Annotated in this window: 51 protein-coding genes; 28 read left to right on the top strand and 23 right to left on the bottom strand. The window is 60.5% G+C overall.

All coding sequences use genetic code 11. The features are described 5' to 3' along the window. Nucleotides 1–80: 80 nt before the first annotated feature. Genes pcaF through paaK form a run of 4 tightly spaced genes read left to right on the top strand, consistent with a single transcriptional unit; the run spans nt 81 to nt 3,911 of the window. Entirely contained in the window at nt 81–1,283 is a 1,203-nt protein-coding gene (gene pcaF / locus LXE91_RS07510) for a 3-oxoadipyl-CoA thiolase (protein WP_039362369.1), read from the top strand. A gap of 45 nt (nt 1,284–1,328) precedes the next feature. Next, nucleotides 1,329–2,120 (top strand): 2-(1,2-epoxy-1,2-dihydrophenyl)acetyl-CoA isomerase PaaG, encoded by a 792-nt coding sequence (gene paaG, locus LXE91_RS07505; protein WP_039362365.1) that lies wholly within the window; start codon nt 1,329–1,331, stop codon nt 2,118–2,120. A gap of 1 nt (nt 2,121) precedes the next feature. Then, nucleotides 2,122–2,574: a hydroxyphenylacetyl-CoA thioesterase PaaI gene (gene paaI / locus LXE91_RS07500; RefSeq protein WP_039362362.1), complete on the top strand. Its 453-nt coding sequence runs from the start codon at nt 2,122–2,124 to the stop codon at nt 2,572–2,574. A gap of 38 nt (nt 2,575–2,612) precedes the next feature. Beyond that, nucleotides 2,613–3,911, top strand: a complete 1,299-nt coding sequence (gene paaK, locus LXE91_RS07495; protein WP_039362360.1) for a phenylacetate--CoA ligase PaaK — start codon at nt 2,613–2,615, stop codon at nt 3,909–3,911. Nucleotides 3,912–4,175: 264 nt separating this feature from the next. Here paaK and mltA read toward each other — a convergent pair whose 3' ends face one another. Further along, entirely contained in the window at nt 4,176–5,300 is a 1,125-nt protein-coding gene (mltA, locus tag LXE91_RS07490) for a murein transglycosylase A (protein WP_039362357.1), read from the bottom strand. A 28-nt stretch (nt 5,301–5,328) separates the two neighbouring features. Here mltA and LXE91_RS07485 point away from each other — a divergent pair, with 28 nt between their 5' ends. After that, a complete protein-coding gene (locus LXE91_RS07485; protein WP_039362355.1) occupies nt 5,329–5,460 on the top strand; it encodes a hypothetical protein in 132 nt (43 codons plus the stop codon). A gap of 22 nt (nt 5,461–5,482) precedes the next feature. Here LXE91_RS07485 and apaG read toward each other — a convergent pair whose 3' ends face one another. Further along, nucleotides 5,483–5,857 carry a Co2+/Mg2+ efflux protein ApaG gene (gene apaG / locus LXE91_RS07480; RefSeq protein WP_046543644.1) on the bottom strand — a complete coding sequence of 125 codons (375 nt, stop codon included), beginning with the start codon at nt 5,855–5,857 and terminating at the stop codon, nt 5,483–5,485. A 178-nt stretch (nt 5,858–6,035) separates the two neighbouring features. On the opposite strand from apaG, the gene rpe reads away from it, so the two are divergent. From rpe to LXE91_RS07440, 8 genes are all read left to right on the top strand, one after another. Further along, complete coding sequence (gene rpe / locus LXE91_RS07475; protein WP_011883156.1) at nt 6,036–6,722, top strand: ribulose-phosphate 3-epimerase; 687 nt, start codon at nt 6,036–6,038, stop codon at nt 6,720–6,722. Between the two features lie 4 nt (nt 6,723–6,726). Continuing rightward, on the top strand, nt 6,727–7,491 hold the full coding sequence (locus LXE91_RS07470) for a phosphoglycolate phosphatase (protein ID WP_039362351.1): 765 nt from the start codon (nt 6,727–6,729) through the stop codon (nt 7,489–7,491). 357 nt (nt 7,492–7,848) lie between these two features. Further along, nucleotides 7,849–9,342, top strand: coding sequence for an anthranilate synthase component I (gene trpE, locus LXE91_RS07465; protein ID WP_039362349.1), 1,494 nt, complete (start codon nt 7,849–7,851; stop codon nt 9,340–9,342). A 13-nt stretch (nt 9,343–9,355) separates the two neighbouring features. Then, on the top strand, nt 9,356–9,946 hold the full coding sequence (locus LXE91_RS07460; RefSeq protein WP_039362346.1) for an aminodeoxychorismate/anthranilate synthase component II: 591 nt from the start codon (nt 9,356–9,358) through the stop codon (nt 9,944–9,946). Between the two features lie 13 nt (nt 9,947–9,959). After that, on the top strand, nt 9,960–10,991 hold the full coding sequence (trpD, locus tag LXE91_RS07455; protein ID WP_027788472.1) for an anthranilate phosphoribosyltransferase: 1,032 nt from the start codon (nt 9,960–9,962) through the stop codon (nt 10,989–10,991). A 29-nt stretch (nt 10,992–11,020) separates the two neighbouring features. After that, nucleotides 11,021–11,806, top strand: a complete 786-nt coding sequence (gene trpC, locus LXE91_RS07450; protein ID WP_039362343.1) for an indole-3-glycerol phosphate synthase TrpC — start codon at nt 11,021–11,023, stop codon at nt 11,804–11,806. Continuing rightward, nucleotides 11,806–12,432, top strand: a complete 627-nt coding sequence (locus tag LXE91_RS07445) for a CYTH domain-containing protein (protein WP_039362340.1) — start codon at nt 11,806–11,808, stop codon at nt 12,430–12,432. The genes trpC and LXE91_RS07445 overlap by 1 nt, the downstream gene beginning before the upstream one ends. A 12-nt stretch (nt 12,433–12,444) precedes the next feature. Beyond that, nucleotides 12,445–13,347 carry a uracil-DNA glycosylase gene (locus LXE91_RS07440; protein ID WP_039362337.1) on the top strand — a complete coding sequence of 301 codons (903 nt, stop codon included), beginning with the start codon at nt 12,445–12,447 and terminating at the stop codon, nt 13,345–13,347. A gap of 119 nt (nt 13,348–13,466) precedes the next feature. Here LXE91_RS07440 and LXE91_RS07435 read toward each other — a convergent pair whose 3' ends face one another. The 4 genes from LXE91_RS07435 to LXE91_RS07420 form a co-directional block, all read right to left on the bottom strand. Then, a complete protein-coding gene (locus tag LXE91_RS07435; protein WP_039362334.1) occupies nt 13,467–14,063 on the bottom strand; it encodes an FMN-dependent NADH-azoreductase in 597 nt (198 codons plus the stop codon). A 147-nt stretch (nt 14,064–14,210) separates the two neighbouring features. Then, the gene (locus tag LXE91_RS07430; RefSeq protein ID WP_039362331.1) at nt 14,211–16,010 is read right to left on the bottom strand and encodes a M61 family metallopeptidase; all 1,800 of its coding nucleotides are present in this window, start codon (nt 16,008–16,010) and stop codon (nt 14,211–14,213) included. A gap of 102 nt (nt 16,011–16,112) precedes the next feature. Beyond that, nucleotides 16,113–16,841, bottom strand: a complete 729-nt coding sequence (locus LXE91_RS07425; RefSeq protein ID WP_039362328.1) for a DsbC family protein — start codon at nt 16,839–16,841, stop codon at nt 16,113–16,115. 94 nt (nt 16,842–16,935) lie between these two features. Continuing rightward, complete coding sequence (locus LXE91_RS07420) at nt 16,936–18,114, bottom strand: UbiH/UbiF family hydroxylase (RefSeq protein ID WP_039362326.1); 1,179 nt, start codon at nt 18,112–18,114, stop codon at nt 16,936–16,938. 246 nt (nt 18,115–18,360) lie between these two features. Between LXE91_RS07420 and ychF the strand changes: the two genes are divergently transcribed. Further along, a complete protein-coding gene (ychF, locus tag LXE91_RS07415; protein WP_039362324.1) occupies nt 18,361–19,458 on the top strand; it encodes a redox-regulated ATPase YchF in 1,098 nt (365 codons plus the stop codon). Nucleotides 19,459–19,805: 347 nt separating this feature from the next. Here the strand turns inward: ychF and LXE91_RS07410 are convergent, their stop codons facing one another. Then, on the bottom strand, nt 19,806–20,045 hold the full coding sequence (locus tag LXE91_RS07410; RefSeq protein WP_039362322.1) for a helix-turn-helix domain-containing protein: 240 nt from the start codon (nt 20,043–20,045) through the stop codon (nt 19,806–19,808). Nucleotides 20,046–20,271: 226 nt separating this feature from the next. On the opposite strand from LXE91_RS07410, the gene LXE91_RS07405 reads away from it, so the two are divergent. The 3 genes from LXE91_RS07405 (at nt 20,272) to LXE91_RS07395 (ending at nt 22,076) form a co-directional block, all read left to right on the top strand. Then, entirely contained in the window at nt 20,272–20,904 is a 633-nt protein-coding gene (locus tag LXE91_RS07405; protein ID WP_135370756.1) for a hypothetical protein, read from the top strand. 69 nt (nt 20,905–20,973) lie between these two features. Beyond that, nucleotides 20,974–21,174 carry a BPSL0761 family protein gene (locus LXE91_RS07400; protein ID WP_039362317.1) on the top strand — a complete coding sequence of 67 codons (201 nt, stop codon included), beginning with the start codon at nt 20,974–20,976 and terminating at the stop codon, nt 21,172–21,174. A gap of 431 nt (nt 21,175–21,605) precedes the next feature. Further along, the gene (locus tag LXE91_RS07395; RefSeq protein WP_039362313.1) at nt 21,606–22,076 is read left to right on the top strand and encodes a protein-tyrosine phosphatase family protein; all 471 of its coding nucleotides are present in this window, start codon (nt 21,606–21,608) and stop codon (nt 22,074–22,076) included. Between the two features lie 37 nt (nt 22,077–22,113). Here the strand turns inward: LXE91_RS07395 and LXE91_RS07390 are convergent, their stop codons facing one another. Next, entirely contained in the window at nt 22,114–23,979 is a 1,866-nt protein-coding gene (locus LXE91_RS07390; protein ID WP_135370755.1) for a DUF4209 domain-containing protein, read from the bottom strand. Nucleotides 23,980–24,523: 544 nt separating this feature from the next. Next, nucleotides 24,524–26,473: a DNA recombination protein RmuC gene (locus tag LXE91_RS07385; protein ID WP_076841689.1), complete on the bottom strand. Its 1,950-nt coding sequence runs from the start codon at nt 26,471–26,473 to the stop codon at nt 24,524–24,526. A 498-nt stretch (nt 26,474–26,971) separates the two neighbouring features. On the opposite strand from LXE91_RS07385, the gene LXE91_RS07380 reads away from it, so the two are divergent. Genes LXE91_RS07380 through LXE91_RS07370 form a run of 3 tightly spaced genes read left to right on the top strand, consistent with a single transcriptional unit; the run spans nt 26,972 to nt 29,215 of the window. Then, complete coding sequence (locus LXE91_RS07380) at nt 26,972–28,279, top strand: YhgE/Pip domain-containing protein (RefSeq protein ID WP_039362307.1); 1,308 nt, start codon at nt 26,972–26,974, stop codon at nt 28,277–28,279. Between the two features lie 46 nt (nt 28,280–28,325). Continuing rightward, nucleotides 28,326–28,979, top strand: coding sequence for an OmpA/MotB family protein (locus LXE91_RS07375; protein WP_223274475.1), 654 nt, complete (start codon nt 28,326–28,328; stop codon nt 28,977–28,979). After that, complete coding sequence (locus LXE91_RS07370) at nt 28,976–29,215, top strand: hypothetical protein (protein WP_046543642.1); 240 nt, start codon at nt 28,976–28,978, stop codon at nt 29,213–29,215. The genes LXE91_RS07375 and LXE91_RS07370 overlap by 4 nt, the downstream gene beginning before the upstream one ends. A 55-nt stretch (nt 29,216–29,270) precedes the next feature. On the opposite strand, the gene istB is transcribed toward LXE91_RS07370, so the two are convergent. After that, a complete protein-coding gene (gene istB / locus LXE91_RS07365; protein ID WP_009687279.1) occupies nt 29,271–30,020 on the bottom strand; it encodes an IS21-like element ISBmu3 family helper ATPase IstB in 750 nt (249 codons plus the stop codon). 15 nt (nt 30,021–30,035) lie between these two features. Beyond that, nucleotides 30,036–31,586 carry an IS21-like element ISBmu3 family transposase gene (gene istA, locus LXE91_RS07360; protein ID WP_012213865.1) on the bottom strand — a complete coding sequence of 517 codons (1,551 nt, stop codon included), beginning with the start codon at nt 31,584–31,586 and terminating at the stop codon, nt 30,036–30,038. 48 nt (nt 31,587–31,634) lie between these two features. Here istA and LXE91_RS07355 point away from each other — a divergent pair, with 48 nt between their 5' ends. The 3 genes from LXE91_RS07355 to LXE91_RS07345 all read left to right on the top strand — a co-directional run bounded on the left by LXE91_RS07355 (nt 31,635) and on the right by LXE91_RS07345 (nt 33,957). After that, nucleotides 31,635–31,772: a hypothetical protein gene (locus tag LXE91_RS07355; protein ID WP_006400880.1), complete on the top strand. Its 138-nt coding sequence runs from the start codon at nt 31,635–31,637 to the stop codon at nt 31,770–31,772. Between the two features lie 3 nt (nt 31,773–31,775). Continuing rightward, on the top strand, nt 31,776–32,528 hold the full coding sequence (locus LXE91_RS07350) for an HNH endonuclease signature motif containing protein (RefSeq protein WP_186311774.1): 753 nt from the start codon (nt 31,776–31,778) through the stop codon (nt 32,526–32,528). 268 nt (nt 32,529–32,796) lie between these two features. Then, nucleotides 32,797–33,957, top strand: coding sequence for a hypothetical protein (locus tag LXE91_RS07345; RefSeq protein ID WP_069301846.1), 1,161 nt, complete (start codon nt 32,797–32,799; stop codon nt 33,955–33,957). Nucleotides 33,958–34,087: 130 nt separating this feature from the next. Here LXE91_RS07345 and LXE91_RS07340 read toward each other — a convergent pair whose 3' ends face one another. The 8 genes from LXE91_RS07340 to LXE91_RS07305 form a co-directional block, all read right to left on the bottom strand. Next, nucleotides 34,088–34,975 (bottom strand): hypothetical protein, encoded by an 888-nt coding sequence (locus tag LXE91_RS07340; protein ID WP_141716939.1) that lies wholly within the window; start codon nt 34,973–34,975, stop codon nt 34,088–34,090. Nucleotides 34,976–35,325: 350 nt separating this feature from the next. Then, the gene (locus LXE91_RS07335; protein ID WP_039352183.1) at nt 35,326–38,520 is read right to left on the bottom strand and encodes a metallophosphoesterase; all 3,195 of its coding nucleotides are present in this window, start codon (nt 38,518–38,520) and stop codon (nt 35,326–35,328) included. Nucleotides 38,521–39,018: 498 nt separating this feature from the next. Further along, nucleotides 39,019–39,684, bottom strand: a complete 666-nt coding sequence (locus LXE91_RS07330; RefSeq protein WP_039352181.1) for an HhH-GDP family DNA glycosylase — start codon at nt 39,682–39,684, stop codon at nt 39,019–39,021. After that, entirely contained in the window at nt 39,681–40,301 is a 621-nt protein-coding gene (locus tag LXE91_RS07325; RefSeq protein WP_039352178.1) for a 7-cyano-7-deazaguanine synthase, read from the bottom strand. Before LXE91_RS07325 ends, LXE91_RS07330 begins: the two co-directional genes overlap by 4 nt. After that, nucleotides 40,298–41,629, bottom strand: coding sequence for a nucleoside 2-deoxyribosyltransferase (locus LXE91_RS07320; protein ID WP_223274417.1), 1,332 nt, complete (start codon nt 41,627–41,629; stop codon nt 40,298–40,300). The genes LXE91_RS07325 and LXE91_RS07320 overlap by 4 nt, the downstream gene beginning before the upstream one ends. Nucleotides 41,630–41,631: 2 nt before the next feature. Then, nucleotides 41,632–42,129: a hypothetical protein gene (locus LXE91_RS07315; protein WP_223274416.1), complete on the bottom strand. Its 498-nt coding sequence runs from the start codon at nt 42,127–42,129 to the stop codon at nt 41,632–41,634. Nucleotides 42,130–42,521: 392 nt separating this feature from the next. Continuing rightward, nucleotides 42,522–44,198 carry a hypothetical protein gene (locus LXE91_RS07310; protein ID WP_039352172.1) on the bottom strand — a complete coding sequence of 559 codons (1,677 nt, stop codon included), beginning with the start codon at nt 44,196–44,198 and terminating at the stop codon, nt 42,522–42,524. A 3-nt stretch (nt 44,199–44,201) separates the two neighbouring features. Next, complete coding sequence (locus LXE91_RS07305) at nt 44,202–46,748, bottom strand: phospholipase D-like domain-containing protein (protein ID WP_039352169.1); 2,547 nt, start codon at nt 46,746–46,748, stop codon at nt 44,202–44,204. 633 nt (nt 46,749–47,381) lie between these two features. On the opposite strand from LXE91_RS07305, the gene LXE91_RS07300 reads away from it, so the two are divergent. Both LXE91_RS07300 and LXE91_RS07295 read left to right on the top strand, forming a co-directional pair. Then, complete coding sequence (locus LXE91_RS07300; RefSeq protein WP_039352166.1) at nt 47,382–47,594, top strand: hypothetical protein; 213 nt, start codon at nt 47,382–47,384, stop codon at nt 47,592–47,594. Next, entirely contained in the window at nt 47,587–47,937 is a 351-nt protein-coding gene (locus LXE91_RS07295; protein WP_174990692.1) for a hypothetical protein, read from the top strand. Before LXE91_RS07300 ends, LXE91_RS07295 begins: the two co-directional genes overlap by 8 nt. A gap of 58 nt (nt 47,938–47,995) precedes the next feature. Here the strand turns inward: LXE91_RS07295 and LXE91_RS43650 are convergent, their stop codons facing one another. Further along, nucleotides 47,996–48,121: a hypothetical protein gene (locus tag LXE91_RS43650; RefSeq protein ID WP_283140466.1), complete on the bottom strand. Its 126-nt coding sequence runs from the start codon at nt 48,119–48,121 to the stop codon at nt 47,996–47,998. 1,084 nt (nt 48,122–49,205) lie between these two features. Here LXE91_RS43650 and LXE91_RS07290 point away from each other — a divergent pair. From LXE91_RS07290 to LXE91_RS07280, 3 genes are all read left to right on the top strand, one after another. Then, entirely contained in the window at nt 49,206–50,471 is a 1,266-nt protein-coding gene (locus LXE91_RS07290) for a tyrosine-type recombinase/integrase (protein ID WP_039352164.1), read from the top strand. Then, nucleotides 50,464–52,152 carry a site-specific integrase gene (locus tag LXE91_RS07285; protein ID WP_039352162.1) on the top strand — a complete coding sequence of 563 codons (1,689 nt, stop codon included), beginning with the start codon at nt 50,464–50,466 and terminating at the stop codon, nt 52,150–52,152. The genes LXE91_RS07290 and LXE91_RS07285 overlap by 8 nt, the downstream gene beginning before the upstream one ends. Before the next feature lie 470 nt (nt 52,153–52,622). Further along, complete coding sequence (locus tag LXE91_RS07280; RefSeq protein ID WP_135370752.1) at nt 52,623–54,209, top strand: hypothetical protein; 1,587 nt, start codon at nt 52,623–52,625, stop codon at nt 54,207–54,209. A gap of 629 nt (nt 54,210–54,838) precedes the next feature. On the opposite strand, the gene LXE91_RS07275 is transcribed toward LXE91_RS07280, so the two are convergent. The 3 genes from LXE91_RS07275 to LXE91_RS07265 form a co-directional block, all read right to left on the bottom strand. After that, the gene (locus LXE91_RS07275; protein ID WP_039352159.1) at nt 54,839–56,050 is read right to left on the bottom strand and encodes an MBL fold metallo-hydrolase; all 1,212 of its coding nucleotides are present in this window, start codon (nt 56,048–56,050) and stop codon (nt 54,839–54,841) included. A gap of 269 nt (nt 56,051–56,319) precedes the next feature. Beyond that, entirely contained in the window at nt 56,320–56,745 is a 426-nt protein-coding gene (locus tag LXE91_RS07270; RefSeq protein ID WP_371295507.1) for a lysozyme inhibitor LprI family protein, read from the bottom strand. Continuing rightward, nucleotides 56,742–57,242, bottom strand: a complete 501-nt coding sequence (locus tag LXE91_RS07265; protein ID WP_076841684.1) for a lysozyme — start codon at nt 57,240–57,242, stop codon at nt 56,742–56,744. The genes LXE91_RS07270 and LXE91_RS07265 overlap by 4 nt, the downstream gene beginning before the upstream one ends. Nucleotides 57,243–57,264 lie beyond the last annotated feature (22 nt).

The following is a 57,264-nucleotide window of genomic DNA, read 5'->3' as shown; positions in this document are numbered from 1 at the left end:
GGCCGACGTGCAAACGCCGCCACGTTCTCTACCATGAACGAATCCGCCACCCGGCGGGTTCGTTGCTCATCGATACGCCCATGACAGACGCCTATATCTGCGACGCGATTCGCACTCCCATCGGCCGCTACGGCGGCGCCCTGAAAGATGTCCGTGCTGACGACCTCGGTGCAGTGCCGCTCAAGGCGATCATCGAGCGCAACCGTGACGTCGACTGGACGGCGATCGACGACGTGATCTACGGCTGCGCGAACCAGGCCGGCGAAGACAACCGGAACGTCGCGCGCATGTCGGCGTTGCTCGCGGGCCTGCCGACCGACGTGCCCGGCACGACGCTAAACCGGTTGTGCGGCTCCGGGATGGACGCGGTCGGCACAGCCGCGCGCGCGATCAAGGCGGGCGAGGCGCGCCTGATGATCGCGGGCGGCGTCGAGAGCATGACGCGCGCGCCGTTCGTGATGGGCAAGGCCACGAGCGCGTTCGCGCGCCAGGCCGACATCTACGATACGACGATCGGCTGGCGCTTCGTCAATCCGCTGATGAAACAGCTGCACGGCGTCGATTCGATGCCGGAGACGGCCGAAAACGTTGCGGTCGACTACAACATCAGCCGTGCAGATCAGGACCTGTTCGCGCTGCGCAGCCAGCAGAAGGCCGCACGCGCGCAGCAGGACGGCACGCTCGCCGACGAAATCGTTGCTGTCACGATTGCCCAGAAGAAAGGCGATCCGGTGGTCGTCTCGCGCGACGAGCATCCGCGCGAGACATCGCTCGAAGCACTCGCGAAGCTGAAGGGCGTCGTGCGCCCGGACGGCTCGGTGACGGCCGGCAACGCCTCGGGCGTCAACGATGGTGCGTGCGCGCTACTGCTCGCCAATGCGCAAGCAGCCGACGAGTACGGCCTGCGCCGCCGCGCACGCGTCATCGGCATGGCGACAGCCGGCGTCGCGCCGCGCGTGATGGGCATCGGGCCCGCGCCGGCCACGCAAAAACTGCTGCGCCAGCTCGGCATGACCATCGACCAGTTCGACGTAATCGAGCTGAACGAGGCGTTCGCGTCCCAAGGTCTCGCGGTGCTGCGCATGCTCGGCGTCGCCGACGACGATCCACGCGTGAACCCGAACGGCGGTGCGATCGCACTGGGACACCCGCTCGGCGCATCGGGCGCCCGGCTCGTGACCACGGCGCTCCATCAACTCGAGCGTACGGGCGGCCGCTTTGCGCTCTGTACGATGTGCATCGGCGTCGGCCAGGGCATCGCACTCGCGATCGAACGCGTGTAACCGACGCATCGCGCGCCTATAACGAAGTCATGAAGGAGACACTGCATGTCCTATCAGGCGATTCAGCTGGAAATCGATCAGGCCTCGAACGTAGCCACGATTACCCTCAACCGCCCCGACAAGCTGAACAGCTTTACGCGGGCGATGCATCGGGAGTTGCAGTCGGCACTCGATGATGTCGAGGCAGCCGGCGCGCGCGCGCTGATCCTGACAGGTGCGGGGCGCGGCTTCTGCGCGGGCCAGGACCTGGCCGATCTCGACTTCACGCCGGGCGCGTCCACCGATCTCGGCACGCTGATCGACGAGCACTTCAATCCACTGATCCGCCGCCTGCAGCGTCTGCCGATTCCGGTGATCGCCGCCGTCAACGGCACGGCGGCCGGTGCCGGTGCGAACCTCGCGCTCGCCTGCGATCTCGTGTTCGCCGCCCGCTCGAGCAGCTTTATCCAGGCCTTCGTCAAGATCGGTCTCGTGCCCGATTCGGGCGGTACGTGGTTCCTGCCGCAACGCGTCGGCATGGCACGCGCGCTGGGGCTCGCGCTGACCGGCGACAAGCTCGGGGCAGAACAGGCCGAGCAGTGGGGCTTGATCTGGCGCGCGGTCGACGACGACACGCTCGCTGCATCAGCCCACCAGCTTGCCACTCAGCTCGCGCAGCAGCCGACGCTCGCGATTGCGTCGATCAAGCAATCGATGCGTGCAAGTGTCACGAACACGCTCGACCAGCAACTCGACATGGAACGCGACCTGCAGCGCATGCTCGGCCAGTCTCACGACTACGCAGAAGGCGTGAAGGCGTTCATCGAGAAACGCGCGCCGCGCTTCGAGGGGCGTTGACATGACAAACGCCACTGCCACGCTCGATCCCGATGCGCTCGCCCGCGCCACCGCGCGGGCCATGTACGACGCCGATGCATGCAGCCGTGCGTTCGGGATGGAAATCACCGAAGTCCGCGCCGGCTACGCGCGCCTGCAGATGCGCGTGCGTCCCGACTTCCTGAACGGGCATCAGACCTGCCATGGCGGGATCATTTTCACGCTGGCCGATTCGACGTTCGCGTTCGCGTGCAACTCGTACAACGTGAATACCGTCGCGGCCGGCTGCTCGATCGAGTTCCTGCGCCCCGTGCACGGCGACGACGTGCTGACGGCCGAAGCGATCGAGCAGGCGCGCGCCGGCCGCCAGGGCATCTACGACATCCGCGTCACGAACCAGACCGGCGAAACCGTCGCGATGTTTCGCGGCAAATCCGCCCAGATCAAGGGCACGGTCATCCCGGAAGACCGCTGACGTCGACGGCTCGCACATAACAAACACTGGAGACATGCATGACTACCCCGCTACCGCTCGAGCCGATCGAGACCGCCTCACGCGACGAGCTGACCGCGCTGCAGCTCGAGCGCCTCAAGTGGTCGCTCCGGCATGCGTATGACCACTCCCCCGTCTATCGTCGCAAGTTCGACGACGCGGGCGTCCACCCGGACGACCTGAAGGCGCTCGCCGACCTGTCGCGCTTCCCGTTCACGACGAAGAGCGACCTGCGCGACAGTTACCCGTTCGGGATGTTCGCGGTGCCGCAGGACCAGATCTCGCGCATTCATGCGTCGTCGGGCACAACCGGCAAGCCGACGGTCGTCGGCTATACGGCCGGCGACATCGACACATGGGCGAATCTCGTCGCCCGCTCGATCCGCGCCGCCGGTGCGCGCCGCGGCGACAAGGTGCACGTCAGCTACGGTTATGGCTTGTTCACGGGCGGGCTCGGCGCGCACTACGGCGCCGAACGCGCAGGGCTGACCGTGATCCCGTTCGGTGGCGGCCAGACCGAGAAGCAGGTACAGCTGATCCAGGATTTCCGGCCCGACATCATCATGGTGACGCCGAGCTACATGCTGTCGATCGCCGACGAAATCGAGCGCCAGGGCCTCGATCCCGTGCAGAGTTCGCTGCGCATCGGCATCTTCGGCGCGGAACCCTGGACCAACGACATGCGCGTCGCGATCGAGCAGCGGATGGGCATCGACGCGGTCGACATTTACGGATTGTCCGAAGTGATGGGCCCCGGCGTCGCGTCCGAATGCGTCGAGACCAAGGACGGCCCGACCATCTGGGAAGACCACTTCTATCCGGAAATCATCGACCCTGAAACCGGCGAAGTGCTTCCGGACGGCGAACTCGGCGAGCTCGTATTCACGTCGCTGACGAAGGAGGCGCTGCCGATCGTCCGATACCGGACCCGCGACCTCACGCGGCTGTTGCCCGGCACTGCCCGAACGATGCGCCGGATGGAGAAGATCACGGGACGCTCGGACGACATGATGATCGTGCGCGGCGTCAACGTGTTCCCGACGCAAATCGAGGAGCAGTTGCTCAAGCAGCGCGCGCTCGCCCCGCACTATCAGATCGTGCTGACGAAGGAAGGCCCGCTCGACGTGCTGACGCTCAATGTCGAGCCTTGCCCCGAGACAGCCCCCGATACGGCGGCGATCCATGCGGCAAAGCAGGCGCTCGCACACGACATCAAGTCGCTGATCGGCGTGACGGCCGTGATTAACGTGCTGCCCGTGAACGGGATCGAGCGGTCGGTCGGCAAGGCGCGACGGGTCGTCGACAAGCGCAAGGGCTGACGAAAATCGCCGCGCGTCAATTTCGCGCGGCGAATCCGTGGCTGCAAATGAAACAGCCCGATCGGCCTACGCCGATCGGGCTGTTTCATTCCGGGACGCCTTGGGGCACCCGCCGACGCAACAAGCGCATCACGAAAGCTGACACTGCACGTGCGCCCGCACGGCCGGAGCGACGCGCCCCACGCACACCACCGCTTCCGCGAATGCCGCGTCTACCGCATCGGCAGCGACCCGAGCGGCTCCAGCCACCCGAACCGCGTCACATCACGAATTCGGGAACAGCAGCCACATCCGGCCGACCTGCTTCATCCGCCCGGCCTGATCGCCCGCATCGTCGCCGAGCCCCCAGAAATAGTCGGCCCGCACGCCGCCCTTGATCGCGGAACCCGTATCCTGCGCGAACACGAGCCGGTTCATCGGCGTATTCGTCAGCGGGCGCGTGGTCTGCAGAAACACCGGGGTGCCGAGCGGAATCGACGACGGGTCGACGGCGATCGAACGCTCCGGCGTCAGCGGCACGCCCAGCGCGCCGATCGGGCCGTCCGCGCCACCGTGCGGTGCATCTTCCTTGGTCGGCATGTCGCGGAAGAACACGAACCGCGGGTTCGTGTCGAGCAACGCGTCGACCCGGTTCGGGTTCGCCTTCGCCCACGCCTTGATGCCCTGCATCGTCGCCTGAGCGGGCGTCAGCTCGCCACGATCGAGCAGCCACTTGCCGATCGAGCGGTACGGCTGGTTGTTGGTGCCGCCGAAGCCGACCCGCATCACCGAACCGTCGTCGAGCAGCACGCGCCCCGAGCCCTGCACCTGCAGGAAGAACGCTTCGATCGGGTCGTCGACCCACACGAGTTCGTTGCCGTTCAGGATGCCGGCGCGCTCGAGCTGCGCGCGTGCCGGGAGCGCGGCGCCCGCGCGATAACCGGCCGGCCAGCGGTAGAGCGCGTACTGATACGGACCGCGACGCACGCGCGAACCGTGCAGCAGCGGCTCGTAATAGCCGGTCACGAGCCCGTCGAGCGTACCGTCGGTGTTCGCAAGCTGGAACGGCGTGAAATACGTTTCGAAGAACGTGCGTGCACTGCTGACGTCAAGCTCGTCGAGCCGGTCGGCGGCCGCGCAGGCGCGGGCCCAGGCCGGCTGGCGCGCAAGCCGCACGCAGTTCTGCCGCAGCGCGGCGGTTGCGCCGAGCAGCGAATCGTCCTGCCAGCCCGGCACCTGCTGCCACGCGACCGGCGTGAGCCGCTTCGCGGCGACCTGACCCGGCACGATCGCCGAGCCGGTCGGCGGCTTCAGCGACGAAGTCCGCGTCGGCGCGCCACCGCACGCCGCAAGCAGCGCCGCCGCCGCAACAGCAGCAACCCACCCGGCCACCCGGGGCCCAAACCACATACAATGTCCGTTCTTGATGGAAACCGCCATGTCAGATTTTCTCGACCAATATCCGATGCTCATCTTCGCGCTCGAAGCCTTCGTAGCGCTCGCCCTGCTGATCTTCATCGTCGTGTGGACGTCGTCGGGCAGAAAAAAGCACGCCCGCAAGCCGCGCTGACACCCTGACGCACTGCCCACGCTCAATGCAGCGTGCGCGGCATGTGCAGTGCGAACTCGTCGACCGGCGCCTCGAAGCGCTCGCCGTCCTCCGCCACACAGAAGTACGCGCCGCGCATCGTGCCGACCGGTGTCGCGATCACGGCCCAGCTCGTGTACTCGAAGTGTTCGCCCGGCTGCAGCAGCGGCTGGTGCCCGACGACGCCGAGCCCCTTCACTTCCTGCACGTGGTTCTCGCTGTCCGTGATGATCCAGTGACGCGCGATCAGCTGCGCCGCGACCTGTCCCGTGTTGCGGATCGCCAGCGTGTACGCGAATGCGTATTGACGGCGATCGGGGTCGGATTGTTCCGGCAAGTAGCTGGTTTTCACCGAAACGGTGAATTGATACTGACTCATGGTGTTTCCGCTGGAAGATGACCGCCCGTGCCGGCATGGGCAACGGGGCCGCGGGCGCGCCGCATTGGTTCGGCATTCTATGCGCAATCCGGCCTCGACCGCACGGCCTGCCGCCGCGCACCGGGTCGCCGGACGGTAGAATGGCGGTTTTGCGCCGCAACGTCCCCGCCCCCCTGCCATGACCCAATTCCGCATCGCTCCCAGCATCCTGTCGGCCGATTTCGCACGGCTCGGCGAAGAAGTCCGCAACGTGGTCGCCGCCGGCGCCGACTGGATCCACTTCGACGTGATGGACAACCATTACGTGCCGAACCTGACCATCGGCCCGCTCGTGTGCGAAGCGATCCGCCCGCACGTGCAAGTTCCGATCGACGTGCACCTGATGGTGCGCCCGGTCGACCGGATCGTGCCCGATTTTGCGAAGGCCGGTGCAAACCTGATCAGCTTCCACCCGGAAGGCTCCGATCACATCGACCGCACGCTGTCGCTGATCCGCGACCACGGCTGCAAGGCCGGCCTCGTGTTCAACCCGGCCACGCCGCTGAACTACCTCGATCACGTGATGGATCGCCTCGACTTCGTGCTGCTGATGTCGGTCAACCCGGGCTTCGGCGGCCAGTCGTTCATTCCGGAAACGCTCAACAAGCTGCGCGAAGCACGCGCACGCATCGACGCGTACACCGAGCGCACCGGCCGCGAGATCCTGCTCGAAGTCGACGGCGGCGTGAAGACCGACAACATCGCGGAAATCGCCGCAGCCGGTGCCGACACCTTCGTCGCGGGTTCGGCGATCTTCGGCAAGCCGGACTACCGCAAGGTGATCGACGAGATGCGCGCCGCACTCGCGACCGTCGAGCGGAGCTGACGCCGTGGCCGACTCGTCGCTCGCCGGCCATGCGCCGGCCGGGGCCGCACCGGAAGCAGCCCCGATCCGCTTCGCTGCACCGCGCATCGACGCGGCGCTGATCGATCTCGACGGCACCATGGTCGATACGGCCGACGATTTCACGGCCGGCCTGAACGGGATGCTCGCGCAGCTCGGCGCGCCGGCCACGTCGCGCGACGAGGTGATCGGCTACGTCGGCAAGGGCTCCGAACACCTGATCCAGAGCGTGCTGAAGCCGCGTTTCCCGGCCGACGAAGCGCACGCGCGCTTCGACGACGCGCTGGCGATCTACCAGGCCGAGTACGCGAAGATCAACGGCCGCCACACGCGCCTCTATCCGGACGTGGCCGCCGGTCTCGACGCGCTGCGCGCGGCCGGCATCCGGCTCGCGTGCGTGACGAACAAGCCGCATCGCTTCGCGGTCGAACTGCTCGAGCAGTACGGGCTGGCCGATTGCTTCGGCATCGTGCTCGGCGGCGACAGCGTCGCACGCAAGAAGCCCGATCCGCTGCCGATGCTGACGGCCTGCAACGCGCTCGGTGTCGCACCGGATGCGGCAGTCGCGATCGGCGACTCGGAAAACGATGCGCTGGCAGGCCGCGCGGCCGGGATGGCGACGCTGACGGTGCCGTACGGCTACAACCATGGCAAAGCTATACAAACGATAAATTCGGATGGTATAGTCGATTCGTTGCTGGTCGCAGCTCGCGCGATCTCCGCGCACAACGCCGGCCGGCCAACCCTCTGATTATTTCTTCCATCTGCATGTTTCTGAATAAAAAACGGAGTCTGAGCAGCATCGACCGGGGAGCCTGGCCCTGGCGTCGCTGGTCGCGCTAACCTCTTCGATGAGGTACGCTGAAGCACGTCTTCAGCGCCGTTTTTTATCTCGCTGCGCATCCGCGCGCCGATCGTCGCACCACCTCGAGTTCTACCGCGTTCGAACGCTTGCGTTCAGGCGCGGCCGCAGGCTCGCGACGTTCACGCCCGGAGTGCCGGCCGGCAACAGGCACTTCTCGATCGACCGCCCTTTCGCCGACGGCAGCCCGCGCAGCGTCAAATGATCCCTGGCGCACGCGCCGCTCGTCCCGAACAGGACCGGAACATGACCGAACTCGAATTTCAATCGCTCGCGAACGAAGGCTACAACCGCATCCCGCTGATCGCGGAAGCCCTCGCCGATCTCGAAACGCCGCTGTCCCTCTACCTGAAGCTGGCCCAGCCCGAACGCTCGGGCGCCAACTCGTTCCTGCTCGAATCGGTGGTGGGCGGTGAACGCTTCGGCCGCTATTCGTTCATCGGCCTGCCCGCCCGTACGCTCGTACGGACCCGCAACGGCGTGTCGGAAGTCGTGCGCGACGGCCAGGTCGTCGAGACACATGACGGCGACCCGTTCCAGTTCATCGAATCGTTCCAGGCGCGCTTCAAGGTGGCGCAACGCCCGGGCCTGCCGCGTTTCTGCGGCGGTCTCGCCGGCTATTTCGGCTACGACGCGGTGCGCTACATCGAAAAGAAGCTCGCGAATACCGCGCCGCGCGACGACCTCGGCCTGCCCGACATCCAGTTGCTGCTGACCGAGGAAGTCGCGGTGATCGACAACCTCGCCGGCAAGCTGTACCTGATCATCTACGCGGACCCGAGCCAGGCCGAAGCCTATACGAAGGCGAAACAGCGCCTGCGCGAACTGAAGCAGCGCCTGCGCACGACCGTGCAGCCGCCCGTCACGTCGGCGAGCGTGCGCACCGAGACGTTCCGCGAGTTCAAGAAGGACGACTATCTGGCCGCCGTGCGCCAGGCGAAGGAATACATCGCTGCCGGCGAACTGATGCAGATCCAGGTCGGCCAGCGTCTGACGAAGCCGTACCGCGACAATCCGCTGTCGCTGTATCGCGCGCTGCGTTCGCTGAACCCGTCGCCGTACATGTACTACTACAACTTCGGCGATTTCCACGTGGTCGGCGCATCGCCGGAAATCCTCGTGCGCCAGGAAAAGCGCGGCGAGGACCAGATCGTCACGATTCGCCCGCTCGCAGGCACGCGACCGCGCGGCAACACGCCCGAGCGCGACGCGGAACTCGCGACCGAGCTGCTCAACGATCCGAAGGAGATCGCCGAGCACGTGATGCTGATCGACCTCGCGCGCAACGACGTCGGCCGCATCGCGGAAATCGGCTCGGTGCACGTAACGGACCAGATGGTCATCGAGAAATACTCGCACGTGCAGCACATCGTCAGCTCGGTCGAAGGCAAGCTGAAGCCCGGCATGACGAACTACGACGTGCTGCGCGCGACGTTCCCGGCCGGCACGCTGTCCGGCGCGCCGAAGGTCCGTGCGATGGAACTGATCGACGAACTGGAGCCGGTCAAGCGCGGGCTGTACGGTGGCGCCGTCGGCTACCTGTCGTTCTCGGGCGAGATGGATCTCGCGATCGCGATCCGCACGGGCCTGATTCACAACGGCAACCTGTATGTGCAAGCGGCGGCCGGTGTCGTCGCGGATTCGGTGCCCGAATCCGAATGGCAAGAGACCGAGAACAAGGCGCGCGCGGTGCTGCGTGCGGCCGAACAGGTCCAGGACGGCCTCGATAGCGACTTCTGACCGGAGACTGACCATGCTGCTCATGATCGACAACTACGACTCGTTTACCTACAACCTGGTCCAGTACTTCGGCGAACTCGGCGAGGACGTGCGCACCTACCGCAACGACGAAATCACGCTCGACGAAATCACGAGCCTGAACCCCGACGCGATCTGCCTGTCGCCCGGCCCGAGCAACCCGCAGCACGCGGGCATCACGCTCGACGTGCTGAAGGAATTCGCGGGCAAGAAGCCGATCCTCGGCGTGTGCCTCGGCCATCAGGCGATCGGCGAGGCCTTCGGCGGCCGTGTCGTGCGCGCGAAGACCATCATGCACGGCAAGGTGAGCAAGATCGAAACCGACTGCCGCGGCGTATTCGCCGACCTGCCGAAGCACTTCGACGTCACGCGCTATCACTCGCTCGCGATCGAGCGCGAATCGCTGCCCGACTGCCTCGAAGTGTCCGCCTGGACCGACGACGGCGAAATCATGGGCGTGCGCCACAAGACGCTGCCGATCGAGGGCGTGCAGTTCCACCCGGAATCGATCCTGTCCGAGCATGGCCACGCGCTGCTCGAGAATTTCCTGAAACAGGCACGCGCCGCGGCCGCGCAAGCCGCCTGACGGGAGCCTCACGATGACGATTACCCCGCAGGAAGCGCTGCAGCGCACGATCGAGCACCGCGAAATCTTCCACGACGAGATGCTGCACCTGATGCGGCTCATCATGCGCGGCGACATGTCGCCCGTGATGGCGGCCGCGATCATCACCGGGCTGCGCGTGAAGAAGGAAACGATCGGCGAGATCGCCGCCGCCGCGACCGTGATGCGCGAATTCGCGAACCACGTCGAAGTGCAGGACAACTCGAACTTCGTCGACATCGTCGGCACCGGCGGCGACGGCTCGCACACGTTCAACATCTCGACCGCGTCGATGTTCGTCACGGCCGCGGCCGGCGCGAAAGTCGCGAAGCACGGCAACCGCGGCGTATCGAGCAAGTCCGGCAGCGCCGACGTGCTCGAGGCGCTCGGCGTGAACATCGACCTGCAGTCCGAGCAGGTTGCCGCGTCGATCGCCGAAACGGGCATGGGCTTCATGTTCGCGCCGAACCATCACCCGGCGATGAAGAACATCGCAGCCGTGCGCCGCGAGCTCGGCGTGCGCACGATCTTCAACATCCTCGGCCCGCTGACCAACCCGGCCGGCGCGCCGAACCAGCTGATGGGCGTGTTCCACCCCGACCTCGTCGGCATCCAGGTGCGCGTGATGCAGCGTCTGGGCGCGCAGCACGTGCTCGTCGTGTACGGCAAGGACGGGATGGACGAGGTATCGCTCGGCGCGGCGACGCTCGTCGGCGAACTGCGCGACGGCAAGGTGCACGAATACGAGATCCATCCGGAAGACTTCGGCCTGCAGATGGTGTCGAACCGCACGCTGAAGGTGGAAAATGCCGACGAATCGCGCACGATGCTGCTCGGCGCGCTGGACAACCAGCCGGGCGTCGCGCGCGAGATCGTCACGCTGAACGCGGGCACCGCGCTCTATGCAGCGAACGTCGCCGAATCGATCGCGGACGGCATCCAGCTGGCCCGCGAGGCGATCGCGAGCGGCAAGGCTCGCGCCAAAGTCGACGAACTCGTGCGCTTCACGCAGCAGTTCAAGCGCTGACTCCCTTTACGAATCAAGCAGGAATCCACATGAGCGACATTCTCGACCGAATCATCGCCGTCAAGCGCGAAGAAGTCGCGGCGGCCATGCGCAGCGCACCGCTCGAGGCACTGAAACTGGAAGCGTCCGCGCGCGACCTGCGCGACTTCGTCGGCGCATTGCGTGCGAAGCACGCGGCCGGCCGCGCAGCCGTGATTGCCGAAATCAAGAAGGCCAGCCCGTCGAAGGGCGTGCTGCGCGAGCATTTCGTGCCGGCCGATATCGCGCGCTCGTATGCGGCGCACGGCGCCGCGTGCCTGTCGGTGCTGACCGACGAGCAGTTCTTCCAGGGCAGCGTCCGCTATCTCGAGGAAGCGCGCGCGGCCTGCACGCTGCCGGTGCTGCGCAAGGACTTCATCGTCGACGCGTACCAGATCATCGAAGCGCGCGCGATGGGCGCCGACGCGATCCTGCTGATCGCGGCCGCGCTCGACACGCCGCTGATGCAGGATCTCGAAGCGTATGCGCACTCGCTCGGCCTCGCGGTGCTGGTCGAAGTACACGACCGCAACGAGATGGAGCAGGCGCTGACGCTCAAGACACCCCTGCTCGGCATCAACAACCGCAACCTGCGCACGTTCGAGACGTCGATCCAGACCACGCTCGACATGCTCGACATGATTCCGGCGGACCGCATCGTCGTGACCGAATCGGGCATCCTGTCGCGCACCGACGTCGACACGATGCGTGCGGCGAACGTGAACACGTTCCTCGTCGGCGAAGCGTTCATGCGTGCCGACCAGCCCGGCGAAGAGCTCGCACGGATGTTCTTCTGATGGCGATCGAAAAGGAAATCAAGCTCGCGCTGCCTGCCGGCCAGGCCGACGCCGCACGACGCTTCTTCGAGACGCTGACCGGCGAACCCGGTCGCGACATCACGCTCGCGAACGTCTATTACGACACGCCCGATCTCGCGCTCGCCCGCTCGAAAAGCGCGGTGCGCGTGCGCCGCGCGCCGCAAGGCTGGCTGCAGACGTTCAAGACGGTCGGCAGCGCGGAAGGCGGCCTGCATCGGCGCCACGAATGGGAGCTGCCGGTCGCCGGCGACGCGCTCGAGATCGATGCGCTCGTCGCGGCCTGCGACGTGCCGGAAGCCGCCGCCGCACTGAATGACGCGGCCGGCAAGCTGTCGGCGCTGTTCCGCACGGATTTTTCGCGTACGCTGTGGCGCATCGCAATCGGCGGCGCAACGGTCGAAGCCGCGGTGGACCTCGGCGAGATCGTCGTCCAGGCGGAACACGACACGCGCCGAGAACCGATCAGCGAAATCGAACTCGAACTGATCGACGGCCCGGAGGCGGCGCTTGCAACGCTCGCCGCCGAATTGCAGCAAGCGCTGCCGGGCCTCGTTCCCGAAAACATCAGCAAGGCGCAGCGCGGCTACCGGCTGCGCGCGCAATAACCCGCATCACGCATGGCAACCCGCAAGACTCCCCGCGCGCCGCAACAGGCGTCGCTGTTCGATGATCCCGTGCCGGAAACGGCACCGGCCGATATTCCGCCGGCGCCCGAAGCGCCCGCGGCCGGACGCAAGCCCGCAAAGAAGGCCGCGGCTCAGGCTGCAGCCCCCACGGCACCGCAGCCCGTTGCCGCCGACGTTCCGCACCTCGCCGCGCAATTCGACGCGCTGCCGCCCGTCTGGCGCGACGTGCTGAAACCCTTTACCGACAGTGACGCGTACGCGCCGCTGTGCCGCTTCGTCGATGACGAGCGTGCGGCCGGCAAGACGGTCTACCCGACCGACGTGTTCCGCGCGCTGCGCCTGACGAGCCCGGACGACGTAAAAGTCGTGATCCTCGGCCAGGATCCGTACCACGGCGACGATCGCGGCACGCCGCAGGCGCACGGGCTCGCGTTCTCGGTACCGCCGGCCGTGCGCACGCCGCCGTCGCTGCGCAACATCTTCAAGGAAATCGCCGCGAACTTCGGCCATGACACACCGCGCCACGGCTGCCTCGACACCTGGGCGCGCCAGGGCGTGCTGCTGCTCAACACGGTGCTGACGGTCGAGCGCGGTGCCGCCGCGAGCCATGCGAAGCGCGGCTGGGAGCAGTGCACGGACACGCTGATCCGCGAACTCGCCGGCCGCCATCAGGGGCTGGTCTTCATGCTGTGGGGCGCACACGCGCAGGCGAAGCGTGCGCTGTTCGACGCCAGCGCGCATCGCGTGCTCGAGGCGCCGCATCCGTCGCCGCTGTCCGCGCACCGCGGCTTCCTCGGCTGCCGCCATTTCGCGCTCGCGAACGACTATCTGGTCGAGGCAGGCCGCGAACCGATCGACTGGCGCCTGCCTGAAGTGGCGGAAACGCTCGCGTAACCGCCGCGCCGCCGATTCCTTCGGCCACGCGAGCCGGCAAGTAAAAACGCCGTGCCCCTTTCGGGACGCGGCGTTTTTTTATCGGACGATGCGGCGGGTGCGGCGCACCCGCTTCGACCTTACGCGGCGGCGATCGCTTCGCGTGCGCCGGCCAGCGCTGCGCTTTGCGCATCCGCGCCGAGGTTCAGGCCTTCCGCGAAGATGAAGTTCACGTCGGTCATGCCGACGAAGCCGAGGAACGTGCGCAGGTACGGGGTCTGGCTGTCGTTCGGCGTACCGGCGTACTTGCCGCCACGGGCCGTCACCACGTGAACCTTCTTGCCCTTGATCAGGCCTTCCGGACCGTTCTCGGTGTAGCGGAACGTGACGCCTGCACGGGCGATCCAGTCGAAGTACGTCTTCAGTTGCGACGAGATGCCGAAGTTGTACATCGGTGCGCCGATCACGATGATGTCGGCCGCTTGCAGCTCGGCGATCAGTGCATCGCTCTTCGCGACGATCGCATTCTGTTCCGCGGTGCGCTTGTCGGCCGGCGTGAAGAACGCGCCGAGCACCGATTCGTCGAGGTGCGGCAGCGCATCGGCCAGCAGGTCGCGAACCACGACGTTCGCGCCGGGGTTCGATTGTTGCAGCTTTGCCGTCAGTTCGTTGGCCAGCAGCGTGGATTGCGCACCTTGCGAACGTGCCGCGGAATTGATTTGCAGAATGGTCGTCATGTCAGGCTCCAGTAGGGTTGCGCTTTGGTAGCGCGAGTGACGCCATTGTGCGTTGCCGCATGACGGCGAAAAAGCGGGCTCAGGGCGACGCATCGTTGCAGCAGCAGAACAATCATTGATCGCGCCCCGATACCCGCTTCAGACCGTTCACCCCTTCAGCCAGGCCTCCCGGGCCTTCGATACGGCAGCCGGCTTCGCAGCCGCCGTGAGCCGGTAGCGCGCGACTTCCGGGCCGTCGAGCTTCAGTTTCGCGGTGCGCAGCTCGTCGCGGCGGAACGCGTGAACCTCGACCTTGTCGCCCGGCCGGTAGCGCGCGAGCAGTGCGTCGAGGTTCGTGCCCGTGACGCGCAGCCCATCGATGGCGATCAGCGTATCGCCGGCCGACAGCCCCGCACGATGGGCGCCGCCGCCTTCGTAGACGGCTGCGAGCGTGCAATCCGCGCCGCCGCGCAGGCGTGCGCCGATCGTCGGCTTCGTGGCGGCGCCGTTCGCGACATCGGGCGCGAGCGTTACGCCGAACGGTGCGAGCAAATCGGCGAGCGGCAGGTCGCGCGTGCCGTGCACGGCATCGGCGAACAGGCGGCCGAGCGCGACGCCCGTCGCTTCCTCGATCAGCGCCTCGACTTCGTTCTCCTCGACGCCCGCCTGCTTGCCGCGGTAGAAGTCGCGGCCGTAGCGTTGCCACAGCAGGCGCATCACGTCGTCGAGCGACTTCTTGTTGCGCGTCTGCGCGCGGATCGCGAGATCGAAGGCGAGCGCGACGAGCGAGCCCTTCGTGTAGTAGCTGACGATCGCATTGGTCGCGTTCTCGTCCTGGCGGTAGTACTTGATCCACGCGTCGAACGAGCTTTCGGCGACGCTCTGCTTCAGGCGCCCCGTGCCGCGCAGCACGCCGCCGACGGTGCGGCCGAGCGCCGCGAAATATTCGTCCTGCGACATCAGCCCGCTGCGCACCAGCATCAGGTCGTCGTAATACGACGTGAAGCCTTCGAACAGCCACAGCAGCGACGTGTAGTTCTCCTTCGACAGGTCGTACGGCACGAACGCCGCCGGCTTGATGCGCTTCACGTTCCACGTATGGAAGTACTCGTGGCTGCAGAGCCCGAGATACGTGCGATAGCCTTCCGTCGTTTCGGGCCACCCCTTCACCGGCAGGTCGGTGCGATTGCAGATCAGCGCGGTCGACGCGCGGTGCTCGAGGCCGCCGTAGCCGTCGCTGACCGCCAGCGTCATGAACACGTAGCGGTCCATCGGCGCTTTCTTCGATTTCGGCTCGAACAGCGCGATCTGCGCTTCGCACACACGCTTCAGATCGGTGCGCAGGCGCTCCAGATCGAGCTGCGTCACGCGCCCCGCGATTACGATGTCGTGCGGCACGCCGTGCGCGTCGAACGTCGCTAGCGCGAATTCGCCGATCGTCACCGGATGATCAGAGAGCTCGTCGTAGTTCGCTGCACGGTAGGCGCCGAACCCGTAGCGCTTGGTGCCGCGCGCTTCGGGCAGCGACGTACCGACGCGCCATGCGCGGAACGCCGCACCGGCCGGCTTCGCGATGTCGACTTCGCACGGCGCGCCCTCGTGGCCCGCGACGCTCAGGAACACGGCGGTCGCGTTGAAGAAGCCGCCCGATTCGTCGAGATACGCGGAGCGCACCGACAGGTCCCACGCATACACGTCGTAGCGCAACGTCAGCGCGCCGGTCACGGGCGCGGCCTGCCACGTGTGCTTGTCGGTCTTCGCGATCCGCACCTTGCGGCCCGCATCGTTGAATGCGCCGAGCGTCACGATGTTGCGCGCGAACTCGCGCACGAGGTAGCTGCCCGGAATCCACACCGGCAACGAAAAGCGCTGGCCTTCGGGGTCGGGATCGGCGACCGTCACCGACACTTCGAACAGGTGCGCGGCAAGATCTTTCGGAACAATCGAATAGCGGATCGGCTGGGTCATCGTGGCAATCGGTCGGTCGAATACGGCGGCGGAAACGAAGAGAGGCGCCGGCAGATGCGGGCGCCCCTCGCTGGCCAGGCCATGCGGCCCGGCGTGTGTCGGTTACTTGCTCGAGGCGAGCGCCTGGTTGAGCTGGTCGGCCGACACGGCGCCCGGCAGGCGGCGGCCGTCCGGCAGGAAGATCGTCGGCGTGCCCGTGACATTCATCCCGCGGCCGAGCGCGAGGTTCTTGTCGAGCGCGGTCGTATCGCAGGTACCGGCGCCCGACGGCGCGCGGTGGTCGAGCATCCAGCCCTCCCACGTTTTCGCGCGGTCGGTCGCACACCAGATCGCCTTCGACTTCGCGGTCGAATCCGGGGACAGCACCGGGTACAGGAACGTGTAGACGGTCACGTTGTCGACCGACTGCAGCGTCGTCTCGAGCTTCTTGCAATACGGGCAGTTCGGATCGGAGAACACCGCGATCTTGCGGGCGCCGTTGCCCTTGACGACCTTGATCGCATTCGCGAACGGCAGGCTCGCGAAGTCGATCTTGTTGATTTCGGACAGGCGCGCGTCGGTCAGGTTCTTGTGCGTCTTGGTGTCGACGAGATCGCCGAGCAGCACGTAGTCGCCTGCCGCGTCGCTGTAGATGATCTGCGAGCCGAGGTTTACTTCGTAAAGGCCCGCGACCGGCGCTTTCGACACGCTTTTGATCGGCGCATCGCTGCCGAGACGGGCCTGCAGCGTCGCTTTCAGCTTGTCGGTGGTCTGGTCTGCCTGCGCGGTGCAGCCAAGCGTCGCCATCGTGACGGCCAGCGCCAGCGACGCGATGCGGATCGTTTTTTTCATCGAAATCTTCCTTCAGCTCAATCGGTGTGCACGGCACAGTGTACGCCGTAACGGAACCGTGTCCGACCGGCGAAGCGGCCGAAGGTTCGATCGATCAGCCGAGCGCAGCCGACACGAGCCAGCGCTTCACGAACGGCTGCGCGCCGACGAAGGCCATGCCGGCGTTGCGCACGGCCTTCGCGAGCGAGCCCGGCACCGCGAACAGCCGCTGCAGCCCGTCGGTCGCGACCATCAACGCGCGGATGTCCTCGCGGCGCGAACGCTCGTAGCGGCGCAGCAGCACCGTATCGCCGAGGTTGCGGAAGCTCTCCTTGCCCGCGATCGCGTCGGCAAGCGCCGCGACGTCGCGCAAGCCGAGGTTCATCCCCTGCCCCGCGAGCGGGTGGATCAGGTGCGCTGCATCGCCGACCAGCGCGACACGCGGAGCGATCAGCTTGTCGACCGTCTGCAACGCCAGCGGGAAGCCGGCGGCCGGCGTCACGCAGTCGAGCGTGCCGACCTGGCCATGCGACACGCGCTCGACTTCGGCCGCGAGCTGCGCCGGATCGAGTGCGAGCAATTCGTCCGCATGCGCGGTGTGCGCGGACCAGACGAGCGATACATGGCCGTCCGGCAGCGGCAGCAGCGCGACGATCTCGCCTTCGTGGAACCACTGGTAGGCAGTCTCGCGGTGCGGCAGCGACGCCTTGAAGTTCGCGACGACGCCGGTTTGCCGGTAGTCGCGCCGCTCGACCTTGGCCCCCATTTGCGATCGCACCCACGAATGCGCGCCGTCCGCGCCGACGACGAGGTCCGCTTCCAGCACCTGCCCCGACGACAGCGTGAGCACGGCCGCGTCGTCGCGCACGTCGAAGCCCTGTGCGCGCGCATCGAACCACGTGAGGTTCGGCTGGAACCGCAGCGCGGCGTCGAGCGACGCCTCGACCAGCGACGATTCGGCGATCCACGCAAGCTGCGGAACGGAAGCCTGGTACGCGGAGAAGTGCAGTTCCGCGTGCGCATCGCCGTACACGCGCATGTCGAAGACCGGCGCAAGCCGGCTGTGATCGAGCGCCTGCCAGACCCGCAGCCGCTCGAGCAGCGCCTGCGAACTGGAGGACAGCGCGTAGACGCGTGTGTCGAATGCGAGATCGGTGGGGCGCGGCGTGGCCGGCTGGGCGAGCAAGGCTGTCTTGTAGCCGGACTGGGTCAGCGCGAGCGCGGCCGTCTTGCCGACGAGCCCGCCGCCGACCACGGCGACGTCGAAGGTGTGGTGGGCAGTCATGGCGGGCATTATAGCTGCGGGGCCAAACCCTTACGCGGCTGGACTTTGCGGGAAATCAGCAGAATCGCAGGCCGATGCGGCAGCGCGGCGGCCCGCCGCACCGGCCGTTCGGCGCCCGCCCGGAATCCGGGGCGTCGGCACGGTACAATAGCGACTTTGACCGTCGGCCCGCCGCGCCCCAAGCGCCGGCCGCCCTTTTTTCCCGCGCCGCCGTGCCCTGTCCGGCCGCGCCGCCTTACCCGTCCGAAGGATTCCATGAGTCTCAAATGCGGCATCGTCGGCTTGCCCAACGTCGGCAAGTCCACCCTGTTCAATGCGCTGACCAAGGCCGGCATCGCCGCCGAGAACTACCCGTTCTGCACGATCGAGCCGAACGTCGGCATCGTCGAAGTGCCCGATACGCGCCTGAAGGCGCTCGCTGAAATCATCAACCCCGAGCGCATCGTGCCGGCCGTCGTCGAATTCGTCGACATCGCGGGCCTCGTCGCGGGCGCGAGCAAGGGTGAAGGCCTCGGCAACCAGTTCCTCGCGAACATCCGCGAAACCGACGCGATCACGCACGTCGTGCGCTGCTTCGAAGACGAGAACGTCATTCACGTCGCCGGCAAGGTCAGCCCGATCGACGACATCGAAGTGATCAACACCGAACTCGCGCTCGCCGACCTCGGCACGGTCGAAAAGGCGCTCACGCGCTATTCGAAGGCTGCGAAGTCGGGCAACGACAAGGAAGCGGCGAAGCTCGTCGCGGTGCTCGAGAAGGTGCGCGCGCAGCTCGACCAGGGCAAGGCCGTGCGCGGTCTCGCGCTGTCGGATGACGAAGAGGCGCTGCTGAAGCCGTTCTGCCTGATCACCGCGAAGCCGGCGATGTACGTGGCCAACGTGAAGGACGACGGTTTCGAGAACAACCCGCACCTCGAGGCGGTCCGCAAGTACGCGGAAAGCGAGAATGCGCCGGTCGTGGCCGTGTGCGCGGCGATCGAGGCGGAAATCGCCGATCTCGACGACGCGGACAAGGAAGCGTTCCTCGCCGACATGGGCATGGAAGAGCCGGGCCTCGACCGCGTGATCCGCGCGGGCTTCAAGCTGCTCGGCCTGCAAACGTACTTCACCGCCGGCGTGAAGGAAGTGCGCGCGTGGACGATCCATATCGGTGACACGGCTCCGCAGGCAGCCGGCGTGATCCACACCGACTTCGAGCGCGGCTTCATCCGCGCGCAGACGATCGCGTTCGATGACTTCATCGCTTACAAGGGCGAGCAAGGCGCGAAGGAAGCCGGCAAGATGCGTGCGGAAGGGAAGGAATATGTCGTGCATGACGGCGACGTGATGAACTTCCTGTTCACCCGCACATAAGCGGGTATGGACATTCACCCCAGAATCCAAAGGCTATGGACGCGGGGTTGTCCGCGTGCCTTAACGGAGGTCTGCCCAGACCGGCCTCCGAGCGTTATGTAGTCCACCGAATTCGGTCGATAGCCGCCTTCTCGGGTTTTCCATCCCCTTCTTTACAAATAGGGCAAGCCGGCAAAGCCGGCGCGTCAGACGTTCGAGTGTGTACAACTCTGGAACCGCCCGCAGGGCGGCTGTCCACACCCTCGTGGTGTGGGCAGCAGAGTTGTGCACACGGAGAACTTGCACTGTCACCTGACATCGGCATTTTTCCGAAGTGCTACGCTTTCTCGGCGACCGCACTCAGCCGGTCAAAACTTCTGCTCAAGTTCAGCGACGAACTGGCTTGCTGGGATACCCAGAGCCTCACACCAGCTACATAGCTCAATAACATCAAGCCGGCGCTCGCCGCGCTCGCACTTGCTAATGAACGTCTGAGTGGTCTCAAGGCGAGTTGCGACCTCTTCCTGAGTAAAGCCCGCCTCTTCTCTGGCTGCTCGCAGCAGCTTAGCGAACAAAGCGTATCGGCGAGAGTAGATAGATTTTTCCATTGGCGGCTCGACGCGAAGAGCCGCAAGGTTGCAAGCGATTCTGGAATAGTCCAAAATAGACTATTCGTAAAGCGAACCTCGCCCTGCCACCGCGCGGATTCGCGACGCCGCGCTACCGTCGAAGGTCAAAATCGTCCGACGCACGCACCGGTAGCAAACTTCACTTTCACAGTCGCTCCTCGCGAAGGACTTACTCGTCCTGCCGCAGGTCGATGACGGAGAATTATTGGTGACTGCTCCTCGAGCACTGCGTCGCACGCTGTCGTGTGATAACTCGCCGGCGGTGCGCCGGCTGGTGAAGACGGTTGAACCCGTGGACACGGAACTGCACCCTAAGCCCCGCATGTGGACGGCGAACACTAGGCAGCGCGAGCTGTTTTCTTGCTTCCCGCTGTTCTTTCGCGCGGTACATCATCCTGAGTCGTACCTGGCGAACATCTCGCACTTTGGTATTCAGTGCGGCGTTGGCTGGTACCCAATCATTGAAGCGCTGGCGCGCGACATTGAGGCGGAGCTTCGCGCCTTGTGGCGGGAGCAACTCCAGTTTCCGGAGCGAATCGCCAAGATGGATGGAGCGCTCCTGGGCGGTCGGGCCACCTATCCCGCGCTTCCCCTTTGCACCGACATCACACAGGTCGGCGGCGAGCTTACGGTAGGTGTCCTCAGTGGGCAGCTATGTCCCCCGGATGTGGAATCGCGCATCCGAGCGCATATGCAAATCGCAATTTCCGGCGCCCGGCGCGTATGCGAGAGCTGCGGTAAGCCAGGCGAACTTCGGAAAGGCTATTGGCACCGCGTCTATTGCGACGAATGCATCGCCCCAGTCTCCGACCTGGTTCCAGCCGACTCGCACGGATAAGGCAGCGAAAGTTGCGCGCCTGCGCGTGCGATTGCGCCCGCAATTGCAACGTATATTGAGCAATATCCCATGACCACAGCATCTGAGCGTACGAAGGCAGTCATCGAAGCGCGTAAGCTTTTGCAGCTGCTTGGCTCGCCCGCCAACACCACCGCGCGTGACGCATTTCGGGACACCGCGCTGTTACTCCTCCGGCACTATCCGCTGGACATCGACCTCGAGATATCAACCGCGGCATTGCCGGGAATCTGGGCCGCTCCTCCGCGGTAACGTACTGGCGCAGCAGAACTCTCAAAGAAAATTGTGGCGGCTCGCTGACCAGGTGATGCCGCAGTGCGCAGCGAGATGATGCGGCGGTATCAGGCATCGTCGGCAAGCTGTACGGGCCAAAATCACATCAGCGTCGGCCACGTGTTCTTATCCTTTCAGTCGCGGCATGCTAGGTCTACGGAGGAGTACAAGATGCATTCAGAAAATCACGTCGACCTTGAGTTTGCCCTCCGCAAAATTCACGAGCTGGCGACGGCCGAAGGTGATTTGGGCTACGCGTATTGGTACGAAGTCGGACGGCTTCTACAACGAGCCGCTAACATGCAAGCTGAAATAGATTTGCTTTGCAAAGAGTTGGAACGGTGTCGCGCAACGCGGGCCGACTCTATCAGAGCCGTTAAGCGGCGCCAGCGGAGCGCGAGCAAGGCGAGATGACGCAGCGACTCCCGGATGTTGTGGGAAAGTTATACAAGCCACTGGAGAATGGCATGCGCCAGGTATTCGCACTGTCGCGAGGTGACGCCGAGAAGCTGCCGCGGCTGCCCTCGATTGCCGTCATCTCAGTCATCGCACCGGAGCGCCCGGCTGCCAGCCTCGATGGCTTCCCCCATCTGCTGCGCCTAAGCTTCGCGGACGTCGATTTCCTGAGCCCGAGTCTCTCAAAGAAGTCGCGAGGCAAGCTCGTCCACGCGTTCACCGCGGAGCAGGCTCAGGCGATTCACTCCTTCATCGAGGCCCTGCCGACGGAAATCGTATCGGTGGTCGTCCACTGCGAAGGCGGCTATTCGCGGTCGTGCGCCATCGCCTTGGCGCTCCACCGCCTATACGGCTACCAAGCAGAAATCGAACATCTTTCGCAGGCAAATCCCTCAGTTATCCGGCTGATGATGACTGAAGATTAGCAGTGTGTGGTATTGGAAGAGGCAGCCCTATCGTCCGTTAATAGGCCATGCTTTCAAATGCTGGCGCTATCACTGAACCCCATTGTTCGGTGAGCGGGATGATGGTGAGAAAAAAGACAAACCAGCAAGCGTACACGGCGTTTGCCTCATAGCAAATAGCATCGTACAGCTTGCCGTGCGCCAGCTCATGTCGCAACGCAGGGCCCGGCTTATGAACGAACAGCAGCTCCATATCGTTTGTCAGGTCCTTCCCAAAGACATCATCCATCTCATCTCGAAAGTTCTCCAGGAGTCCGCTCAGTGAGCGGTCCTCCTGGAGCAGTTCGTGATTCATCTTCGAAGAATCGCGGTTGGAATTCAGAAGAACGTGACGAATCGAATTTTCGATTTGCGGCACAAGCAGATGGACTGCGGAAGCATAATCGCCTTGCCAGAACCGGGCAAACCCAAGGCAAAACAGATGTTCATGCCCTGTCGGGACGAAGGGACTTGCGTCGACGATTGGCCGGAAGTGCCGCTCCTCAAGGGGAAAGCGCGACATTATAGTTCTGCGTGCCGGCTCGAGATACCCATTGACGACATGGTGCCGATGCAAGTCGAGTATGCGCACATACTCTTCCTTCAATTGAGCCTCGTTCGCCTCTCCGCTCAGCGAGCGCGCCGGCGATTGTGCAACGACCTTTCCCTCGATGTCCGTGTACTGGCTGCCAAACATTGCTCCGAGGCTGCTGGACTGGAAGCTCCTCTCAGCCATAGCACGCAACTCGACTATCTTAGGCGGCGATGTGATGATGCCTAGTTGGAGGAGTGAGTCCGGAAGCGTCAGCTCTCCGAAGAGCTTCACCGTTCCGGCGCGTTCTTGGCTCAGGTCGAAAGGGATACTGAATTGGATTGTCTCGTCGACAGCTTTCTCCTGGAAGTCCCGCAACTGCGCGCGAAGCCCTTCGATACGCTCATCGAATCCTCCTGCCTGCCTCAATTCCTCTATAGCGTCACGCGTCCAGCTAGCGCGGGCTGCCGCTTGACTGACATGGTCCCGATTGCGCAGGGTCTCGTCGACCATACGCGACACGCAGCGACGCTTCGCCTCATTATCTTTAACGCGCGTGTATGCGTGAGCGGCAAGCTGCCAAATAGGGTGTAAAGCCCAAGGCGGAACTGCTTCTCCGGCTGCATTTGCCAGCACTTCGGCATCTTCGGCGATGGCCTTCCATGTGACCAGCTTGTACGAGCCACCCAGGCGGGCTAGCCGGACAAACGACACATGGCACTCATGCGCCTTCAAGTGCGCATAGAGTTTCCCAAACGTATCGCGCACCAGATGGGGAAGCTTGTTCGGTTTGGCCGACGCCGAAGCAATTTGTAATGCTCGGTGGAATGAGTCAACCGCGTCTGTGAAGGTTTCGTCGATATCTGGGAACGCTGAGACGAACACGCCTTCGATGCGCTTATCAACGACCTCGCAATATGCAGATACCGCAGCGGTCCCTGCTTCCCACTGCTTGCGGTCGTTGTACCAGACTACGTCCGCGACGCGGGCGCGGAGACCAGGATGCGCAATCCGAGGCAGAAGCCGAGCCAGAACGTCGTTCTGCTCGCCACGAAAATCCCCGGCCTCGTAGGAGCGACCGCGGGGAGAACGCCATCTCGCTATGTACGCAGGCCCCGGGTCTTCGACCTGGAGGTGGAGCGTACAAAGTAGGATAAGAACGCGCAGCGCGCGACTCGCATCCTCATCGCCAGACTCGGTTGCTTTGCGCAGGTCTTCCTGCAAGCTCATTTCCATGGCATGGCTGTCTGCCTTTTTTAGCGTCGACAGCAGGTTGACCAAATCTAAATTGCCGAAATCGCTTGAAGACGCGCAATGCAAGCCAGGTTGGGCTTCCTCTTGTTGTCGCTCCATTTCAGAACTCGCTCTTGTAATGCTCAGTGCTACGTTAGGTAGGTAATCCGCTGATTCAGATGAGTTCATGTCCAGAGCGACACCGACGAACGCATCGTATCGAATTCGAAGAAGTAAGCGTCAGTAGCACCAACTTGTTTCAGTCCTCACGGCAGCGGCTAGTGTACGAATCCAAAGCACTTGGGACATCGGTAATTTTCACTCATGGGCAGGAGCGCATGACAGAAGCGGCATGTTCTGTCAGAAGCGTTCCCTCGCGTTAGCTTCGTATTCACAGACGAATGCACTGATGCGCATTTGGCGCAAACTTGAAATTTGCGCGACCAACACCTGCTGAGGCAAACGAGTCTATTGCAGCTTGTGCATCTGCGCCGAGGCGAATGGGGTACACATCCACAGCTCTCGCATTTCTCTTTCATGAGCATTTCCTGACGAAAACCTGGCACCGACTTCCGTCAGGGTAGCCTGGGAATTGGCATCAATGACTTGTCGCACACGCGAAGCTACAATCGAGCGGCCATCTCACGAGTGTTTCAATCCCTATCTACATGTCTGCCTCATTTGACGGCGATGCGCTCGAGGGCAGTCCAGGTTCCTGAGAGACCGAAATGTCGACTGACTCACGTGGTATCAGAATGGCATCGTCCTCTGATGACGCTATGTCTACCAGTGCTTGGGGGAGCGCCTTCGATGGCTTTACCCCCATATCACGCAACATCTCGGCCTGGCGGATGACATTACCTCTGCCAATTGCCAGCTTACTATGTGCTGAATCATAGGCTTTCCTCGCTTGACTCAAGCGATTCCCGACCAGTTGCAGGTCTTCAACAAATCCGCAAAGCTTGTCGTACAACTCTGCACCGCGCTTAGCGATATCTTGCGCATTTCGGCTTTGAGCCTCCTGCCGCCAAAGATGTGCGACGGTACGCACGACGAAGAGCAGAGTTGATGGGCTGACAAGCAGGACGTTACGGCGCCACGCGTCCATAAACAGCTCGTTATCATTCGTCACCGCCAGCATGAACGCTGGCTCGATGGGCACAAACGCGAGGACAAAATCGAGAGACTTGCCGTAGACAGCTTGATATTGCTTATCCGAGAGCGATTTGATGTGACTTCGAATCGAATCGACATGTTGCCGAAGTGCAATGGGTCTTTCCTCGTCGGTCTCAGCGGACGCATACCTTTCGTAGGCAAGCAGCGATACCTTTGAGTCCACAACGAGCTTTCGCTCTTCGGGGAGATTTATCACGACGTCTGGCTGGGCGCGAGAACCATCTTCACGGACCTGGCTATCCTGCACCTCGTACTCGTCCCCCTTTCTCAGACCGGAAGCTTCCAATACCCGTTCCAGAATGAGTTCGCCCCAGTTGCCCTGTGTTTTGGACGACCCCTTCAACGCGAGCGTTAGATTCTTTGCATCTTGGCTGAGCGCCTGATTCAGTTCCACCAGCTGGCGCACCTGCGCAGAAAGAGCTGACCTATCCTTCCCCTCCTGCACATATACCTCTTCGACCTTCCCCTGGAATTCGGTCAACTTGGTCTTCAGAGGTTCGAGTAACAAACCGAGGCTGGTCTGGTTTTGCTCTGCAAAGCGCTTGGATTTTTCCTCGAGAATCTCTGTGGCGAGGGTCTTAAACTGGTCACTGAGCGCTTCCTTTGCCTGCAGCAGGAGATTGAGCTTTTCTTCAGCGTTCTGTCGCTCGGCCTCAGTCCGCGTGCGCAGCTCAGTCAACTCGTCGCTCAGGCGTGTAACCACACTTTCAGCAGCCGCTCGTGCGCTTTTCACGTCAATCAGCTCATCTCGAACTAGTGCTGCTGCCTGCTGCTCGGCCTCAAGTTCCGCCAACAGCTTGCCATTTTGTCGCCCACTCGATTCGCGCAGTTCCGTTAATTGTCCATTGGCGTTGGAGAGCAACCCTTCTGTCTCGCCGATTTTGCGCTCAAGCCCCGGGATGCGCGACACCTGTTCCTCCAGCGCGGCTTTGCGTTCGTGCGCTTCCTGCAGAGACGTCGACGTGAGTGCTAGCTTGTGCGCAAGTTCCTTGTTGTCGCTTTCAAACTGATTCGCCTGCTCCGTGAGCGACGCCACCAATTGCTGCTTTTGCGCCTCGCTGGCGGTAATCAGCCTCAGTTCGTCCGCGCCGCTGCGAACTTGCTCTCCCAATTTCAGGATTTCCGCCTCCAACGCCGGAACACGGGACGAGCGTTCTGAAAGCCGGGCCAGTTCATCGCGCACCTTGGCTAGCTCGTCCCGCGAAGCGTTTGACTGACGTTCGAGTTGCTCCCGCGCATCGCGCGCGAGTTGAAGGTCCTCGGTCATTCCTCGCAACCGCTCTTCAAGTTGAGCGGTCTGAACCTGCGATGCGGATTGCGCCTGCGACACTGCCGCCTGCACCCGCCCGCCGTCCCGGCTACGAGCGAGCATCCACGCAATTACAGCGCCAACAACAAAGCCCAGTATCAATATCGCCGAGCCTGCAAATAGGTCCATGGAGTCCCCCGTGCGACAACATTTAGGATTATGGTGTTTTAAGTGAATTCCCCTACACGTGTGTCGATATCCTGCTCCAGCACTGCCTTTTGTCTAGCAGCGTGTTATTACATGCAGCGTGCAGTAGTTACTTCTGCCCGTGTTGATACTGGCGGAGCGCTGGTACAGGGCTTCGACACGCAGTGAAAGTAGCATGAAGGACCGCCACGGGCCAAGTCCAGAGCTTAGACTTCCGGGGGAAAGGTTGATGTATGAACCATCCGCAAGAAACCGCCTTTTCGATGGTCACGACAAACACGTTCCGTCCAACCATCTAGGTGCAGACTCAAGGTCGGCGAAAGCTATCCGTTATCTTTGGAGAAGGACCGTATAGCTTGCTTAAAGCACCGGGAGCATAATTGCCCAGGAGCGCACCAAGCCACGACATAAGGCGACGAGCGTTTAATTTAACGCAAGCCGCATGACATCACGCCGGATACAGAGACCATATCCCATAATATGAAAACCAAAACTCTCCTTCTCCTGTCGGGAATCGCGTGGGCGCCGTACGTGTTCGCGGGTGGTCCTATCGGCACAGTGCTGGCAGACAAACAGACGCTTGCTTTCATATTGTTGAACACATGCCTAACAATATTCTTCGCCTTCGTCAGATTCGACCGCTTTTCCGTTGTTCACGGCCCAGAAATATTGACGACCGTTGGGATTTTCGGTTGTTTTCTCGGTATTGCCCTGGCGTTACTGCAGTTCGATGCATCGAATGTGTCGGAGAGCGTACCGCACCTGCTGGAAGGAGTGAAAACCGCCTTTTGGGCTTCGGTCAGTGGCGTGTTTGGCTCATTAGTTATCCGCGGGAGGCACTATTTCTGGAAGACCCCCATCCCGCAGGCACCGGGCGCACCGAAAGCGGCCACCCTAGACGACGTCGTGTCCGCGACACACGCTCTACAGCTCAGCCTGTCGGGCAACGAGCAAGGCAGCCTTCTCTCACAGCTCAAATTGATGCGCCAGGAACAAGGCGACGAACTTCGTATGCTCCGGACGTCGTTCGACACGTTCGCGCAGCGGATGTCGGAAGACGGCTCGAAGGCTCTTATCGAGGCCCTGAAGGAAGTGATTCGCGACTTCAACGCACAAATCAACGAGCAATTCGGCGAGAATTTCAAACATCTCAACGCAGCCGTTGAAAAGCTCGTCGTCTGGCAGCAGCAGTACAAGGAAGAGCTCGACAATCTGCAAGCGCTCCAGAAATCGTCAGCAGACGACCTCAGGGGCGCATCTTCGGGCCTAGCACTGTTTATCGACCGGGCTTCTAGCTTCGCTCAAACAGCAACAGCGCTCGAGGGCACGGTCAGAGGTCTGGCGCAGCAACATCAGCTCATCGACCAGTCTCAACGTTCAATAGCCGACGTCCTTTCCCAAATGAAGGATGTGACGCCGCAGTTCTCGCGTAAGGTCGACGAAATGACCGAATCGATGAAGCAAGGTGTGGCCAGGGTGCAGGCGGAAGTTGGCGACGTAGTCAAGAATTTCGGTGTCCAGGTGCAGTCCTCGTCATCAGAAATGAAACAGCTTCTGACGGACACGCTTCGAAAATCCCAGTCCGAGGTAAATGACGGGCTCGTTCGCTCGATGGACGCAGTCCGCCAAAGCGTTGTCACCCTGGACAAGGGATTGCAGGAGGAGCTCACGAAGAGCCTCGAAACGCTTGGGCGTCAGCTCGCGTCGCTATCAGAGAAGTTCGTCGCAGACTATACCCCGCTGACGGACCGCCTGAGAGAAGTTGTTCGCATAGCTGGCACTGCGTGAGGTTGAAATGGATTTCGAGCATAGCAACCAATCTCACTGGATACCAATGGCGGACCTGATGACAGGTCTGATGATGGTGTTCATGCTGCTGACTGCAGCATTCATGCTCCGGGTTGAGCAGACGACCACGTTGGTCGTGAAAGAGTACGAAACCACCAAACGTGACATGCAACTGGCCCTGCAGAAGGAGTTTGCGAAGGACCTGCAGCAATGGAACGCTGAAATTCTCGGCGATATGACCATTCGCTTCAATGACCCAACTGTGCTTTTCGCAACCGGCTCATCCGAATTGCGGCCGCGCTTCAAACAGGTACTTGGTCAGTTTTTTCCACGTTACGTGGCGTTGCTGACATCCGCTCAATACAAGGACGCCGTTAAGGAAATCCGCATTGAAGGTCACACAAGCGCGTTGTGGACAGGAACGACAGACGAAAAAATCGCGTACTTCAGGAACATGGAACTATCTCAGGCACGTACGCGAAGCGCGCTCGAATATTTGCTGTCGCTTCCGGCGGTGCAAGGCAACGAGAAATGGCTCGTTCAGCACGTGACAGCAAATGGACTTTCGTCGTCACGTCCACTGGCTCAGGATTCGCAATCCGCAGCATCGCAGATAGCGAATCAACGCGTCGAGTTTCGCATCGTTACCAACGCGAGCGAAAAGATGGACCTCATTGCCGAGAAGCTGGCAAAGAAATGAGCTTTCAGTTACCTAATTTCCTCAACTGGAGCTTGCTGAACGCGTTACGGCAGGAGATGGGCGCGCCTCTTGCCGCCAGCTTTGTTCCTGACCATAAATTCCGCGACATTGAACTGCCTGTCCTCGAACGCCTCCAAAACAACGGTGTCGACGTTCAGTTTGACGAAGTCGAAGTGCTCAGCGACGGCACGCTTGCGGATTTCGGTGATGGTGATCAGGCGTTTCGGCGAACGTGATCAGTTTGGAAGGTGGTGTTGCGCGGTCAATGGATTATAGCGAAGGTGATCACGATCAGGATGCGGAGGACTGCTTGGCGTTGGTCTTTCGCATCGACTCGCCCTTCAACGGCAGCTTGTGGGCCTGATGGACGAGCCGGTCGAGGATCGCGTCGGCGAGCGTCGGGTCCTGAAGCCAAGCGTGCCAGTGTTCCAATGGCAGTTGGCTGGTAATGATCGTGGAGCGCGTGCCAACGCGATCGTCGAGCACTTCGAGCAGATCGTTTCGGGCACCCTGATCGAGATCCTGCAGCCCCCAGTCGTCGAGCAGCAGGACGTCCATCTTGGCGAGCTGCGCGAGCCGCCGCGTGAAGCTGCCGTCGCCGTGAGCGATCTTCAATTCCTCGAACAGCCGGGCAACGCGGACGTACATCACGGAGAAGCCTTGTCGGCAGGCCTGCTGACCGAACGCGCACGCAATCCACGTCTTGCCTGCGCCGGTCGGCCCCGTCAGGATGAGGTTCTGCGCGTTACGGATCCAGTCGCAACCGGCAAGTGCGGCGACGACGCTCTTGTCGATGCCGCGGCTCTGCCGGTATTCGATGTCCTCAATGCAGGCCTGGGGATTCTTGAGTTTCGCAGACTTCAGCAGCCGTTCGAGCCGCCGGGTATCGCGCCAGGCGAGCTCGCGCTCGACGACCATGCCGAAGCGCTCTTCGAACGACAGGCTGGTGCTGGCGGTCAACGCCGTTTGTTCCTCGAACGCGCGGGCCATGCCGTCGAGCTTCAGGGACTTGAGCTGGGTTAAGGTTTGCTGCATCAACATTGCGACCTCCTTGGGTCAGTGGTAATACTCGGGCCCGCGCACGTTCTCGTGATCGGGCGAATGCCATTCGGCGGGCGGAATCGGGAGCATCGGCTGTCGGTCCAGGCCGGATTCGAGGATCGACAGCACGGAGCGGCGGGTCGGTGAGCCGATCACGAGCGCCCGCTGGCAGGCGGCTTCCAGCCGTTCCTTGCCGTACTTGCGCGAGAGCGACAGCAGTCCGAGACAGGCACGGTACCCCATCTCGGGATGGGGCCGGTTGGTCAACAGATGTTTGACGATCGCCTCGGCACCGGGACCGACCGAGGCGCCCCAGTTCAACAACCGGCCTGGCGTCCATTCCATGTGGGCGCGGTGCGCCGCCGGCATATGCTCAGGCAACGTCGTATGCTTGTTCCGGAGTCGGCTGCGGGCGTGGGCGGCAACGCGCTTGCCGCGGTGCAAGATCTCGACGCCGTGGCGCGTCACGCGGGCATAGACTTCCTGGCGCACGAGGCTGTGCGGGACGCTGTAATAGTGGTGATCGACTTCGACGTGGTAGTCGATGTTGACGCGGCACTTCACGAAGGTCGCGATCTCGTATCGGCGTGTCGGCAACGGGCGCAGCGCCGGGCGGTCTAGCCGCTCGAACCATTCGCGGCGGTTGCCGTCGAGCTTCTTGAACGGACGCCGGTTCAGGTCGGTGATCAGCTTGCCGATCGCCTTGTTCAGCTCGGCCAGGCTGTAGAAGCGGTGGTTGCGCAGCCGTGCGAGGATCCAGCGCTCGACGATCTGCACGCCGACCTCGACCTTCGCCTTGTCCTGCGGCTTGCGCGGCCGCGCCGGCAACATGGCGGTCGCGTAGTGGTTCACGAAGTCCTGCGTGGTGTTGCCCAGCACCGGTTCGTACCGGTCCGCCTTGGCGATCAATGCCTTGGGGTTGTCGGGCACCAGCAGCTCGGGGACACCGCCGTAGAATTCCAACGCGTCGATCAGGCTGCCGATCCAGTCGGGCATGGCCTCCGAACGCGTCGCACATGCATAGGTGTAGTTCGAGGCGCCGAGGACGGCCACGAACACGTGAGCCTTGAACGCGATGCCGCCGTCGCGACCGAGGATCGGCACAGTTTGCCCGGCGAAGTCGGCGAACAGCTTCTCGCCGGCGCGGTGTTGCTGGCGCATCGAGCGCTTCAGCGCCGCAGCCCAGTCCTTGTACCGCTGGCAGAACTGCGTATAGCGATAGGTGCGTTGGCCTGGGTGAGCCTCGACGTACTCCTCCCAGAGCAGTTGCAGCGTCACGCCCTTGCGGCGCAGGTCGCGGTGCATCGCCGCGTAATCCGGTTCGACCCGGCGGGTCGGGACCGCGGTTTCCTCCGGCAGGTCCAACCTGATCTCGAGCTCGTCGTCGGCGAGCGGTTCGACGGTAGCCCAGTCGAGGCCCGCCGCGCTCGCGCGGGCGGCGTATGCCGAGATGGCGCCGACGCTGATGCCGATCGCGCGGCTGATCTGGCGGTGCGACAGGCCGCACGCCCACTTCAGCCGCAGTACTTCCTTCAGTTTGCGCATGCTCATCCGATGTGCCGGCATCAACCTGTCCCCTAAAAAGGATCAAGGCTAACGCCCGTCGTTGATCACATGCGCAACACCACCGCCGAGCCGGAACGGCTATCCCGTTTCGGTCGCGTGATCAGCTGTTTCGGTTCGCTGATCACTCATTCCGGGAACGTGATCACCCGCTTCGGCAAGATGATCGCTCGTTTCGGAAACCGGTGATAAGTGATCACCTTCGACCGAAACGACCGATCACCATCAATCGGAACCACTGATCACGTTCAACCGAAATCGCTGATCACGCTCGCCGAAATACGCAGCACGCTCGCGTACAAGGGATATCGCGTCTTGCTGTACATCAGGGACATCATGTCAATCGGCCATCAGGAAAGTATGCCCCGCTACCATCTCGCATATTGCCGAACTCTCGATAAGATGCGCCGGAACGCTCGATTTGACCGATACGTTGTGGCGAATGGAGACAGCGGGAGATTTCAGGTCAACGTCATCGAGAGTGACGTAAAGACCCAGCACGTCAGATTGAACGTATGTCAAAACTGTCTGGACGAAATCCATTGGAACGGATTCGACATGAAGATGCCACGCGATGGACGTCTCACCCTTGTTTCCAAATTTTCCCTTCCAGATTTCTTCAAGAAATACCCGCGCGACCTGATGGCAGTCAAACCAGTGCACTCCTCCGATACAGCGCCGCTCAATGTCTATTCGCAGGATTGGAACGAAATATCGGAACGTACCAAACGGCAACGAGGCTATCGATGCGCCGCGTGCAACACAATGCTCCGACAAACGGATTCAAAATTTCTACATGTCCACCATCGAAATGGCCAGAAGTACGACAACCGTGACTCAAATCTCGAGGTGCTCTGTATAGGATGTCATGCGGAAGAACCGATGCACGGCCATATGAGGGCCTTGCGTGAGTACCAGGAGTACGTCGAGCGATATCGACGCTAGGGTATTTCAAAATATGGGGCGCCACATCGCTCCACCGCTGAACAGTGCCAAAAGCGGTAGCACATCGCTTCAGCGAAGGTTCCCCAGCTCAGAATCCGTCGTCGAAAGGACGCGCAGAAGTGTACGAACAGGTCGACGAGCTTGTATTTGCGGGCAAGCCGTAATCCGCCGGCCTCTGAGACTACTCTAGCCTCCCTTGTGCTGTCTGGGGATGCGCTTCGAACACAGCCTTGACACCCGGTTTTCCGAAAGACATCGAGGGACTGGCATGCCATCAGAAACTCAAAATTTCGAACGCGAAAAGCTCTACGAGGAAATTTGGTCTGAACCTGTCAGCAAGGTGGCGAAGAGGTATCAAATCTCCGACGTCGGTCTTCGAAAGATATGCGTCAACCTCAACATACCCGTTCCACCCGTGGGTTACTGGGCAAAAGTCGCCGCCGGTCAGACTGTTAAGAAGCCATCCTTGGCGCCGACGAAAGGGCCGACAACGTACCAGCGCACCATATATAAAAACACACTCGACGATGAACGTTCGACGCGCACTCAGGCTAGGATTGATGAGGATGCCGCTCACGCCCCCGAAGTACCGGTTGTCGCACCTCGTACCTCGGTCGATGATTGCCTGCCGCTCATCAAGCGTATGGCGAAGAAGCTTGGGGGCAAACAGCGAGATTCTCGAGACTGGCCCTATTGCGACGGCGCCGGGCTCATGCGTATCTCCGTTTCGGAGCAAAACTCGTTGCGCGCGCTCCTCGTGCTAAACCAGCTACTGGAGACATTGTCGGCGGCAGGCTATCGACTTTCTACAGCGGGCAACGAGGAGGACTCCGCTTATGTTTCTGTCTTGGATGCCAAGCTAACGTTCCGCGTAAAGGAGCGGAGTCGGCAGGAGAAGGTTCCCCTCACACGAGAGCAAGCTGCTGAGAACAAACGGCTCGGATACAACTGGCACAGCCAGCGCTCCATCTATCACCCCACGAACGAACTTGAAATATCAGTATTCCGTCCCGGACACAGCTACGCCGAAGCAAGCACTGCTGATACACGAAGCGCTCCAATTGAGACAAAGATTCAGGCATTTGTTGGCAAGCTGCGTCGTCTGGTCATTCGAGATTCCGTCAATGCAGAGATAGCTGCCGAACAACGAGTCATTGCGGAGGCCAAGGAGGCGGAACGTGCACGACTTGAAGAAATTCGCCGGATAGAGCTGGACCGTTTGAAGCAGGTCGAGGAATGGGCATTGAAGCTCGAGCGAGCCAACCGGCTACGAGCACTGGCGTCCGAGTTCAAATCAAAAAAACTGACCGCGTCGGACGATGTCGTAGATGCAGCGTGGATACTGCGGGCGGCCGACTGGTTAGACCCGACCGTCGATTCCCGTTGGGATGCCGTGGACGATGTTCCACCACGATACGGCAGTCGGTAGCCCGAGTTACCACGCGTCTTCTTCGGTGCCAGCCACATCCAGGATGCTTGACACCACGAACATCGCTCCGCTCACTGCAACGCGAGCAGCCAAAGCGGCTCACCGGACGCCCGAGCGATTTCGGCAGGCGTCACCCCGTGGCCGCCACGGCTCTAGCCTTTTTAACGCCCTTGGTGTGTTCGACTCGACCGGACGCTCCCCACTGAGCGAGCACGCCCGCACTTGGCGAGCTGACGGTGATGTGCGTGAGCTTCGCCAGCAGCACGCACTGGAGCCAATCTTCCTCATACAAGTGGTCGACCGTGGCGCCTCGAGTGCTTGCCATGCAGCCAATCGCATGGCCATTGCGGTCCTTGGTAACCGTACCTTCGACCTCCATCGTCAGGCCTTCGATGGCTCTCTTGGCTGCATCCGGAGAGAGTTTGAGCGTTTTGGTGAGGTCGCGATAAACGATGGCGTCTTTCGTCGAATAGCTATCTTTCGGAAAGACGCCCATGTACGTGCCCGCCACGGCGCCTATGCCAATGACCCGGTATGAGACCGGTGTGACCTCCTTGGTTACGTTGTATGCATTGGATTCCAGCTTGGGCGCTCCGTACGACACTTCCCGCACGAAGGTGAGATAGTCAAGAGAGCTAACACTATAGGCCGGACGAACAGTGAGAGTGAGTTGCTCTTTGTCCGCATCGTAGGAATACGTCGGCCCTCGCTCGCCTTCCTTGTCTGCGGGAATGTAAATCTTGAAGTGCCGGCCGACCAAGGCGGCGTCGTTAAAGCCCTTGGAGAACTCGTCCGGCCGCTTGTAGTCCATCGCAGCATGCAGATAGTTCGCGATGGTTTCATCGTCGAGTCCGTCGGCGGGCAGCGCCAATGGGGCCTTCGATGCCGTTGTCAATTCCGGTGCAGAGGCCGTGCTCGCGATGTCGGGAGGTGGCCGTTGGTCGCATGCCGTCAAGGTGAAATTCAGGCAGATGGCGCTCGCCAACGTAACGAACCAGCGCGGCTCACGCATTGACATAGGGACGTTGCGCCGCAGCCAGGATAGACGTGACTTTTTTCTCACGTCGCGCCGAGCGGCTCAGCCGCCATGTGAGCCCCGTAGTGTCAAGTAATACTAGCTCACGGTCGGGAAAGTGCCTTTCCGAAAGAACCCCTAGCGCCGTTCCGCGAGCTCGCGATTCTTACTCGCGGAAGTCTTCTCCGTCGCCGCAGTGGCCTCGTACGGCCCACTGGACGTCATGCCTACCCTAAGGCTAGCCACTCGGGTGCCAGGCTAGCGCTTCGCGTAAAGAAACGAAGTCGACAAGAGAAGGTTCACCTCATAGGCACTCCGCAGCCGCCAACCGGGCTGCGGAGTCCGTCACTGTATCAAGACGACTCGCCATTGCCCTCGTTCTTGGCGTCCTTCGTTTTTTCCAGAACGGCGTCGATAGCCTTCTCGTTCCGCAGTAGGAAAGACTTATGGAGCCGTCCCAAGAGATTCCTCGTATTTGACGGCTGCCTGCTATGGCCTGGAAGCTTCTTGGCGTCAGCACGCACCTCGTTGGCCAACTGGATTCGCAAATCGATGCCAACGGCTTGCGCTAGCTGCTGTCGTTCGTCTATTGGAAGCGAGAACATGTACATGTGCCGCGCGACAATCCCTTGGAGCAATCGGTGGCCAAAAACATTCGCCTTCACCTTCTTCGCTAGTTGCTCAATGGCAGCCATTGGGACATGTCCTGGATAGCTCAGCTGCGCAGCGATGCTGACCAGATTGAATGTGTCATGCCCCTCTCGCGCAACCTGCTCGACCGTTTCCTTCAGTTTTGGTGACCCCACCAGTTCACCCTGCCGGGCAAGGAGGCCCTCTGCAAACATTCCCAGAGAGTAAAAAATCAACCTCTGTGCGTGTCTATCCGCGTCCTCTTTCGAGAGCTTGGGCAGCCGGTCAATCAATTTAGCACTGACCTCCTCCATCAATGCTTCGGGGGCCTCGTTGACAAGTATCAGGAACCTATTGATGCCGCGCAGGGGGCCTTCAAATAATTCACGGACAAGTTCACGTTTGAAGGACTTGTCGAGAGAACCGTATCGATTCTTGAGTATCTGTCCGAGTATTTCGCTTGTTTTGAAGAGCAAATTCAGCTGAGCGACCTGGTCCAACTCCTCGAGGGACGCAACCTCCTCTTCCGGTTCATGCTCCGGCAACCTCGAAGCCTCATCGGCTCGCTCCCGCTCGGACGAGCGATTGGCTTCAACATTGCTGGCATCGACGATTATCTTTGCGCGTTGCGTGACCCACTTGTTTAAGACAGCGGTGTCGCGTTGCAGGTCAAAAGGTGAAACATCAGCGACTAGCTTCGCAAGAACTCCTGCAACTTCCCGAATTATCCATTTACTGGCACTATGATGCGTCAAAAACAGAACGATGTTGGCGTTGTCCCGGAGATAGAGATGCTGGCACGCATGGAGCACCATATCGCGAAGCTCAGGTCTGTCCTCGATATTATCCGCAATATATTTTGCAGCAAAGAAGTAGCGAATATACTCGTACCGAAATGAGTAGCTACTCCCGGTTTTCGCTAACACTTTGCATCTAGTCAGCAGCTCCAGTCTAGTCGCGAGGTCGGTGCGATGAATGTTGGTCGAAAATTCAGAATTAAATCGCTCAAGGTCAGTTTCGTCGAGACTCTTTACGCTGTTAGAGTGAAAGAGCCATGCGAGATGTGCGAGGTAGCTAAAAACTTCATCGAGTTCCTCGCCCCGAAGCTTCGCTTGGAACAAGCTTCGTCGAATAAGGAACTCATAATATTCAGCCATCCCGGAATTGGCTAGTGAACCTTTTGCGCTGACCTCGAGGGACTGCAACAGAACCAATACATTGAATGCCGTCGTTGGAACAAGTCCTTTCCCAATAACTGCATCGATTATGGTTTCGGCATCGTGAACACGCGCCTGGAGGTCGGCATGCGGGTATGCATCACCTAGCGTCAACCACCGTCGGATAAGCGACGACCGTAGCTTGTACCCAAAACCGAGAAGCCTATATTGCGAAAACCGGGCACCCACCTCGGCGGTGCGAGCTGATGAAAGCTCCGCTATGTCAAACCGTTCGCTCACAGAAACGACTGCTTGCTGGAAATGACGGTCAACGTACTCCAGTGCCTTTGCAAGTGTCTCTGGTCGATGACTGGTTCTGTCCAAGTCGTCGACGAGGAGCACCTTTGAGGTTTTCTCTAGTTGACCATATCGAGTGGCCGTATCAGGCCCGTACTGCGACTCGATGGCATTATGCAGCATGCGCTCCAGCCGTTCATCCGACTCACTTAAGAGGTCGCGACCGGTCACCAGCACCGGCACGTAGCCTGCATTAAAATATGCTTTATAAAGTGTGTGTAAGAGCGCCGTTTTACCAAATTGGTCATCTCCACGGACCAGAGCCTTACCTATTTTATTGATTTGCTTTGCGAGGATTTCGGCACTAATGGTCTTCGGCCCGTCCAGTTCAAGCCCAGAAAGCTCATGCAAGTCTGGATACACGAAAATGTCGGATAGGACAATACGTTCCTTGCTCGGATGAGTGAACGTGGCGCCGACGTCTTCGAGACGCGCTTTCGTTTCGTCAGTTAATGCGAATCCGTCATTTCGCCGAGGGGGTAGCGGAACGAAGGAGTCCCAGACTGCATCTCCGTCCGTCGGCATGTATCGCTGCCCATCCCACGAGAAATCTACTTTTGCAAACAGTTGTTTGTCTAGGTCAAGCTTCACAACAGAGAACGAACTCACACCGTCCGCCTCATGCGGGTCGAGAGCGCCTGCTTCAAGGTTCAAACTGTCACCGAATTGCAGGTCGCTTACCGTTGACGCGCTTGCCGAATGCTCGTGCCCGGACATCACGACCTGATACTGACTGCGGCAAAGCTCCCTCAGCGGATGATAGGTGCCCTGTGCGTACCAGTTCAGCGGATGATGCATCAGTGCAATGCGCACCGACGCGTTCCCCTTCGCGAGATTCAGGTACCGCTTTACCGGGAAAACGAGCTTGCCGGGCGTCTCAGGGACCTGCGACAACCAACTGGCGTTGATAGCGCTGAATGCGATAACGTGGTTATCGACCTTCACCTCGTGCTCCACCCACAGCCGGTCCCTAAAGGTCACGTAATCGGACGAAAAGCGCTCCGAAAACGAAAAATAATGGACCTGCGGAGCTACGCAGGCGTCAATTACACTGTTGTCGATAACCCCGTCATTAATAACACTATCGATAATTGCTTTTCGCGCGGCATTTTGTTGTTTGAATGTGCCGTCGTGATTTCCGGGAACAGTGACCATGTAGACAATCGCGTCACTCGCTACCCGGGCGCGAATACAATCGAGTAGGTTACTAAAGAACCTTTCGGCCAATGTGTATTCCGCCTCAGCACCACCGTACGCGATATCTCCAGTCACCACAACGAATACCGCACGAACGTCGGGCAAAAGATTGTTGGCAGTTGCGCAAATTTTTTCCCACCTATCAAGGACATGTGTTTTTGTCTCTTTGATATGGATGTCGCTGAGATGGAGGATAGCGATTTTCATTTTTTTCTGACGACCCCGACACGCAATCCTCAAGTCTACTATAGGCCTCCTTTCCCGCACACCAACTGGTCCAAAAACCGTACCCGAGTGGACGTAGAGTGCTTCGGCGACGTCTGTCGAAATAGAGTCGAGTCACGCGATGCCCCGTCCAACAGATGTCGTCGCAAGGTACCCTCTTGATGAAGTCCCCGTCACGATGCATCAGCTGACTAATGATTCCGCGAATCAGGTCACCGCGCGCTCGACGCCCTCGGCCGCCCTTGCAGCCTGGCGCAAAGTTGCGACCGCACTGAAGCACGCAAGTGGTACCTCACGTCCACTCCGGGAACTGGCAACTCTTTTGCAAGGCTGGCGCAGTGGACGACCAAGTGGCATTAGACGGTCCGACCGAGTCAACTTTGCAAACGGTGTCCTGAACGTCAAAGCCGAACCGACGAAAATGGAATCACGGTCTTTGGGATATGGGACTCGCACAAAGGTGCGCGCCACGACCGGCGCCTAGACTCCGAGAGTCAGCTGTACCGGAGACGACCCTGCGGCTCTGCGCCATAGCCAAGCGTCGAATTCACGTCTCGGTAGTGAAAGAAGGTCTGCTGCACAGCAGAAGGACTTATGCAGGAAGTGATAGTCGTCGTTCTCGACCCCGACCAACTTTGCGAATGTCCGTACGTGGCGGTCAACTGCAATAGAGTCGAGGCCAATGAGACACGCCATGTAGTCTACGGTCTTCGGTCCGATGCCGTTGACCGTTTGAATCGCATCACGGAACTGCTCGGACGCCAATCCGGCGCGCAAGTCCTTCACGTCATCGATTCCCCAGTCGTCCATGAAAGCGACCAACGCTTCGAAACGACTCACTTTCTCGTGGTGGCGCCAGTTCAAGAATGCGCCGGCGTTGCCATCTCGTACCAACGAAACCAACGAGGAAATCGTATGGCGAGTGGGGTGCACCCGCAAGATAGCCAGCACCCGAGGACGCACAACCGTTGTGTAGTTCAGCCCAGCTTGAAGCACCGAATCCGCAAGAACCGCGCCCATATGCTCGCACGTAGTACGCGAATGCTTTTCGTCAAATAGCGCGCCCTCATCCTTCGCGTGGTCAGCAATGCGACGTGCTGCGAGCAACACTTCGAAGGCTGACGCTTTGTCGCCAATCCTGCTCATACCAACTTTGCCTCTTTCAATGCGTTTAGTCGTTCTACGCAGTTCGGACAGGCACCGCATGGAAAATTTGAAGACGCTTGGCACGAGTAGGTGCGTCCGATAGGCACACCAAGCTCCGCAGCCGTTCTAGCCACATCGGCCTTGGACGAATAGCGGAACGGAGAGTGAAAACGAACGGGACCAATGCTCGATGTGAGTCCATCGAGGCTGTTCATAAACGCGGCGGTACAGTCAATTTCTTTGGCGTGGTTGCTGTTGATGAAGCCGGTATAAACATCCAGGATACCAACCGTTTGTGCGCGCGCTGCCGCAGCAGCAAAGAACAGCATCGTTCGGTACGGGATGTACAAGTCGTCGTCCTGGACCTCTTCACTCCAGAGGTCAGCTTCGCGAATCAGCCGCGACTGCGAACCTCTGAAGATATCCGAGATGTCGAACCGCTCAGGCCGCTGCATATCGGCTGGCAAGACTTCATTGACTCGACTCCACTCAATCTCTACGCAATGTTGCCCGTAGTCGAAAAAAATGGGGACGACCTCGACGCCCGTAGTCGCGAGCTGGTAACCAGCGGTCGTTGAATCCAGCCCACCAGAGGCCAGAAGAAGCGCTCTTTTCATCGCGATTCGGCCCTCAATTTGGCAAGAGCTTCGAAAGTGCCGTTGAGGCACACGTCAAGGTCGGCGGAGTATACCGAACTTCCGACGACGACCATCGTGTTCTCATTTTCCCGCCGTGGGTCATAGGTGATGACGGGCTTCCCCATCGCGATTGCCATGCCGATTTCGACGAGCGTGCCAGGGTCACGGTCGAACGGAACCGCGAAGACGGCGTCGCACTCCTTGAGCAGCTGACAGTCCATGTAATACGTGCGACGCAGGTCGGCTTCGCTCGCAGGCCGCTTCAGCTCGCCGTTCTCCTGAATGGGGCGACGCACTTTGAAGTTGTGATACTTGAGGCTATCCGCGGCTCGCTCGAGTTCCTGCTTCTCAACGTAGGAGAAATCCGGGCCGGCGAGGTAGATTGGATAGCGCGGCCGGTCGTGCCAAGGAAGCACGGTCCCGCCGAGCGACTGCAGCGCATCGAGAGACAGCAGGAAACCTCGTTGCACGTCGCGCTTGATGTCGTCGGGGAACGTGGACTGCGTGTACTCCGTCGCAGCCTGACAGCCGCGCCACGCGGCTTCAGTCCATCCCTTGTGAGAGAGGCCGACCATCACAGCGGTGTAGACGTCGCCAACTCCGACAGAGTTAATCGTTTTGCCAAGGGTCGCGGGTATTTCTTCGACGCCGCCGTCGAGTAAATCGAAGAGCCGGCTGCCGCCACGATTTTCCTTCAACAAGAACACGTCCGGTGACAGCTTCTTGACCGCGGCTATCAATCCGCCAATCTCGTCCTTGCCGAGCCGCTCGAACAACGAAGACGATGTCGAGATGATGAGCGCCTGCGTGCGCCCGCTGTATGTCTCGAGCGCTGACAAGTCGTCCAGGTCATACGCGATGTCGAACGAGAAGCGCGCGTCCGGAGAGAAAACGCTAGTGAGTTCGTTGATATCGAACCGACCGGGGAAGATAACGACCTTCTGGTAAGCATCGAGCCGCGGAAGCGGGTCACGGAATTTCACCACCTTGGTGTCGCGCATCAAATCTTCGTAGCCTTGATGCGAGACCTCCGTCGCGTCTCCAATCAAAATGACGTTCGGTGCGCCGACGACATCACCAAGCCAGATGAACTCCTTACAGCCGCACTCCTTCAGATAGCGCTTCGCTTCGTCTACTAGAAACTGCGGACAGACTGCCGCCACGGAGTAATCGAGGCCTGCCGCCCAAAGTCCTCGCGCAGCGTGCGCGACGCCACCCAAACGAAGCTTGCATATCGCACCATGGCGCGCGAGCGTGTAGTCGACAAACAGCTCCCCAACAATCAGAACTGCGTCTGTGGGGGCCATGATTATTGCGGAACGAAGTCAGCTTCGACGGTGGGAACAGGCTTGTCCGCCGAACTCTTCGCGACGCCGACATAAGACACGCCGCCCGCCAAGCAGGTCGCAAGATAGTTGAATGATGTGGGAAGCGCGCCCACCTTCACACCGTTCACGTCGACTGCGAAGATGCGCTTTTTATCAAAGAAGATGCCCAGCTGGGTGCCGGGCGCCGGCACTTTCTTGAATTGTGAATAGAAGTCGCACTGGCCGACATCCTCCAGCAGAGTCGCGAACGCCTGTTTGCATTTGTCGACGCCGCTCGCGCCGCCGGCCATGCCAGTTCCGTCTCCTGCGACTTCCTTGGCCTGCGTGCCGGGATAGTCCGAAAAATTGCCCGAGCCTGAGCTTCCCATGATGCCCCGTTGAGTGGTTGATGAGGTCTCTTCCTGCGATGTCTGCGCTTTGTTCTTCAGAAAAGAGTATAGGAATTTGAAATCCAGTTGCCACGATTTCGGCACGCGCATCGCAATCTATGCTCAGTGCATTACGAGTATAGAAAAGCCCTTAACTGGATGGCAAGAGACCGATTGTGCACCAGCGAACGCGACCGTGTCTTCTCGCTACGGTTCAGGTGGGACATGGCGAGGCAGTTCGACTCGTCTATGCTGCCGGCGAGAACATTCAGTGATTTCGGGCAGAGGGCAAGTATGCGGTGGAGCAGTCGGACTTATGGAAACTATAGTGCGGCCACAATTTCATTTGGCTCGCAGATGGCGACGATGCGCTAGACCAGCTCATCGACTGAAGTACACCGGTAGCGTTCACGTCGAAGATTGAGCCCACCAATTATCTCGGTAGTGTATGCAGCTTCCAAGCGGCACTTCGCGACGGCACCGCGGCCGCCGCGTTTCCTTTATCAGCTTGCAGCCAGTCGCCTGCGGCCCGCCGCGGTGAGCGCAAAGGTGCCGTCGTCGTAACGCTTCACAAGCCCACACTGGGCCAGCAGTAGCAGTGCATGAAAGAGTCGGTCGGCCATCAGCCCAACGCCGCCAATGCCACCACGGCTTGCCACTCGCTCAAGGCCGTTGTCGCCCTGCATGAACAGGAAGCGGTTGCGCCCATCGTACGTGCGCTCTTGAACGACAGAAAAATGCAGCAGCACCACGTAAAACTGCACGACGTGCGCGATGAATTCAGCCGGACGTGAATTCTCGTAGCGCTCAAGGAGGTCGCGCAGGGTTGTCAGCGAGAGCCGGTCCGTTTCGAACTGCTGCTGCACATACAGGTTCGACAGCAAGTTGCGTGCCTCAACTGCGCAATACACGAGCGCGATATAGCTGTTGCGTAGCGCAAGCAGCTCTTCCTCGCTGCGCTGTGCAAAATTGCATACGTGCTGAAGCTGCCCAAGCATTTCCTCGAGGCGCAGTGAAGCGACGAACGGCGACGCTTCATAGAAGGACCCATAGGCGCCCTTCAGTTGCTCAAGCTGTGTGACTAGGCTGCTAACGCTTTGACGATGCTCTTCGGGCAGCGCCCGCTCAAGCGCGGCACCGATGCCGTCGGCGCAATCCTGAATTTCGCGCGGACCTTCGTCGACCGTCGCATCGTGAATCCAGCTCGACACGTTGCGAAACAGGGTGTCGAGCGCCAGACGCTGGTACTGACGCAGTTGCAGGTTTGCCCACCAGCCTTGCACCTCCTCAATGTCTCGCAGGTCGAGCCGCTCACCTGCCAGACTATAGCCGCGCGCCATCGTGTAGCGAATGCTCGAGACCGCGACACCACGCGTGCCCTGGTCCTTCGCATGCGGCTGTTCCGCCTCGAGCGCGCGCAGTGCGAGCGTCAGCCCACTCCAGCGGTTGGTCCAGCGCGGGCCGATGGCGACCTCCGCATCGTCCGGGTAATACTGCGCAACGAACGCCTGCATCTCCTCCGGCGAGGGCTCACGCAAGTCAAGCATCTCGCCCATAGCGAGCACGTCATCCCGACGAACGGTTACCTTATTGACGTCTGCCAGCCAGTCGCGTCGCGGATGGTCCGCAATCGCCGCCTCATAGCCATCGGCCAGCGCTTCGCCCGCCGTCGTCAGCCGATAGGTGCCGGGCAGCGCTGACGACTCGGCCAGGAAGCGCATTCCGTTCACCAGGCTTGGCCGATACTGCGGAGCGGTGAGGAAGTGCGCACCCTCGCCAACGACGAAATCCGGGTCCACCTCGAGGCGCCGCGCAGCCATGTTGCCAGGCATGTTCTTGAAGCTCAGCGTTTCGCGTCGGTTGTCTTCCGGGTAACGACGGTCGGCCCCCGCGAGACCGGGCACTTCCTGCATCTTGTTGTACCAGGTCAGCAGCAGCTGAATCTTCTCGATACCCGCCTTCGAAAGCGCTGCGATGTCAGGCTCGTGAGCCTTGGCCGCGGCTAGGTCAATCTGCCGCACCATCCAGCAGATGGCCGAGTAGACGCGGACGAACTCGACGGCATTGTTGATGCCCGGGTAGATGGAACGGTACAGAGCCTCGATGACGGCGGCAGTGCCCAGCGGGTCAACGCTCTGAGTATCGTCGACGTACTGGGTGAAGTGCGGCATGTCGAGCATGTCTTATCCCTTGTAGCGGCCAGCCAGGCCTTTTTCGGCGAGTTCGGTCATGTCCAGCCCGTAGAAGACCGGTCGCTGGCAGGTGATGTTGTTGCAGACAATCGCCCGCTTTGCGCGCAGCTCCGTCAACTGTCCTGCCTGCAACGTTATAGTGCAGCACGGGCAATACGAACTCTTGGCGCGCACCAGGCCGAAGGCCTTGTCCGTTGACTTGCGATGCTGGCGCAGGGCCGCGAAGACCGCGGAGTATTCGGATGGAATGATGGGCTTCAGCTCAGGTCGGATGACCGTATCGGCAATGAGCGCGGCAAGCTGCTGCGAAAGCGTTTCGCACATCTCTATCACCTGGCCGCTCGTCGCGATTGCGTCCCTATCCTTCGGGTCCACGCGAACAAACCGGGTCGAGTTGAGCGCCATCCGGGCTAGCTCCTCGATTTCATCGGCCGGCACCGCGCGACCGGCTAGGCGCTGTAACGCCTCCTTGAGGCCCTGAAGCGACGCGTTCCTGTGGTAATGCGCCGCACAGCAGGCCAGCGCGCAGAAGAACGGCAGCAACCGTTCGCGGTTCGCGACGCTGTAGTCAAACGCGGAGAACCGTGTGAGCCAGGCGTCGATGACGAGCGGCTCGGGCGTGCCCGGCGCTGCCCTTTCGCTTGCCTGCTCAAGGTGTGACAACGCGCGCTTGAGTACGGCGCATCCGGACAACTCGACCATCATCGGCACAATCGCCGACTGTGCGTCCAGCTCGAGCGCGCACGGCAGGCTCTCCATCAGCTTCTGAAAGAGCGTGTTGCCTTCCTCCTCCAGGCGGCCCTCATCGGTCTCGTCGGCGTCGTCGCGGTCGTCCTCAAATTCGGCGCGCTCGGTCGTGAGCAGCTGCATCTTCGGCCGGCGCAAGGCCGCATCCTTCGAGCCCCTGTCCTCCGTTGCCTCGGGCTTGTTTTCGCCCTCCACCGGCAGTTTCACGGCGAGGTCGCGATTGAGCCACTTGAAGGCCGCCTCGAGCGAAATACGGGCAACGTCGGCCGACCGGCCAAACACATGGAACTGCTCGACGTCATTGCGCCACTCTTCGTAGGTGAGTTTCAGCTGACCGACACCGATGCCTTCCAGCTTGGGCCCCGCGCCGCCAGTAGGCGAGCCGCCCCCCCTGACCTGCTGTTTCGACTGAAGGCCCTGGAACCAAGCGAAAATCGAGGCGATGTCGCTCAGATGAAAGTCGCCCGCGCGCATCCGGTTGGCGGCCCGGATTAAATTGCGCTCCTGTTCGTCGGCTGACAGCTCGAATTCGATGTTCAGCCAACCTGAGGCCAGCAGGTCCTCTCCCGCCAGCTTGAGTCGAAGGGCGCGATTGCGCTCGAAGTAATCCTTCATCCGGACGCTGAAGGCGCCGCTCTCCGTCAACGTCACACCAGACATCTGCGCGAGGCACGTGGCGCCTTCCCAGATAGACAGAGTTACCGGCATCTCGCCCGGCGCCGGTCGGACCTGACCGACGATGCGATGCGCGGTCGTCCACGTCGCCTCCAGCGCCGGATTGCGCGCGGTTAGGGCAATCGAGGCGAAGTCGCATGGCCAGAATGCCTTCGGTTCGACCATCTTCCAGCTGAAGGGCGACTCTTTGAGCAGCCTGACCAGTGAGACTTCGACGTTGGTCGTGCTTTCCAGGCTTTGGGACGTGGCATTGACCGAGCCGGTCATCACGAGCACGCCGTTCTCGCCTTCCAGCTCGAAGCATTTGGCGTGCGGGAACCGGTGCGCATCTTCCGTATCCGCGACGACGAATTCGACGGGCTCAGTGAAACAGTTCATCGACTCGTCGAAGGGGGCATGGCAGGTGACCGCGCTGATGCCTATGCGAATCGAGGCAGCACGCACGGCAGCAGCCAGGTGCCGCACGGGCTCGCCCGACGGCGAATGGTAAGGCGAGAGCACCGACAGCTTCTCGGGTCTCTGGATACGGTTCGCCAGCACCGCGAACTGCTCGGCTGCAGGCTGCTCGAGGGAATGGACGAGCCACGTCGTGCGCCTGGCCTCGTCAATGTTCCCCGCGGTGTCGAGTAGTGATTGCGCGCGGCGCTGATAGCTGCGCAACACCGCTTCGTTCTCGGGCGCGAATTCGCGCTCGCGTACCAGCGCATCAACGAAGCTGGCGAATTCGCCGAACACGGCCGGCTCCTTGTGCGAGCCGACCGCGTCAATAACCTCCAGATTCTTGCCGTGCCCCGCGAGAGTCAGGTTGGCGCTGGACACGACCAGCTGGTCATGTTCCGCCCCTTGCAGGTACGCAAGCTTCGGATGGAACACCGCGGTGCCATCCATGTATACAGGGATGACACGGTACGCATTGCCGGCGTGCAGGCTCGTCGCCTCCCCGGTCGACTTGCAGGCTTCCCGTGCGTCGACCACCACATCAACCTGCTCGCAGCCACAGTTGCGCAGCACTGGTAGGACGAACGTCTCGAACCAGAAAATGCTGAAGGTGTAGGTAGTAAACAGCGCGCGGCGAGGCTTCGCCTGCTGGATGAGCGACAACAGTGTCTTCTGCATAACCCCGTTTCCCCTGACGGCCGAGCCTGTACCGGCTCAGTCCGCAATTGGCCTTTTATTTCCATCTCGGCGCGGCCAGCACGCAATCCGCGCGTGGATACTGGCATTTGTTGTAATCGATTATCTCGTCTAGCGCCGGCCGCAGCAAGACTGCCTTCCCACCGGTATTTTCGTCGCGACTTCCAGTGCGGGAAAGGTCCTGCCTTCAGGCTTTCGCCGCACGCACGCAGGGCACGCCAGCGATGCCGCATCAAGACGCTGTCGCCGTCGGCGCTCCGGGTGCGGATGCGCTGAGTATCGAGGCGCTCGTACTCGTACTCTCACGGCTTGGTCCTATCGGCTTTTCGGGCAATCAAGCTTCGTACATAGGCTCCCAATTAGCGTCTCAGCCCGGGGCTTTCGTAACTGGCGCGGCAACATGCGGTCGAGTTCGTCAGCCTTGAAGCGACGTAAGGCGGCGAAGGCCGGCTTGGACACGAGCGGCCAGTCTAGCGAACGCTCGTCAGGTGGCTTGATTACCGGAGAGCGGGTTATCTGGGCGGCCGCCCCAATGAGCCGAAATCAAGTAGCGAATATACGCCCTGCTGCGTTATGCCAGCGGAATGCTAGCTTTTTGCTTACGAGGTTCGTGCGATGACCGTCGCTAAATCAGAAGTGGTCAGTGTCCGTGTAGAGCCACACATCAAGGTTGCGCTGCAGTCGGCTGCTGGGCGCGAAATGCGCAGCCTGGCCGACATGATTGAGGTCATGGTCGTCACCTACTGCCGCAGCCAAGGCTATCCGCTGGATGGCGTGCCGAGTGATGCGTTGCCGAACAATCTGCCGAAGGACCGGCAGCGTGACTGAGCAACGCGACGCACTTCTGGTGAAGCTGGGCTTCAGGTTTGGCATCAATGGGCCGCATGCTGCTCGCACCATGATGCTGGACGACCTGCGCCTGCTGTTTTCGCACACCCCACCACAAGCGACGCGCGCGGACTATGCCGCCGCGGTGGTCGAGGCCAATGTACTGGGCAAGCCCACTCGCAAGGCCCGCGAACTCGCCTTGCGCCACCTTGGGACTCTGTACGCGCTAGACCTCGCCAATCCGATATTCCGCGCCTTGCGTCGCCTATGGGACTTGAACGAAGCGGCACAACCGCTATTGGCCCTCGCGGTTGGCCCTGCTCGGCATTGTGTTCAAGTCTAAAGGGCTAGCTGCGCGTCGCGACCGCCGTCCCGATGCGTATTCAGCGTTTGGGAATGGCCTAAACGTTTGGTAATGCCGCAGCGGATACTTCAAGGTGAATATCCAGCGGGTAGTGCCTGAGCAAGGATACAGCGACTGATTGGACGAGACCATGGATGGTTAGCTCGTCGGCAGACGCGAGCATTTGCAAAAACTCGCGCGTCTCGATGACCGGTTTCGTTCGCTCATATGCGGTTGTCATCAACCGTACCTGTGAGCAGCTGCTTCGTCATGTCCGAGAACGACTTTACGTCGTTAATAGCACACCAATGCTGCCAAACGTAGTCGGCGTCCCCCCGACATCAGACCGAGGCGCTGTCAGCATCAACCGCCGTGCGTCACCCTGCCCCCCGGCTGCCTGCAATTTCGCGTCTCCTCGCCGGCCTACCAAACGTACCTGTCGTTACCAATTCACGATAGGTTTGCGACGTTGTCATCGGTACGCCCCCCATTCTGCGCCGCTCTGCTCTAGTGCTTCATCGTCTCTAAATGTACGGCAAATTGAGGAGTCCGTATTCCATCAAAAAATTACAGCCAACAAACACAATATAATTGAAAATACAACAACCGCCAGTTAACTATGGAATACGTATAACCTCTATTGATAAATGCGCAATGTTAACTTTAAAAATTTGAAGTAATTCGATTCAACCGCTATTGCGGACTCATTCGAAAACCGCAATCGAAATACTTGAACGAGGACGATGAATTTGCTAGATTGAGAAATGGATGCAACGCCCGATTCACCTACATCGCACTTAAATTCATCGCAAACCCCGTCCGCATGGAGGCGTCTAGCCTATATATGAGAGGGTACATTGGTGAGGATGCGATGTGGCACACAATCGAGCACCAGGATTGGATTCTTCGGAGCCGGAATGGCCGCAGTCGAACTTTTCTGCGGTCGACCACCATCGTCACAAGCACCTCCGGTCCCCATGGTCGAAGTCTAGAAGAGCTTCCAGTCGAGCGATGCCTTCGTCCGCCACATGTTGTTCTCTGCAATAGCACGCGTCGCGAACTGACTGCGGAACATCATGAGCTCTGTTCCGCGAGCGCCACTAGATGGGCTGCTCGAATCTCAGTTTCTCAACCACATCCGCTTTCCGACCATACCACCCCATCCTTCCGAGCGGCATTAGGCACATCCTGTCTCGCTCGGTTTGCTCGGGCAGGCCGCGACTCACGCGTTACTAGGGGAAACAGCTTCGCTGGAGCTGGAGCCGGCGATGGCGCGGCTTGAATATATTCGTTACGAGTTCTTCGACGCGTCGTTGTCCGACAACGATGAACTGGACTGGATAAAGCAGTCGAAAACGCCTATCGACCGTCTGCCGCAAATTTTCTGGAATGACGGCAGTAGTTGGCACGAAGCAAATTTATGGGCCTTAGACAGAGCAGCCTCCAATCGGATTGACGTAGAGACGAGCAAACGTACGATGAAGCATCTTCACCATTACGCAAATTTTCTTGAGTCTCGCGAAATCGACTGGCGGCACTTTCCCGTCCGCAAGGATACGCAGGTGCTGAGGATGTACAGAAAGCGTTTAATTGAGGAGCGCGACGACGGCATACTGGCCAGCACTACAGCTTCAAACTGCATGAGCACGGTTATCCAGTTTTACCGATTCGCCGACGCGCACAATCTCGTCGACGCCAACGCTCCAATGTGGATTAACCAACTAGCCGTCATTCCCTTTCACGATGCTACTGGCTTTAAGCGGACGATGGTACGCCTGAGTTGCGACCTCTCAATCCCAAACCGCAAGCGCGTGGGCAATTTGCTCGAAGACGGTCTTCTACCGCTTCGCTCCGACCACATGAGCAAACTGTTGGCATACACCGCAAAGCACGAAACAAATGAGCTACATCTGATGCTTAGCGCAGGCTTCTTCACTGGGGCACGATTAGGCACCGTCACCACTTTGACCGTGACCAGCGTTCACACGGCACGGGAAGACCCACATACGCCTGGCGTGTTCCGACTTCCTGTCGGCCCCGGAACCGGCGTAGCTACCAAATTCTCAGTCGCCGGCGAGCTCGTTGTGCCCGAAGCCCTCCTGGTCGACCTGAAAGCTTACGCGTCGTCGACAACTCGCCTGCTAAGAGAAGCGAAGGCGAAAGCGGAACATAAAAATCTACTTTTCCTGTCTAGGCGCGCTCAGCCATATACCGTCGGAACGGTTGACCGACTGGTCAATGAAATGAGAAAGCGTGCGGTAAACGCTGGAATGCAGTTCATGGAGCACTTTAAGTTCCATCAGTCTCGCGCGACATTCGGTACCTGGCTGACCCAACTCTTGCTCGAGAGCTGCACCGATACCGCCGAGGCGATTGGAATCGTCAGAGACGCCATGCTTCACAAGGACGAGAGAACAACCTTCGGGTATATCAAATTCCTCGAGAACACCCGCGCCAAGAAGCAAGCCGCAGCGGATTTCAATGAAGCCTTCACCGGGCTCGGAAACAGAAACTGGAACGACGCGGATGCGTGACGAACTTCGGCTACCTGAGCTGACTTTTCCAGATGTCAAGTTCGGGGCAAAAGAAACGCCATGGGACCTCACCATCCTGCTTTATAAGGGCGGTGCTGCAGCCAAATCACACCGCGTTCAGCAGTTGATAGTGGGTGGAGCACTAGGTGACCCGCAGGTCGACCGTCTGGAACTGGTAGTGAAACTTCATGCGGAACTGAAGACGGGGCTGGCCACCGGCGGGTCAAGAGAAACCGCATCTGTACAGTTATGCTTCTTGAGGCACTTCTTCGGATTTGCGGACAGCGCTGGTCATCCGTTGAACGTTGAAGCTGCCGCGGAGACTTACTGCGCCTGGGCCGATTGGTTGTTCCAACGTACGCGTATAAATAATGGAAAGGGAGCAAATCCTTGCCATCCCGAACATCGGCATCTTTCCTCGCGTTCAGCCTATAGCTATGCTGCGACAGTGGGGACGCTCTTGGACCGCGCCCTCGAGCGACACACCCGTATTATTGAGATGACCCGCCTCGAGCACAGAGAACGGCGGAAAACTGCCGTCGGTGTTCGCGCAGAGAAGCAGAACTTGAGCGATACATTTGTGTTCGGTCACTTACTGCAGGACATCTGTGATGAATTAACCATCGGAACGGTTCTTTATGCCCCCCTGCCCCTTCATATCAAGCTCAGGGGCGGAAAAACGATAACCCGCAAGTGCCACAAAAATTTGCAATCGACGACCGAGAAGGTCGAGAGCCTCGGAAAACGGCACCCGCTCGCCAATCTGAGAATAGAGGCTGAGCTGCTCATGTTCATCGCTCAAACGGGAATGAACCCTGCCCAAGCAGCTCACCTCGAGTTTCGGCACTTCTTTTATGTAAGCCACATCGATGGTTATCAAGTAAAAGAACACAAAGACCGTCGCGGTGGCACCGTGCTATTTGAGATATTCAAGGACTACAAACGCCACTTTGAACGCTATCTTGAATGGCGCAGAACACTGTTTCCATCTTCAAATCGACTCTTTCCATTCATTGGAATCCACGGAAGTAGGCCTGAGCGGAGATTCACAGGCTCCCGAATTCGAGCGACATGCCACGAACTAGGTGTTCCCTTTGTCTCGCCACGCTCACTGCGGAGCACAAGAGTGAACTGGCTGTTGCGCAAGACAGCCGACCCTGACCTGACCGCTGAAATGGCACAGCACACGAAGCAGACATTGCTCCGGGTGTACGCGCGACCAAGCCTTCAACGTGCCATGGTCGAGGCTACCCGATTCTGGTCAAAGTTCGACCCACATTCGCCGAAAATGCAAGCTGTAGGGCCAGGGGTGTGCACAGGCACCCCTCAACAGGTTGTGAAGGTTCCCAAGGAGGCCCCGAAGCCCAATTGCGTGCGAGCGTCTGGATGCTTGTGGTGTGAGAACCACCGCGACGTGGATTCGCTCGATTATGTGTGGGCACTGGCGAGCTTCGGTTACCTCAAAGCGAATGAAATGAGCAAGTTGCATCAACCGAAGGGCAACGAAAACGTGCCACCGGCGCAGCTTGTCATTACCCGAATCCATGAAAAACTGAGGTGGTTTGAGCAGTCCAGCGAGGTCCGGCGCGAGTGGGTGACTGAAGTGCAGATGCGCATCACCGAAGGTGACTTCCACCCGACATTTCGAGACGAAATTGCAGAACTGGAGGGTACGCGGTGAACTTCTTAGCTTGCGAATTCGAGTTCAAGTTAACTATCGCCCCAATTACACGTAATAGTGAGTGCTATCGGCCTCCAAGCTGGCCGCCCCCAGCGGACTGGGTTGTGGCAGAAGATGCTCACGGATATCCCGTTTCGCGATGGGGCGACAGCTCTTGGGAATTCTCCGCGTGGGCCGGTAAAACTCTCAGACTTAACTTCGCCGGAGGACAGCACAATCGTAGCGCTCCCCCGCTCAGCCCAGAGAACCAGTACATAATGAGACTCTTAGCAACTTGGATAGTATGGGGGCCGAAAGGTGCTAGAAGCTGGTCTTCGGTTAAAAAACTATTCGACCTCTTACGTCGAATGGTGGTCCTTTGTGACCGCGAAGGTATTCTAGCGAGCAACTTCACACGATTTCCAAAGCTCCTCGAAAAGGTGCCTGGGCTGTACCCTTGTGCATTCGATGGTCAACGCCTAGTGATTACTTTGGACCGTCTGCTTCGTGTAAGGGAGAAGATTGGATTCACTCTGCTGGACGAGACAGGCATTGGCCGCTTGTCCGAGCACTTTCAAGGCGGCAAGGAAGACGTGGAGCAAACGGCCTACATTCCGCCGCGTATCTGGGCCTACCAAGTTCGACGACTTAGAGAGTGTCTCGATGACTTCCTCCAACATAAACAGCGGGTCGAGGACTGCTTCAATTTCTGTGTGGATGCCTATGCCCACAACTTTGGGTCAATATTGTGCGCACTTGGCCATGAGGGGAGACGCGATAGCCACCGCCCATTTACGGTGCAGAAGAACGGGGCCGGAGCGCGAAACGGGCAAAAATTCCATGGCCGCTTCGAACTCACTGCGCAGCGTTTTGGAATCGACGCGCTTCTTGAAAGATGGGTTCAGCCGCCGAATAGGAAGTGCATCAACATCAAGTCCTTCTCGGCATACTTGACATTGGTTCAGTCGGTTGGACTCTCGTACATCGCCAACTTTACGCTCCAACGAAAAGAAGAAGTCGGTGCGCTGAGGGCGGATTGCCTTATGTGGGACGAGGACCCAGTCCTGGGCCGCATTCTTGTCATTTGTGGTGAAACCACCAAAACTGACCCGGACAGTGACGCACGATGGCCGACGAGTTCCAGCGTCGAGGTAGCAGTAGACGCTATGACAGTGGTAGCCAAGCTGCGGGTCCGGTGTGCAGCCTCTAACCCAGAGGTCAATTGCAGTGGCGACGACCTCATGAACCCCTACCTTTTCCACACGGCGTTCGAACCATGGTCTTCCCTTCCGAGCGGATGGCGACCTTACTCAACACGTCCAAGGGCCTATAACTACCAGTTCGTGATGCAGAGGTACCCGCGTCTCTTTGACCCAGAGCAGATGAAGATTACCGAGGATGACCTGGTAATTGCTCGTATGTTCACTCCGAACTTAGACAAGGGTGGAAAATTCAAGGTTGGCGAGATTTGGCCGTTGGCTTATCACCAGCTTCGGCGGACGGGCGGAATCAATATGTTCGCCAGCGGCGTTCTGAGCGACAGCTCTATCCAAGTCATCATGAAGCACCTTACGATTCTCCAAACCCGATATTACGGTCAGAACTATAGCCGGATGCGCTTCAGTGAAGACTTCGAAAGTCAAGTTGTAGCGGCCCGATACGAAGTGATGGCCAGACAGATTGAAACCCTTGTGAGTGAGCGATATCTCTCCCCATTGGGCGAAGAACGAAAGCACGAAATTATAGTTCGCTTGATTGGAAACAGGGATTTCAAGGCGCTTGTCAAAGCTGGTCGAAATGGCGAAGTCTCCTTTCGGGAGACACGGCTGGGCGGCTGCACTAAGGATGGCCACTGCGATTATGGCGGCATCGAGTCAGTAGTGAGGTGTACAGGAGGTGACGGCGACAAACCATGCCGTGACGCGGTATATGACAGAACAAAACAGCTCTCCGTCGAGCGGCAGCTTGCAAGCGTTGAACAACGAATTCCGAAAACTCAGCGAGGCAGCCCGCGCGAGCAGGCGCTGCAAGCCGAGGCGAACGGTCTTAGGAGCTACCTTAATGTCATCCGTAACTGAGTCCGCTGAACAACGATTCCTATTGGCCTTCGAACGTCTGAAGGCCGGCAACCCGCGAGTTCTGCCACGCGGGACTCCAGTGAGCCAGAACAACGTCGCCAGAGAGGCTGGTACCGACCCCACCGCGCTACGAAGGACGCGATACCCGGCGTTGATTCGTGAGATACAGGCGTGGGTAGAAATCAATGGCCTAGAGAGGGCGATAAAGAAGCAACGCCAGGAACGGCGAAGGAGTGCCAAAAGCGACCTGTCGACAAGGGTTAAGGAGCTCGAGAATCAGCGCGACAAAGCACAGTCGCAGCTCAATAGTGCAGGGCGCATGGTGCTGGAACTTCGGCAGGAAAATGCTCGCCTTCGGTCCCGGCTTGATGATTTGATTCCCCCTCCAGCGCCGTGGCGGAAGTAACTATCGACTATGGACATCCGAGGCTTAAAACCCGTGCAAAAGCACATGAAGGCATGGACACCCAGTCGACCGCACGTTTTCCCAGTCAGAACAAGCACTTACGACGTTGTCCATTCCTTGTGTACTCCGGGGTGGCTGCTCAACGTTTAAGCGTCGCTGCCGCATCGACCGTAAAAGAGCCCGCTGAATGCGGGCTTTTTCTTTTCAATTGCGAAAGACCGGCTCATTCCCGACCGACGATCTTCAGCGTCCCGGACATATGCAGGAACTGTCCGTCCTTCGCCGCGATGTTCGTATCCACGGTGCCACGTTCGAAATCCTCGACGTGCACGACGTTCGAACCGGTGGACGGCTCGTGCCAGTACACCATGTACACCTGCGGACGGATCTCGCGCGCCGTGTACTGCACCGTATCCGTCACGCCCTTGAATTGGCCTGCCGTGCCGACGAACGACATCGTTTTGTCGTCCTTGAAATGCAGGTCGAACGCGGTAGCGCCGAACTGCACGCGCACCGTCTTGCCCGCCGCGGGGAACGGCGCCGGTGCGGGCCACTGCATCTCGCCCTTGGCAACCTTCGCGCTCAGCTCGAGCGACGACTTCTCGCCGAGATCCGGGTAGCGCGCCTCCATCGCCGCGACCAGTGTCGCCGAATCCTTCGCGCGCGTCGCTTCCTGGTCGAACGCCTTCACGTAATCGCGCGTGAACGCGACTCCGGTGGTGAACGGCTGGCTGCCGTCACGGTTCGGCAGGAAGTGGCCGGGCACGACGCGCGCCGGCTTCAGTGCGTCGATCCGATCGAGCGTCGCCAGCCAGTTCGCGTGCGACAGCGGCGTCTGCGTGTCGGCCATCCATACGTGGATGTTCGCGGCGACCGGGATGCCACCGACCACGGTCCGCTCCGAAGGAATCCAGACAAACGTGCGATCGGGCGTCGGGCCGTCGAGCCCGACGATGCGCAGCGGCTCGCCGTCGACGCGCAGCGTATTGCCGTCGAGCGGCTGCGGCACGATCACCGAAGTCGGCGCATTGTCCTTCAGGATCGGGCCCCAGTAGGCGAGCTTGCCGTCCTTGCTGGCCTCGATCGCAGCAACGGTCTGCGGCGTCGCGACGATTTTCGCATCCGGGAAAGCCGCGTGAATAGTTTCCAGCCCGAAATAATAGTCGGGGTCGCTGTGGCTCACGTAGATAACCTTGAGCGTCTTGCCGCTCGCCTTGATCCGGCTCACCAGCGCCTGCGCGTCGTTGCGCTGGAACTGGGCGTCGATCAGGATCGCCTCGGTCTTGCCCGAAACGATTTCAGACGAAACCGGGAAGATCGCATGCGCGCCCGGATTGTAGACATCGACGGTCAGCGGGCCGGCGATGCTCGCGGATGCGGCGCCGAGCAGCGCAGTCGCAGCGAATGCGGAATAAAGCAGATGACGGATCGACATGGTCGGACTCTTGATTGGTGATGAGTGTCCGTAGATTAAATGATACTGTGTCAGTAACAAATATCCCGCTTGTCGATACTTCATTTCCCAACAGGAACGAATCGATCGTCACACATCGGGGCACGGCCGTTTGAGCGGACGCCGGCCGCTCTGATCTCCTGATACACGGACGCGAGTACGCCAGGGCGTCACTCCTGTGTGACATGGCGAATACGCGTCGGCGGTTACGAGATCGCGAACGCAGCGGCCTTTTGTCATGTCGGACCGATTCATTGAGATTTGCGGGAAACGCGAGCGGACAGCCTTGTCGCCATTTCCTTCGTTGCCGCCGTTGCACAGATCGCCTGTGCCGCAGGTCGCATCGAACCATCGCCCCACGCGTTACGCGCCGATTTTTCGCAGGACGTGTCGCGCGCCTTCTTCCACTTCGCCATCTCCGCGTCGAGCGCCGCCTTGCGCCGTGGCTGCTCGCTCACCCGTTTGTCGACGATCCGCTGCAATTCCCGCTCGGCGACGAGCTGATCGCGCCACGCGCAAAAATTCATGCTCGTCTGGCTCGAGTCACAGTCGCTGAGCAGTGCATTGACCTCGCTTGCCGGCAAACCGCTGCGCGCCGCTATCTCGTCCGCTGCCGTCGGGCCGGCAAATGCATGCATCGACGCCAGCACGAGCAAACCGATCATGGCCGTTCTCACGGTGCCCTCTGTTGTGGCTGGAACGGCGCCGATTCAAGTCGGCGCCGGTTGACAAGCCCGTTTGAACGAACGGGCGCCAGACGACGCCCATTATCGTCTCGCGGATGAATCCAGACACGCTGATTCATGTGCGACACCACGCCCGCGTCGTCGCTCCGATTCGCTGAACGGAACACGGCCAGCGCACCTGTGTTGCCGGTATTGTAGGCATAGCTGACGAGCTCATCGAACTGCAGCTGCGTCAATTGCCGAACCGATACATGTCGTCGCACGGCGGCTTCCGCCCGACGGACCCGGACCGCGAGTTGTGCATTGACTTGCGTCGTCGTAACCGGCGTGCGCAATTCTTCCGGGGTGCACGGCCCGGTGTGAGCCAGTGTTCCGATACCGTAGGTACAGTTGTTCGCCTGATCGTTGTAGTAAGCCATGACCGCGCTTTCACGCCTCCGCAGTTCCGCCCACCCTGCGTCGCTCAATCTCAGGCTTTCGTTCGCCATTTGCCCTCCCGGCGCGACCGCT

This window comes from Burkholderia contaminans, assembly GCF_029633825.1.
Lineage (GTDB): Bacteria > Pseudomonadota > Gammaproteobacteria > Burkholderiales > Burkholderiaceae > Burkholderia > Burkholderia contaminans.
Note: the sequence above shows the minus strand (reverse complement) of the source record. Positions and strands in the feature narration are given on the sequence as shown.

Bases quoted from the DNA above. Each gene is read 5' to 3' on its own strand.
- pcaF (WP_039362369.1), top strand. From the start codon at position 81: ATGACAGACGCCTATATCTGCGACGCGATTCGCACTCCCATCGGCCGC.
- paaG (WP_039362365.1), top strand. From the start codon at position 1,329: ATGTCCTATCAGGCGATTCAGCTGGAAATCGATCAGGCCTCGAACGTA.
- paaI (WP_039362362.1), top strand. From the start codon at position 2,122: ATGACAAACGCCACTGCCACGCTCGATCCCGATGCGCTCGCCCGCGCC.
- paaK (WP_039362360.1), top strand. From the start codon at position 2,613: ATGACTACCCCGCTACCGCTCGAGCCGATCGAGACCGCCTCACGCGAC.
- mltA (WP_039362357.1), bottom strand. From the start codon at position 5,300: ATGTGGTTTGGGCCCCGGGTGGCCGGGTGGGTTGCTGCTGTTGCGGCG.
- LXE91_RS07485 (WP_039362355.1), top strand. From the start codon at position 5,329: ATGTCAGATTTTCTCGACCAATATCCGATGCTCATCTTCGCGCTCGAA.
- apaG (WP_046543644.1), bottom strand. From the start codon at position 5,857: ATGAGTCAGTATCAATTCACCGTTTCGGTGAAAACCAGCTACTTGCCG.
- rpe (WP_011883156.1), top strand. From the start codon at position 6,036: ATGACCCAATTCCGCATCGCTCCCAGCATCCTGTCGGCCGATTTCGCA.
- trpE (WP_039362349.1), top strand. From the start codon at position 7,849: ATGACCGAACTCGAATTTCAATCGCTCGCGAACGAAGGCTACAACCGC.
- LXE91_RS07460 (WP_039362346.1), top strand. From the start codon at position 9,356: ATGCTGCTCATGATCGACAACTACGACTCGTTTACCTACAACCTGGTC.
- trpD (WP_027788472.1), top strand. From the start codon at position 9,960: ATGACGATTACCCCGCAGGAAGCGCTGCAGCGCACGATCGAGCACCGC.
- trpC (WP_039362343.1), top strand. From the start codon at position 11,021: ATGAGCGACATTCTCGACCGAATCATCGCCGTCAAGCGCGAAGAAGTC.
- LXE91_RS07445 (WP_039362340.1), top strand. From the start codon at position 11,806: ATGGCGATCGAAAAGGAAATCAAGCTCGCGCTGCCTGCCGGCCAGGCC.
- LXE91_RS07440 (WP_039362337.1), top strand. From the start codon at position 12,445: ATGGCAACCCGCAAGACTCCCCGCGCGCCGCAACAGGCGTCGCTGTTC.
- LXE91_RS07435 (WP_039362334.1), bottom strand. From the start codon at position 14,063: ATGACGACCATTCTGCAAATCAATTCCGCGGCACGTTCGCAAGGTGCG.
- LXE91_RS07430 (WP_039362331.1), bottom strand. From the start codon at position 16,010: ATGACCCAGCCGATCCGCTATTCGATTGTTCCGAAAGATCTTGCCGCG.
- LXE91_RS07425 (WP_039362328.1), bottom strand. From the start codon at position 16,841: ATGAAAAAAACGATCCGCATCGCGTCGCTGGCGCTGGCCGTCACGATG.
- LXE91_RS07420 (WP_039362326.1), bottom strand. From the start codon at position 18,114: ATGCCCGCCATGACTGCCCACCACACCTTCGACGTCGCCGTGGTCGGC.
- ychF (WP_039362324.1), top strand. From the start codon at position 18,361: ATGAGTCTCAAATGCGGCATCGTCGGCTTGCCCAACGTCGGCAAGTCC.
- LXE91_RS07410 (WP_039362322.1), bottom strand. From the start codon at position 20,045: ATGGAAAAATCTATCTACTCTCGCCGATACGCTTTGTTCGCTAAGCTG.
- LXE91_RS07400 (WP_039362317.1), top strand. From the start codon at position 20,974: ATGACCACAGCATCTGAGCGTACGAAGGCAGTCATCGAAGCGCGTAAG.
- LXE91_RS07395 (WP_039362313.1), top strand. From the start codon at position 21,606: ATGACGCAGCGACTCCCGGATGTTGTGGGAAAGTTATACAAGCCACTG.
- LXE91_RS07390 (WP_135370755.1), bottom strand. From the start codon at position 23,979: ATGGAGCGACAACAAGAGGAAGCCCAACCTGGCTTGCATTGCGCGTCT.
- LXE91_RS07385 (WP_076841689.1), bottom strand. From the start codon at position 26,473: ATGGACCTATTTGCAGGCTCGGCGATATTGATACTGGGCTTTGTTGTT.
- LXE91_RS07380 (WP_039362307.1), top strand. From the start codon at position 26,972: ATGAAAACCAAAACTCTCCTTCTCCTGTCGGGAATCGCGTGGGCGCCG.
- LXE91_RS07375 (WP_223274475.1), top strand. From the start codon at position 28,326: ATGGCGGACCTGATGACAGGTCTGATGATGGTGTTCATGCTGCTGACT.
- LXE91_RS07370 (WP_046543642.1), top strand. From the start codon at position 28,976: ATGAGCTTTCAGTTACCTAATTTCCTCAACTGGAGCTTGCTGAACGCG.
- istB (WP_009687279.1), bottom strand. From the start codon at position 30,020: ATGTTGATGCAGCAAACCTTAACCCAGCTCAAGTCCCTGAAGCTCGAC.
- istA (WP_012213865.1), bottom strand. From the start codon at position 31,586: ATGCCGGCACATCGGATGAGCATGCGCAAACTGAAGGAAGTACTGCGG.
- LXE91_RS07355 (WP_006400880.1), top strand. From the start codon at position 31,635: ATGCGCAACACCACCGCCGAGCCGGAACGGCTATCCCGTTTCGGTCGC.
- LXE91_RS07345 (WP_069301846.1), top strand. From the start codon at position 32,797: ATGCCATCAGAAACTCAAAATTTCGAACGCGAAAAGCTCTACGAGGAA.
- LXE91_RS07340 (WP_141716939.1), bottom strand. From the start codon at position 34,975: ATGTCAATGCGTGAGCCGCGCTGGTTCGTTACGTTGGCGAGCGCCATC.
- LXE91_RS07335 (WP_039352183.1), bottom strand. From the start codon at position 38,520: ATGAAAATCGCTATCCTCCATCTCAGCGACATCCATATCAAAGAGACA.
- LXE91_RS07330 (WP_039352181.1), bottom strand. From the start codon at position 39,684: ATGAGCAGGATTGGCGACAAAGCGTCAGCCTTCGAAGTGTTGCTCGCA.
- LXE91_RS07325 (WP_039352178.1), bottom strand. From the start codon at position 40,301: ATGAAAAGAGCGCTTCTTCTGGCCTCTGGTGGGCTGGATTCAACGACC.
- LXE91_RS07320 (WP_223274417.1), bottom strand. From the start codon at position 41,629: ATGGCCCCCACAGACGCAGTTCTGATTGTTGGGGAGCTGTTTGTCGAC.
- LXE91_RS07315 (WP_223274416.1), bottom strand. From the start codon at position 42,129: ATGCGCGTGCCGAAATCGTGGCAACTGGATTTCAAATTCCTATACTCT.
- LXE91_RS07310 (WP_039352172.1), bottom strand. From the start codon at position 44,198: ATGCTCGACATGCCGCACTTCACCCAGTACGTCGACGATACTCAGAGC.
- LXE91_RS07305 (WP_039352169.1), bottom strand. From the start codon at position 46,748: ATGCAGAAGACACTGTTGTCGCTCATCCAGCAGGCGAAGCCTCGCCGC.
- LXE91_RS07300 (WP_039352166.1), top strand. From the start codon at position 47,382: ATGACCGTCGCTAAATCAGAAGTGGTCAGTGTCCGTGTAGAGCCACAC.
- LXE91_RS43650 (WP_283140466.1), bottom strand. From the start codon at position 48,121: ATGCTCGCGTCTGCCGACGAGCTAACCATCCATGGTCTCGTCCAATCA.
- LXE91_RS07290 (WP_039352164.1), top strand. From the start codon at position 49,206: ATGGCGCGGCTTGAATATATTCGTTACGAGTTCTTCGACGCGTCGTTG.
- LXE91_RS07285 (WP_039352162.1), top strand. From the start codon at position 50,464: ATGCGTGACGAACTTCGGCTACCTGAGCTGACTTTTCCAGATGTCAAG.
- LXE91_RS07275 (WP_039352159.1), bottom strand. From the start codon at position 56,050: ATGTCGATCCGTCATCTGCTTTATTCCGCATTCGCTGCGACTGCGCTG.
- LXE91_RS07265 (WP_076841684.1), bottom strand. From the start codon at position 57,242: ATGGCGAACGAAAGCCTGAGATTGAGCGACGCAGGGTGGGCGGAACTG.